Genomic DNA, 57,671 nt, shown 5'->3' on the forward strand with positions numbered 1-57,671 from the left:
TTTACGTCTCTCAACAAATGCCTCAACCATGTCATCAAACTGATCATAGTCATTTGGATCAATAATGTCACATTTGCTTAGGTCAAACTTAGAATCAATCCCTTCTTCAGTCTTAATCAAAACAGGGGTAAGTAATCCTTCGCGGCTTAATCTTTCAGCTGCTTGTAAAATCCTTTCATCATTTGATTCTGGGAAAACGATTTTGATACCTTTACCTTTAATTTGTGATTTTAATTCATTTATAATCGTTGACACAATACCACTCCTAACGTATTCTATTTTACAATCTTTTCTTAAAAAAGCAATTTATATCATGAAAAAAATATTTTTATGTTACAATACAACTAGGTGATTTTTATGGCAAAAATAAATACCATCATCTATGATTTAGATGGTACATTAGTTAATACGAACGATATCATTGTAAAAAGTTTTAAAGCAACCTTTAAAAAACATTTCCCAGATATTTCATTAGACTTAGAGACCATAAAAAAATTTATTGGTCCTCCGCTCGATGAAACTCTTAGAAATTACACAAAGGATCCCTTTATTATTCAAGAAATGATTGATACCTACCGCTCTTTTTATCGTCAGTATGAGGAAAGGGGTCATGAATTATATCCTGAGGTTATTCAAACTGTCAAACAACTTAAGGCAGAGGGATATCAATTAGCAATTCTAACATCTAAGACACGTGACGCGGCTTGGCCTAGTTATACAGAGACAGGCTTATCAGATTATTTTGATCTGTTTATAGGCTGGGATGATGTCCCTAACCCAAAACCCCATGAAGATGCTGTGAATACTGTTTTAGTAGCACTAAACAATGTTAAACAAGCTATTATGATTGGAGATAATCAAGGAGACATTCTCGCTGGTAAAAATGCTGGTATTTACAGTGCAGGCGTTGCTTGGAGCTTTAAAGGTAGTGCCCATTTAATGTTGGTAGACCCAGACTATATGCTTAAAGATATGCCAGATATATTTCGTATATTAAAACTCATTGAAGGAGAGATAAGTTATGGCGAATGAATGTATTTTTTGTAAAATTGACAAAGGGGAAATCCCTTCATACACCGTTTATGAAGATGACTATGTAAGAGCTTTTTTAGACATAACTCAAGGCACAAAAGGTCACACATTAATTATCCCTAAGAAACACGTCAAGAATATCTATGACATAGATCAAGAAACAATTAATCACGTTTTTTCTGTAGTTCCAAAAGTAGCTCGTGCTCTACAAAAAGCCTTCAACCCCATTGGACTTAATATTGTCAATAATAACGATGAACCGCTTCAAAGCGTGTTCCATTTCCATGTACATCTTATTCCCCGTTACAAAGATGATGGAATGGTTCTAAAAACAGACAATAACTATGGTAAAATCTCCACTGAAACATTTAATAATCTGGTGGCTAAAATAAAAGAAAATTTATAATCTAAAAGGCTAAGCAAAATGATGCTTAGCCTTTTTTTTATGCGAATAACTCAACAAAACTTTTAACCATAACTCCTGTAGCTTCTTTCTTATTTGATGAGGTTCCAGCAATATCTAAATGAATCCATTCGGTCTTTTCTTCAACAAAATTCTGTAAAAATGCGGCAGCTATACTAGCCCCTGCTAAGGCAGATCCTTTATTTTGTAAATCCGCTACTTTACTTTTTAATTCATCATGATACACTTTAGTAATTGGCATTTCCCAAATCGGTTCATTGGTCTTTTCTGTAACAGCTTTAAATTCACTTAAGAATGCTTGATTATTTGTATAGGCACCTGTTAATTTGTTTCCTAAAGCCCGTACAATTGAGCCTGTTAACGTCGCTACATCAATGACACGTTTTGCGCCTTCTTTTTGAGCAAACCATAATGCATCTGCTAATGTTAAGCGTCCTTCTGCATCGGTTGAAATGACTTCTATAGTTTTACCGTTAGCAGCAGTTAAAATATCATCTGGTACAATTGCTTCTTTTCCAATACGGTTATCTGTAGCAGCAACAACACTCATTACATTTGCTTCTAACTCTAATTGAGCGATTGCTTCAATTGATGCGACCACAGCCGCAGCCCCTGCCATGTCAACTTTCATGCCTGGCATACTCGTTGGCGTTTTTAAAGAATATCCTCCTGTATCATACATGACTCCTTTTCCTACGAGACCTGTATAAGGCGATTTCCCACCGTTATTATATTTTATCACTATCAATTTAGGTTCATCAGTAGACCCTTTATTTACCCCTAAATATGCGCCCATATTCATTTCTTCTATGGCATCTTTGTCATACACATCGACAGTGATGTTTTGATATCTTTCTAACCCTTTCGCATGGATTGCAAGGGCTTCTGCATTCAGATAATTATATGGTGTGTTAACTAAATCTCTACAAGTGTTAATGGCGTCCCCGATAATTTGACCTTTCTTCAACGTCTCATAAACGTTTTTTTTCGCAAAGAAATAGGTTTTATAGACCGTTTTTTTTGTTTCTTTAAACCGATCAAAACGGTATTGTTCTGTTAATCTCTTTTCAACGACTTCACTTAATAAGGTTTTTTCTTCAGTTACAAATGTATCTCCTAGAAGAATAACATCTTCTTCCATCTTGGCGATGTGCGCGATAACATCTTCTTTATTGTCCAAAATACATGCCTTTTTCACTACTGTAATTTTCGATGTTTTAAGTTTTTTTAGTGTTGGAATTGTTGTTATTGTGTCGTCTAAAACGTCGTTAAAATTAATGTCTAATGCTTTTTCTAATTGGTTGACTATGTCATTGTTATTATCTGATGCTAAAACAATGTGTTTGTCTTCTTTTTCTAAAGTAAATGTTTTTTGCTCAATAATATCCATATCTCTCTCCTTTATTTGATAATATCTGTTTTCATATATGGGACTAATACTTCCGGTATTTTAATCGTTCCGTCTGCTAGTTGGTAGTTTTCCATAATCGCAACTACGGTTCTTCCTACAGCTAAGCCTGATCCATTTAATGTGTGAACAAACTCTGGCTTGCTCTTTTGGTCACGTTTAAACTTGATATTTCCTCTTCGAGCTTGGTAATCTTCTGCATTTGAGATACTACCAATTTCACGATATGTATTATATGAAGGTAACCATACTTCAATATCATATGTTTTTCGCATAGAGAAGCCTAAATCTCCCGTACAAAGATCAACAACACGGTATGGTAATTTTAGTAATTGTAAGACTTTTTCGCTATGTGTTAACATCTCGTCCAACGCTTTATAAGAATTTTCTGGTTTTGTAAACTTAATCAATTCAACTTTATTAAACTGGTGTTGACGAATAATCCCTCTCGTATCTCTACCGGCACTACCAGCTTCTTTACGAAACGCAGTTGTAAACGCTGTATAGCTGATTGGTAATTTTTCTGCATCGAGTATTTCATCACGATGTAGATTAATCGTAGGGACTTCTGCTGTTGGATTTAAGTAAAATCCTCTTTCATCACGAATTTGGAATGCATCTTCCTTAAATTTTGGTAGTTGTCCCGTTGCTGTCATTGACGCAGTATTCACCAAATAAGGTGGTAAAATTTCTGTATAGCCATGTTCATGAGCATGTAAGTCTGACATGAACTGGATTAATACCCGCTCTAACCTTGCCCCAAGTCCTTTATACACTGCAAAGCGGCTTCCCGCAACTTTTGTTGCACGATCAAAATCAATAATATCTAATGAATCCGCTAAATCCCAGTGCGCTAACGGCTCAAATTCAAAAGAAGTAGGTTCTCCTTGGGTCTTGATGATGACATTATCTGATTCATCTTTACCAACAGGGATATCAGGATGCGGAACATTTGGTGTCATCAATAATTGATGATGAATATCATCCTCAATCTCTTCTAGTTCCTTTTCAAGAGTTTTGACACCTTGCCCAATCTCAGCAATTTCATCAAATAACGGTTGAGGATCTTTCTTTTCGCGTTTATATTGGCCAATCTTTTTGCTGATTTCGTTTCTTTTGGCTTTTGTTGATTCAACTGTTTGAATCATTTCTCTTCTACGCTCATCCAATTTAACAAGTTCTTTTAAATAAGAGAAATCATCACCTCTCCTATTTAATAATTCAATGATTGTGTCGACATTATCTCTTAAATCTTTTAAATCTAACATACAATTTTCCTCCTTATAATAAAAAAATCGCCCTTAAAAGGACGAATAATCGTGGTACCACCTTATTTTAGAGTTGCCTCTATCTCATAGTTTATAACGGAACAACCCGAAGATCATTACTCTTACTCGAAGGGAGATTCACTCAGTCACTTTATTAGTTTTCACCCACCACTAACTCTCTTTAAAAGTGATTATCAGCTACTTGTCCTTGTCATCGTTGTTGTCTTGATAATATCAAAGCCCTTACGAATTGTCAATACATACAAAAAGAAAGAGAGGAAAATTCCTCTCTTATTCAGTAGTATCGTCTTTATCAGTTTCCTGAAGTGGATGTTCTGTGACTTTTTCTAAAGGCTTATCTTTAATGGTTTGAAGGTTAGTTTCTGGTGTAATCACGGGTGTATCAATCACTTCTTCAGCCGGTAATAAGATTTCCTCATCTTCTTCAGGTTCGATGATGGCTAATGACGCAATTTCATGTCCATCATTCAAGTTGATAAGTCTTACCCCTTGAGTTGCGCGTTTTGATATAGCAATTTGTTCAACTGGTAAACGAATAATCTGACCTTTGGTCGTGGTGATGATTAAATCCTCTGTACCATTTACACTGCGCATTTTACAAAGCGCACCATTTTTATCTGTGATTTGCAAGGTTTTTACACCTTTACCGCCACGATTTTGTTGGCGATATTCGGTCATTTCGGTACGTTTTCCATATCCATTTTCTGTCACAACTAAGACTTGATGTTTATTTTCTGATACGACGGTAAATCCAACGACCTCTTGATCATCTTCAATCAGTATCCCTCGGACACCCGTTGAAACGCGCCCCATTGGTCGTGCATCATTTTCATCAAAACGAATAGCTTTTCCGTTCGATGCGCCTAATAAGACATCTTTCGTTCCATCAGTTAAACGTACTGCGAGTAACTCATCATCGTCTCTTAAGTTAATTGCTTTAATCCCTGTTGTACGAATATTTTGATATTCAGATACTTTTGTCCGTTTCACAACACCTTTTTTAGTTGCGAAGAAAAGAAATTTATCGTTATCAAAATCATCAATTTTGGTTACTGCGGTTAGCCTTTCTCCTTCAGCTAATTCAAGTAAATTTACCAATGGTAATCCCCGAGATGTTCGACCGAAGTTTGGTATACGATACCCTTTCATTTTGTACACTCTACCAGTGTTTGTGAAGAATAAAATGTAGTTATGTGTTGAGGTAAAAATAACGTGTTCAACAACATCATCATCTAGTGTTTGCATACCTTTCATTCCCTTACCACCACGGTTTTGTGTTTTGTAGACTTCAGTATTCATGCGTTTACAATAACCACTGTTTGTAATGGTAATAATGACATCTTCTTCAGGAATTAGGTCTTCGTCTTCTAACTCTAAATCAAGTGATAAACTAATTTCACTACGGCGTTCATCACCAAATCTATTTTTGATATCAATTAATTGTTCTTCAACAATTTCATATTTTTTAAATTCGTTGTTAAGAATAAATTCAAGTTCTTCAATCGTCACTTGGAGATCTATAAGCTCTTGGTCTAATTTCTCTCGTTCAAGACCACTCAAGCGGCGTAAGCGCATTTCTAAAATGGCTTTAGCTTGTTTTTCACTTAAATCAAAGCGATTAATTAACTTTTCTTCTGTATCATCATAAGATTCTCTGATTGTCTTGATGACTTCTTCAATATTATCTAAAGCAATCAATAGCCCTTCTACAATATGGGCTCTTTTTTGTGCTTTATTTAAGTCATAATTTGTTTTACGTGTTAAAACATTAATTTGATGCGCCACATAATGCATTAAGATATCTTTGAGTGGCATGACTTGTGGCTGGTTATTGTTTAATGCCAACATATTGATTCCAAATGATGTTTGAAGTGGTGTATATTTATACAAATTATTTAATGTAACTTCCGCGTTGATCCCACGCTTTAATTCCATCACAACGCGTATCCCTTCACGATTTGATTCATCACGTAAATCCGTAATTCCCTCAATTCGTTTTTCTTTCGCTAAATTAGCGATTTTTTCAATTAAACGTGATTTATTAACCTGGTAAGGGATTTCCGTAACGATAATTTGTTTTTTGCCATTTTTGAGTTCCTTGATTTCACTCTTAGCCCGAATTTTTATTGATCCATTACCCGTTTCATAAGCTTGTCTTAATCCTGTACGGCCGAGAATAGTTCCACCAGTAGGAAAATCCGGGCCAGGAATATAAGACATTAATTCATCAATCTCTATTTCAGGGTTTTTAATATAGGCTAAAATGCCGTCAATGACTTCTGTAAGGTTATGTGGAGGGATATTGGTCGCCATACCAACCGCAATCCCAGTTGCACCATTGACGAGTAAATTGGGATATTTTGCAGGTAATACGCTTGGTTCTTGTTCAGTACCATCATAGTTTTCAACAAAATCTATGGTGTCTTTTTTTATATCTGCGAGCATATCAGATGTGATTTTATGCATTTTGGCTTCTGTATAACGCATAGCTGCTGCGCCATCGCCATCTATAGAACCGAAGTTACCATGCCCGTTTACTAGGGGATAACGATAACTAAAGTCTTGTGCCATACGCACCATCGCATCATAAATCGCACTGTCACCATGAGGATGATATTTCCCCATAACATCCCCAACGATTCTAGCTGATTTTTTGTACGATTTTTCTGGATACAGTCCGAGTTCGTCCATGCCATAAAGAATCCGACGATGTACAGGTTTTAACCCATCTCTAACATCTGGCAATGCGCGTGCTACGATAACACTCATTGCATAACTTAAAAATGAGGTCTTCATTTCATCAGCAATATTAATGCCTTTTATTTTATCATATAATGTCATATTTTCATCCATGTCAGTTGCCTCCTATACATCAAGGTTTTGCACGTATTTAGCGTTCTTTTCAATGAATTCACGCCGTGGTGCCACATCTTCACTCATTAACATGCTAAAGACGTCATTTGCTTCAATTGCATCTTCAAGTGTGACTTGTAACAAGGTTCTTGTCTTAGGATCCATTGTTGTTTCCCATAATTGATCTGGATTCATCTCACCAAGACCTTTGTATCGTTGAATAGATGCTCTGGTACCAAAATCTTCAAGTATCACTTTGAGTTGTTCTTCAGTAAAGGCATATTCTATCCGTTTACCTTGTTGTATTTTATATAACGGTGGTTGTGCAATGTAAACATATCCACGTTCAATAAGTGGTTTTAAATGTCTAAATAAGAACGTTAATAATAAGGTTCTGATATGCGCTCCATCGACATCGGCATCGGTCATGATGACTATTTTATGGTATCGTGATTCGTCAATATTAAATTCATCACCAATACCTGTTCCAAATGCTTGAATCATTGAAACAATTTCTTTATTTCCTAAGATTTTATCAAGACGCGCTTTTTCAACGTTAATAACTTTCCCTCGTAGGGGTAAGATTGCTTGAAATTCTGAATCTCTACCTTGTTTTGCACTTCCACCGGCACTATCTCCCTCAACGATATATATTTCAGACTTTTTAGGGTCTTTGCTTCTACAGTCAGCTAGTTTTGATGCAAACCCTAATCCATCTAATGGTGATTTACGACGGGTTGCTTCACGTGCTTTTTTCGCTGCAATACGAGCACGGGATGCCATTAACGCTTTTTCAATGATGATTTTAGCTTCATTCGGATGCTCATATAAGAAGCGTTCTAAACCTTCACTTAAAATATTAGCGACGATTTTACGGACTTCTGTAGAACCTAACTTTGATTTCGTTTGTCCTTCAAACTGTGGGTCTGGATGTTTAACGCTAATAATACTGATAAGTCCTTCTCGAGTATCTTCCCCAATAAGAGATTCATCTTTTTTGAAAATACCATTATCTTTACCATAATTATTTAACACACGGGTGAGAGTCATACGAAAGCCTTCTTCGTGGGTTCCACCCTCAATGTTGTTAATATTATTTGTAAAGCTAAATATATTTGGTCGGTAGTCTCTATTATATTGCATTGCTATTTCTACAATAATATCATCTATCTCACCTTCACAATAGATGATTGTTTCATGTAAAGAGTCGCTATGTTGGTTTAAAAAATCAACATATTCTCTGATTCCACCTTCATAATAATACTGATTCAATACAGGCTCTTCTTCACGAAAATCATTGATTTCAATTTCAATTCCTCGATTTAAAAAAGCAAGTTGTTGTACGCGATTACGTAAAATTTCATAATCATAGTGCGTAGTTTCTGTAAATACTTCTGGGTCCGCTTTAAATGTTGTGATGGTTCCCGATTTAGTAGTTTCTCCATGATCAACTAAGTCCGTTTCACGAATACCACGTTTATAGCGTTGTGTATACATGCGTCCATTTTTATAAATTTCTACTTTCATCCATTCACTAAGCGCGTTAACAACACTGGCACCAACGCCATGAAGACCTCCAGACACCTTATATGAGTTGTTATCAAACTTTCCACCTGCATGGAGTGTTGTTAGAATGGTTTCAACCGCTGGTAATCCAGTTTTAGGATGTATATCAACGGGAATTCCACGCCCATCATCAGCAACTCTTATAACATTATCTTTTAATATTTCTACGGTTATTTTGCTCGCTGCCCCTGCTAATGCTTCATCGATTGAATTATCAACAATTTCCCAAACTAAATGGTGTAGTCCCCTAGGTCCTGTTGATCCGATGTACATTCCTGGACGTTTCTTAACGGCCTCTAACCCTTCTAGTATTTGGATGTTACTTGAATCATATTTTTGCATCCTGTTTCAACTCCTTAATTGTACCTTCTTTAATGGTGTATATTTCTGTCTTTCCCAATGCTTCTTTAGAGATATGTTTTAAATCTGTTGTTGTTATAAATGTTTGAATATTCTCTTGTACAACATGAAACAATTTGTTTTGTCGTTTTTTATCCAACTCACTTAGCACGTCATCTAATAAAAGTACGGGATATCTCTTTGTTGTTTGATATATAGAGTCTATCAATGCTAATTTAATCGATAATACATATGTTCTTAATTCCCCTTGAGAAGCATGTGTTTTTGCTTCGTGTTGGTTAATTAGAAACTTTAAATCATCACGATGAGCACCTAGGTTTGTCGTACCGGTGATAATATCATACTTATACTTAGACCGATATACTTTTTCATAGTTATCTTCAATCGATGGTGCATATTCAATACTTAACTGATCATTACTTTCTGCTAATACTCTGTAGTATTTATTTGCGTATTCGTTAATTGTTTTGATAAAATCGCGCCTTTGATTCACCAAAAGCTTTAGGTAATCTATTAATTGTTCTGTGATAACCTCTAGCAATAAATAATCATTGGTTTGTTTTTCTTGTAAGGTTTTTAACAAATTATTCCGCTCTTTCAAAAGCGTTTGATATTTTTTTAAGTTATACATATAAGCTTTTGATTGCTGACCTAACTCGATATTTAAAAAGCGTCGTCTTATTTTAGGGTTCCCCTTAATTAGGTCTAAATCTTCTGGGGCAAAAAAAACAACGTTAAGAGATCCGATATACTCACTTAATCGCTCTACTTCAATTCCATTATATTTTGCCTTTTTACCGGTTTTCGAAATAATGACACTTAAAGATACTTCTTTGTCCTTAAAATCAATGAGACCTTTAATTTTGGCATACTCATCGCCGATTTGAATTACATCTTGATCTTTATTTGTTTTATGTGACTTTGTGAAGGCTAACATATTCAATGCTTCTAGAATACTTGTTTTACCTTGAGCATTATCACCAACAAAGATAATTTTATTGGAGTTAAATGGTTGTTTGAAGGTATTGTAGTTACGAAAGTTTTTTAACGCTAATTCTTTAACTTTCATTGTGAGTTATCTTATAGGTGTCATCACCAATGATATCGATAACATCTCCTGGATAACATTTTCTTCCGCGTTTAGTTTCTACAAGACCATTTATAGTGATTTGCTCATTTTCTAATAAAGCTTTAGCAATTCCACCAGATGAGACTATGTTCATATACTTTAAAAATTGTCCTATGGTAATATATTCTGTTGTGATTGGCGCCTCTTTCATAATACACACTTCTTTCATATATATACTATATTATAATTATATAATATATTAAAAGAATAAACAAGGTTATTTAGTGCAAAAAAAAGACCGAAAATTTCGGTCTATTCTGTTCTTACAGGAAGGATAAGTTGTAACATTTTATCATCGTATTCACCTTTGATGATAAAAGGTCTTATTTCACCTGTAAAATTGATTGCTACTTCGCTTGAATTAAAGATTTTTAGAGCATCCAAGATGTATTTTGAACTAAATGCAATCTTGAATGGTGTTCCAACAATCTCATCAACTGGATAAACCTCTTCTAAAACTTTACCAATTTCAGGACTGTTTGAAGTAATCTCAACAATATTGTCTTTGCGTAAACTGAGTTTAACAATGGCGTTGTTACCATCTCTACTAGATAATAAACTTGCCCGTTCAATAGCCGTCATGAGATCTTCTTTATTAAATTTAATTACAATTGGAAATTCTGTTGGAATAAGTTTTGATGTTTCCGGGTAATTCCCTTCTAACAATCTAGATTGAAATAATATGTTATTGTATTTAAATAAAACTTTCGAATGATCAAAATGAATCTCAACTTCATCATTATTGTTGTTTAACACTTTCAATAACTCTTCTAAGCTTTTTCCAGGGATTATAATATTTAATGGTTCATAAGTGTCTTTTAGTTCAATCTCTTTTTGACTTAATCGATAACTATCTGTCGCAATCCCTGTTAATTTATTACCATCTATTTTAAAGTTAACACCGGTTAAGATAGGTCTATTTTCAATAGTTGATGTAGCAAATGAAGTTTGTCTTATAATAGATTTTAATATTCTAACATTAATTTTGATAGATTTAACTTTTTCACTAAATTTTAATTCAGGATAGTCTTCTAAGTCCATCATATTTAATGTGATGTCAGAACGATCTGCTTCAATTCGTAGTGTGTTATCTGCCACTAGTGATAAATTTACTTTTAATCCATCTAGTTTCCGGATAATTTCAATAAAATACTTCCCTGGGATTAATAAAGATCCTTCTGTTTCAACATTCAAGCTAGGATCTTTAATATTAAGCTTGATAGCAATATCTGAATTGCTAGTAGTAATTATTAATTGATCTTTGAAAACATCTAATTTAATGCCCTGTAAAGCAGGATTAGGTGTTTTGTTTGATAATGCTTTTTGAGCAATTAGTAAATTGTTTAGTAAAGCATCTTTGTTAATTTGAAAGTTCATACCATCACCTCTAAATAATTATCTTTCTTTTTATTGTTATTATTATGTTGTGTGGAAATGTGGAAAAGATTTATTTTCTTACTCTATTATAACACAAACAAGCCATATTTTGGTATTTTTTTTTAGTTTTCTCCACATTTAACCATGAGTTTTTCCACATCTTTTTTAACATTGTTATCCATTTCCATTTCATTCCTAATTTTTTCAACGGAATGCATGACTGTTGAGTGGTCTCTATTATTAAAGAAGGACCCTATTTTTTTGTAAGGTAAGTCGTATGTTTTTTTAATTAAATACATACTTACCTGTCTAGGAAAAACGTACTTAGCAGAACGTTTTCTGGAAACCATATCGCTTGTACTAATACGATAATAATCACTGACAACACTCATAATGTTTTTAACTTTATGATTTGTTACATCATTATTTTTAACTTTTGGTTTTATTAAAGTCTCAAGGGCAGCTTCAGCATTTTTTACAGTAAAGTCGAGATTGAAGGCTGTACAATAAAACAACACTCTTTTTAATGCACCTTCTAATTCTCTTACATTATTAGTAAACATACTTGCTATAAATTCAATGACACTTTGAGGTATTAAGTTAGCATCTGATGTTTCTGCTTTTAATTTTTTCTTTAAAATTTTTATACGATGATCTAAATCTGGACGATTAATATCTACCGTAACACCCCATTCAAATCGTGATGTTAAACGAGACATTATATCTTTTAATTCAGCAGCACTTCTATCACTCGTTATAACAATTTGTTTGTGATTACTATGCAATGTTTCAAATAATTTAAAGAATTCTTCCTGCGATTTTTCCTTTTTAGCAAGAAACTGAATATCATCAACGAGTAAAACATCAACATCACGGTATTTATCGTTAAATTCATCAAATTTCTTTTTACTAGCTAACCGAACATATTCTTCAACAAATTGATCTGTTTTTACATATAGAACTTTCGCATTTATATTCCCTTCAAGGACATAGTTACCCACACATTGCATTAAGTGTGTTTTACCTAACCCAACATCACCAAATATATATAGAGGATTTGCAACAATTCCTGGTTGATCAGCAACCTTAATGGCACTTGTGTAAGCTAGTCTATTAGAATTACCTACAACAAAACTATCAAAGGTATAACTGGTGTTTAGGTTGCTGTTTAAGGTTTTTTTTGTTAAATCCTCTGGCTCAGTAATTGAAAATTCTTTTTGATCATCCAATTCTTCTTTAGCCTGATTCTCGGTAATAATCTTAAATTTGTGGATATCTTCAAATTTATGTTTTAAATAGCGGTTTAATTTATTTAAATAAAGCATCTCGATCCGCTTTTTAATAAAATCGTTCGGTGCTATTAAATAAATATAATTGTTTGTCACTTTGAAAATGGTATCGATTGGTTCAAAAATCTCTTGATATACTACATCATCTAAATCGTCTTTAACTTGTGATTTTATGTCATTCCAAACAAGCATAAATTGATCCATCTATTTCACCTCTTGCTTTCGTAAACAATATATCATATAATTTAGTGGAAAAGAACGAAAACTTATACACTGATAATGTGGAAAACTTTAATTGTCCACACCCATTATCAACAATACGTGTAATGGGAAAGCCCTTTTTGTAGGGACTAAAGAACCTTTTCCACAAAGGTGTTAAAAATTTGTAGACACTTTCCACTTATCCACAATTGCATTTATGGAAATATAGGAATAAAGCCAAATCACGGTGTGGAAAACTTTTTTTAAAGTGCTGTTTTATTTATAATAATTTGTGATTAATTTGAGTTTATTATAGGTTAGCGATAGATTTTTTTTGTTTATAGTTGACATCAAACTAATATATATATATAATAGCATAGCATGGTTACAATGAAACTAGGAGGTGTTGATTCATGTCTAAAAGAACATATCAACCAAACAAGCGTAAAAAAGCGAAAAAGCATGGCTTCTTCTCAAGAATGAAAAGCAAAAATGGTAGAAAAGTATTAAAAAGAAGACGTGCAAAAGGTCGTAAGCAACTAACCAAATAAGTACATATTAAATAAAACCGTAATATATTAATATACCCGAACCCACCTGAAAAATATATATTCATATTTTTTTGGTGGGTTTTATAATGGTTGGTGATTACAATGGATAAAGCACATCGAATTAAAGAAAACAGTGAGATAAAAGAGTTAATAAAGCATAAACATAGTGCGGGAAACCGATACTTTGTTATATACAAAAAAAATAACCATGACACAACTCATTATCGCTTTGCTGTTAGTGTATCAAAGAAATTTGGTAATGCTGTTAAAAGAAACTTGGCGAAACGTCGTGTTCGAGAGATTATTCGTATGCAACAAATTGAGCAACCAGTAGATTTGTTTGTGGTTATCAAGAATAATGCGTCGAATTTGACGTTTCAAGAACAACAAAAACAATTAATGTATTTGTTGAGAAAACTAAAAATAATAGGTGATTAAAATGACGAAGCAAAGAAGAATACAATTGCTTGCTGTTACTGTCATTCTTGTAGTACTACTAAGTTCATGTAGTGGAGGAACGACAATGTATAAGCAACCAATTGGTGTTGAAGGTGGATGGGGATGGTTACAATGGATCATTACTCATATCGCTGATTTTACATATTGGGTAAGTCAACAATTAGGACATAACTATTGGGCTGGATTAATCGTTGTAACATTAATTATTCGTTCAATTGGATGGCCAATTTATGCGAAAAGTAATGCTATGACAATGAATATGCAAGCGGCTCAACCTGAACTAAACAAAATACAAGAAAAATACAAAGGTAGAGATGATGAAGTCAGCCAAAGAAAAATGCAACAAGAGACTTTGGCTGTATACAAGGAATATAATATTAACCCATTAGGATGTTTATTACCTTTCCTACAAATGCCAATCTTCATCGCAATGTATCAAGTTGTAAGAAGAATGCCTTTATCAAATGGAATTGCAGAAGGTGCTCGTGATTATGCAGCATTGGACTATACATTCTTTGGCATTGATTTAAAATCAGGTATTATTTGGGCAGATGGATTCTTTGGTGTATTTCCAGAAATTATCTTACCTATCTTAGTAGGAGTGTTAATGTTTGCTTACCAACGCTATTCTATGAAGAAACCTGATTACTTACAAAACAAAAAATATCAAACTGAACAAGCTGCTAAATCACAGCAACAAATGAAGTATATGTCTTATTTTATGGTCTTCATGTTAGTGAGTATCGCAGTAACAAACAATGGTATCGCTTTATATTGGATTGTAGGGAATGCCTTCCAATTCTTCCAAACTTATATTACACGTAAAATATCGTACAAAAAACATATGGAAATGGAAAAAGAGAAGAAAGTAATTTTGTGAGAAGGATGATACAATGAAAGAATTAGAATTCGAAATAAAAAATGTGGATGATGCACTAGATTATGCCGCAAAAGAAATGCGCCTAGATAAGTCATATTTAGATGTCGAAGTTATTAATAAAAAAGGTATGATTATCAAAACATATATATGCAAGGCGACCGTAAAAGTTGATCCTGCTGAAATTGCATTTGAAACACTTGAAACAATTTTTAATACAATGGAGATTGATGCCAATATTGAAATGCGTGTACGTGATAATAAGATTGAGTATAAGATTGAAACAGATGAAAATCCTTTATTAATAGGAAAAGGTGGTAAAACACTAGAGCGTATTCAATACTATATTCGTAACCTAATAAATCAATTTTATGATAATCACACCATCGTTCAGGTTGATATAGGTGGTTATAAAGCCAATCGCAAAAAACAACTTGAAATTTTAGCTACTAAAACAGCTAAAAATGTTGCACGGTCGAAAGTTGAAGCTAGATTAGATCCAATGAATGCATATGAAAGAAGAATTATACACACGAAATTAGCCGATTGGCGCGATGTCTCAACAGTGTCTAAAGGAGAAGGAAATAATCGCCACGTAGTTATTAAACCAAAGAGGCGATAACATGAAATGTGTTATTGGATTAGGAAATCCAGGGCGTAAATATGCTTATACAAGACACAATATAGGGTTTATGGTACTAGATCATATTGCCCATGTTCATCGTTTAAGTTTTAAAAAAGATAATAAATTTAAAGGTGAAATTGTTAAATTTAAAGACACACTCCTGTTAAAACCTCATACGTTTATGAATCTAAGTGGTGAAAGTCTCCAACAAGTTATTTCATACTATGATATTGCGATTGAAGATATTTTAGTTATTTATGATGATTTAGCTTTAGAGGTGGGTAATATCCGGCTTCGCCCCAAAGGGGGAAGTGGAGGTCACAACGGTATAAAGTCAATCATTAATCATCTAAATACAAAATCGTTTAAACGACTACGTGTTGGTATTGGGAGTAATCCTTTAATTGAAGGCAAAGATTACGTTTTAGGTAAATTCTTAAAACAAAATCAATCAGTTATTGAAGAGGCTATAAAAATATCAAGAGAGATTGTTGAAGATTTTGTAAATGATGTCCCATTTAACAATATCATGAATCAATATAACCAAACACAAAAACAAGAATAAGCCCAAAAAATGGGCTTTTTTTCTTGCTAGGATAAATACATTGTGATACTATTATTATGCAAATTAGCGAATCCCCCTAAGTTTAGGGATTTCGCCAATTGTACGTGGAGGTGTTATTATGAAACCGATATTGAATTATCTTAAAGCAACCCCTTTTTATAGACAATATAACCAACAATTAAGACAAGTAGCAGAAAGCCATATTATTAACTCAAATGATGCTATTAATACATTATTAGTAGGAGCTTATTTTGACGAACATAAAGAATCTATGGTGATTGTGACGCCAAATATCTATAAGGCTCAAAAAGTCTATGAAAGACTAGGTAATGTTATACCAGAAGATCAATTAACCTTCTTCCCACAAGATGAGTTTATGACCACAGAGATGCTTGCCATGAGTACAGAGTTTAAAGTTGAAAGAATGAATACAGTCGCAAAAATATTAGAAGATAAACCGTTGATTGTCGTAACTAATACGACTGGATTCACAAAAGAACTTATTCCTTTGAAATCATGGGAAAAGGCTATATTAAAGCTTTTTAAAGGAAAAATCATTGAAGTAGATGAACTTGTAGAGCAACTCGTTCATCTAGGATATCAACGGGAAGACATTGTTGAAAACCAAGGGGAATTTAGTGTTCGGGGAAGTATTATAGATGTCTACCCCATTAATCAAGCGGAGCCAATTAGAATCGACTTTTTTGATAATGAAATCGATACGATGAGAAAGTTTGAGACGGATACACAACGTTCTACAATTAAAATAAAGACATACGATGTGTTTCCGATATTTGAATTTTTCTATTCAGATAAGACATTTGAAGAGATAAAAGCGCAAGTAAATGAGACTGCGAAAGATTTTGATAAAAAATCACAACAACGTATTGAAGAAGAACTCAACCAATTAGAACATCGTCATGAAATGGATAATCTATATAGATACATGATATTTGTTTACGATCATCAAGAAACGATTAGCGATTACTTAGGTAATAATGTCGTAGTTTTTTGGAATCACCAACAGGTATTAGATAATTACGATAATATACTTCATGACATAACTGAGTGGTATCAAACGACAAATGACTATCCTAAGTTAGGGTTTAAATTCATTAAAGACATTGATCATGTATACAATGGGAAAACCCTTAAATTAGACGTTTTTGGAGATAAAGTTAATAAGGATAATAATCAAATTAATGTCAAATCAAAAGAAGTTACTGAGTACAATGGTAATCTCAAAATGTTGATGGAAGACTTAAAAAAGTATGATGGATTCACAACAACAATCCTGACATTTAACTCGCATCAAAAACTTGTTGATTTTACCAAATTAATTGAAGATAAAATATCTTATCAAATCATTGGGAACAATGATAGTATCTCTCCAAAACAACTGAATATTATTGAAAGTGACTTTAACAATCCAATTGAGTTTTTTAGTATTAATACAATATTTCTGTCAGAAGCAGGCATATTTCATAAAAAACAAACAAAGAAAGCTAAGTTCAAGTCATCTTTAAAGGATACAAAAAAAGTATCGACAGTTAATGAACTGAAAAAAGGTGATTTGATAGTCCATTATGATCACGGTATTGGGCGATTTTTAGGCGTTAAAGAAATGTCTTTAGGCGATCGTACCAATGATTATGTCCATATTGCTTATAAAGGGGACGATTCACTTTATATCCCTGTTGAGAATATTCATTTAATTCAAAAATATGTAGCAAGCGAAGGTAAGAAGCCAAAAATCAATCGCCTAGGCGGTACAGCTTGGGCAAAAACCAAACAACGTGTCCGTAAACGCGTAAAAAATATTGCAGATAAACTGATTAAATTATATGCAGAGCGTGAAAAAGCAGAAGGATTCGCCTATAGTGAAGATACAGAGTTACAAAAAGAGTTTGAGCGAGAATTTCCATACATTGAAACTGATGATCAATTATCTGCGATTAAAGACATTAAAGTGGACATGGAAAAACCTGTGCCAATGGATCGTTTACTATGTGGTGATGTAGGGTATGGGAAAACAGAAGTTGCTATGAGAGCAGCATTTAAAGCAGTGTTAGATAACAAACAAGTTGCTTATCTAGCCCCGACAACCGTATTATCAAGACAACACTTTTATACATTTAAGGAACGGTTTGATCAGTTTGGCATTAAAATTGGTCTATTAAATCGTTTTGTAACAAAAGCAGTACAACGGGATATCATCCAAAAAGCAAGTGTTGGAGATATTGATATCGTGATTGGAACCCATAGGCTACTATCTAAAGATATGCAATTTAATGACTTGGGATTATTAATCATTGATGAGGAACAACGGTTTGGTGTTGAGCATAAGGAAATTATAAAACAGATGAAAGTTAATATCGATGTGCTATCATTGAGTGCCACCCCAATTCCTAGAACCTTACAAATGGCTATCATGGGTGTTAAGAATATGAGTTTACTTGAAACACCACCATTGAATAGATATCCGATTCAAACCTATGTTCTTGAAAGAAACGACTCAGTCATTCGCGATGCCATTCAACGGGAAATGGCTAGAGATGGACAAGTATTCTATTTATATAATCGTGTTGATGACATTCAAAGTGTGGCTTACCGTATACAAAGATTATGTCCTGAAGCGCGTGTTATTTATGCCCATGGTAAAATGAGTAGATTAAAGCTTGAAGAAGTGATCACAGCATTTATAGACAATGAATACGATGTATTAGTATCCACAACAATTATTGAAACAGGTATTGATATTCCTAATGCCAATACATTACTCGTACATGATGCAGATCGTCTTGGCTTAGCTCAATTGTATCAGTTAAGAGGACGAGTAGGACGCTCGAATCGGATAGCCTATGCATACTTAATGTACCAAAAAGACAAAACGCTAACAGATGAAGCGACAAAGCGTCTTAAGGTTATTAAAGAGTTTACAGAACTTGGATCTGGTTTCAAGATAGCGATGAGAGATTTGTCTATTCGTGGTGCGGGAGACATTTTAGGGACGGAACAATCTGGATTTATGGATAGTGTTGGAATTGATTTATTTCTAGATATGTTAAAAGAAGAAGTTGATGCAAGACAATCTGGTAAAGCCGTATCACTTGAGAAACCGGATGAACAATCTAATATTCGTCTTCAAGTTGATAAATACATTGATACAAATTATATTCAAAATGACTATGTCAAAATAGAAATGCATAAGAAAATAGCTAAAATAACGGCTATTGATGATATTGAACAACTAAAAGAAGAGTTCACCGATCGCTTTGGTGCGCCGAATGAAGACATTATACTCTATATGTATGAAAAATTATTCGAACACCTTGCTTCAAAGGTGGGTATAGAAAAAGTGAGAGAGACAAAAACTAATATAACTTTCACTCTCTCAACAGAAAAATCAAAGGATATTAATGGAGAATACCTATTTAATAGAGCCAATGAAATTAGTCCATACATACGCTTTTCATATCGCTTAGACAAACTAAATATAATTATTGACACAGTAAAACTAAATACCCATTATCTCTATACAATTGTTGCATTATTACAAATAATGTAATTAAGGGAAATCGCTATATAGAGGCCTATATAATAATGTGTAAGCCAAAGATTATAATTGGTTATTGACACGTCTTATTGACAATGTTACTATACAAATGGAGAAAACTTATGACGCATCAAACCCCATTTATAGTGATCCTATAAAGATGATGCGTCTTTTGCTTTTTTTAGGAGGAATTATGAAAGATTACTATGATGTTGTCATTGTTGGAGCTGGCCCTGCGGGGATTTTTGCCGCATATGAGCTTAAGCAAAAAAATCCTGATGTGGACGTTTTATTATTAGATAAAGGGTTAGATATATATGATCGTAAATGCCCAATTTTAGAGAAAAAAATAACAAAATGTCCAGTCAACAAAAAGGGCGTAAGTGGGTGCTATCCTGCTTGTTCAATCACAAATGGATTTGGCGGTGCAGGAGCGTATTCCGATGGGAAGTTTAATATTACCAGTGAATTTGGTGGGTGGATGACTGATTACCTTGAAAAATATGAAGTTGAGCAATTAATCCAATATGTTGATCAAATCAATTTAAAACATGGAGCAACACATACCATAACAGATCCCACAACACAAAAAGTAAAAGAAATTGAACGCCGAGGATTAGCCTCTGGATTAAAACTATTACGTGCAAAAGTACGACATCTAGGTACAGAGGACAATTTAGAGATTTTAAAGAGTATTTACACATATTTATCAAATAAAATCACCATGATTTATAAAACGGAAGTCACAGATTTATTAGTGGAAAATCGCTTGGTTAAAGGCGTAGTTACAAAAGACAATATCATCAAATGTAACCAAGTGTTGATTGCGCCAGGCCGTGATGGTTCGAGTTGGTTAACCGAACTAAGTAAACAATATGACATTCCACAAACAGCAAACCAAGTTGATATAGGCGTACGGGTAGAAACAAATGATGAACTCATGGAAGAGATTAACACAAACTTGTATGAAGGAAAATTTATTTACCGCACAAGCGTTGGAACAACGGTTAGAACGTTTTGTTCTAATCCTAGTGGACATGTGGTTATTGAAAACCATAGTGGGACAATGCTGGCAAATGGGCATTCTTATCGAGATCCCAAATTAGGAAGCCATAATACAAACTTTGCCTTACTTGTCTCACATAAATTTTCAAAACCCTTTAGTGAACCTAATGAGTTTGCTCATGAAGTTAGCCGATTAGCAAATAAATTAAGTAATGGTTCAATAATTGTACAAACTTATGGGGATATTAAGCGAGGGAGACGAACGACAGAAAAACGGTTAAAAGAGAGCTTTGTTGATGCTACATTAAAAGAAGCAGTTCCGGGAGATTTAGGGTTGGTATTACCGTATAATACCATGAAATCATTGATTGAAATGGTAGAAGCCCTTGAAAATGTCACACCAGGTATTGCCTCTGATCATACCTTGTTCTATGGCGTTGAAGCGAAATTTTATAGTGCAAGGCCAGAACTCAATAAGCATTTTGAATCACCAGTAAAAGGACTATATTTTGGTGGTGACGGTGCTGGGATAACGCGAGGTTTAGCGCAGGCTGGTGCAAGCGGTGTTTGGATTGCAAGAGATATATTGAGACAATATTAGGAGGATAATATGAAAAATGTTGTTATTGTAGGTACACAATGGGGAGATGAAGGAAAAGGGAAAATTACTGACTTTCTCGCAGGGAAAGCTGATGTCGTTGTCAGGTTCCAAGGGGGAAACAATGCAGGACATACTATTACATTCGATGGAAATAAGTATGCTTTACATCTCATTCCATCTGGCATTTTTAGACAAGATGCTATGAATATCTTAGCTAATGGGATGGTAATCAACCCAAAAGCATTATTAGAGGAGTTAACAATGCTTCACAATAATGATATTACTGAGTATAATTTAGCAATTAGTAATAGAGCACATGTTTTGCTTCCTTATCATATCCAGTTAGATCAATTATATGAAGATTTGAAGTCTAATGAAAAAAAGGTGGGGACAACCAAAAAGGGTATCGGGCCAGCATATATGGATAAAGTTAGTCGTACCGGCATTAGAATGGCGGACTTCATCGATGAAGAGACATTTTATGATAAATTATCTGATAATATTACATATTATAATAAGTTATTTAAATTGTATGACTACCCGATATTCGATATCGACACAGTTTTTAATGAATACAAAACATATGCTAAAGAGATAAAGGCGCTTGTAAGAGATACGAGCTTATTACTTCATCAATATAATGAAAACAATAAAAAAATAGTTTATGAAGGAGCTCAAGGGAATCTGTTATGTATCGATCATGGAACATATCCATACGTGACATCGAGTTCTCCAACAGCTGCTTCCGTTCCGCTTAATACAGGGATTTCCCCTCAATTTATTACAGATGTTGTAGGCATCACAAAGGCATACTCTACTCGCGTTGGTAGTGGATACTTTGCAACTGAGTTTGAAGATGATGTGGCAAAACAAATTCGAAAAACAGGAAATGAATTTGGGACCACTACTGGTAGACCAAGACGTATTGGGTGGATAGATACTGTTGTTTTAAGACATTCTAAGCGTGTCAGTGGGATAAATCACTTAAGTGTTATGTTACTAGATGTATTAACTGGCATTAAGAAATTAAAAATCTGTGTTGCTTACACATTAGACGGAGAAAAGATTGATTATATTCCAGCTAATATCAAAGACTATAACCGTTGTAAGCCGGTTTATGAGACACTTGATGGTTGGAATGAAGACATAACTAAAACAACTAAATTGAGCGATTTACCATTAAATGCAAAAAAATATTTAAATCGAATTTCAGAGTTAACTAACATACCTTTATCTATATTCAGTGTGGGACCGGATAGAAAACAAACTATAATACTTAATGACATCATATAAAAATATCCTAGGAATTATCTCCTAGGATATTTTTTTATTTAAAACGGTTGTAAGATTGTTTGCTTTCTGCATTAGATCATCAAACTTTTTCGGTTTAAGTGATTGTGCTCCATCACTAAGTGCATTTTCTGGTTCATGATGGACTTCTATAATTAATCCATCGGCACCAGCAGCTATACTTGCCATTGATAAACTTTCTACTAGATCCCAATGTCCGGCGGCATGAGAGGGGTCGATGATAACTGGTAAATGGCTTAGTTTTTTTATTATAGGGATTGTTGATATATCGAGAGTATTACGGGTATAAGGTTCAAATGTACGTATACCACGTTCACATAAAATAACATTTTCATTTCCCCCAGCCATGATATATTCAGCGCTCATTAACCATTCTTCAATGGTATTAGAAAAGCCTCTTTTTAACAAGACAGGAATATTTAATTTACCAAGTTCCTTAAGTAATGCAAAGTTTTGCATATTCCGTGCACCAATTTGAATAATATCGACATATTCTAGAAATTCTGGAATATGGTCTTTATCCATTAATTCTGAGACGATCGGCATGTTATATTTTTGGCCAACATCATGTAATATCTTTAATCCTTCTTTTCCCATACCTTGGAATGTATAAGGACTTGTACGGGGTTTATAAGCCCCACCTCTTAAGATATGAGCACCACTTTCTTTTACTGCTTTTGCGATTATCTCAACTTGCTCTTTGGATTCAACACTACATGGTCCAGCCATGACAGTGAGATTAGAGCCACCTATTGTGATATCTTTCACTTTTATTAAGGTATCTTCACTTTTTAGTTTTCGATTTACTTTTTTAAAAGGTTCTTGAATTCTAATAACACTATCGACACTTTCAAATGCATATAAGCTTCTTGTATCGAATTGTGCCGTATCACCAACGACTCCGAAAATGTGGTAGGTTTCTCCAACACTATCGTGTATTTCGAATCCTTTTGCTTTCAAGTGATTTTGAACTTTTTCAATCTGTTCTTTTGTTGATTGTTTCTTCATTTTAATAATCATTGTTTTAACCTTCTTCTTTTATTAAGTATTTGATTCCATCTAGATAACTGCTAAATCCATTACCTTGAAAAGTTTTAAGGCAAGCGTCTTTGATGACTGAATGTTGTCTAAATATTTCTCTTTTTGAAATATCTGAGAGGTGGACTTCTATGACAGGAACACCTATAGATTTTATGGCATCATGCAAGGCATATGAATAGTGGGTAAGCGCTCCAGCATTAAGTATAACGCCATCAAAATGCTCATGCGCATAATGTAATAAATCAATAAGAACTCCTTCAAAATTACTTTGTTTTATATCAAGTGTAATACCCTTTTCACTTGCGTAATCTTGTAGTGTATTTTCTAAATCTTGATAGGTCTTTTCACCATATACATTCGGTTCACGAATACCTAACATATTTAAGTTAGGTCCATTCAATACTAGTATATTCATTTAATGCCACCACCATCTTATTTAAAATTATATCTACATCTAAAGTATCCTTTTTTATAACAATATCTGCAGCGTTTATGTAGGTATTGTAACGTTTATTATATAATATCTCAAGTGATTTGTTATCTTTTAGTAATGGCCGATTTTTAGAGCAGAACCTTTTTAGCATAGAGAGTGGTGTATCAATAAAAATGACTATTCCATTACTCCTTAAAGCATCAATATTTTGAACGCTTGTTATAACACCACCGCCACAGGATATGACATAGTTATGTTCTTTTGCGTAATGTAATACTACTTTAGACTCAATATTTCGAAAATAGTTTTCTCCTTTATCTTCAAATATTTTCGGAACAGGTATAGATTCTTTTTTTTCAATTTCTTGGTCTATATCAACCAATTTCATATTTATTAAGTTAGATAATTTCTTACCATAAAGCGATTTTCCAGACATAGGCATACCAATAAGAACAATATTATAACGGCTTTTAAGAAGCCTTTTATAATAGTGATTAATATGATCAAGAGAGATTGTTTTATTGTGAAAAATTTCAATTGCTTTTATAGCTTGCATAACCAGCATATATAGACCATTAACTGTTTTTACATTATACTGCTCTGCTTCTCTCAATAGTGTCGATTTAAGTGGATTATAGATAACATCAACCACCACACTAACCGGAGTATTATTTGAAAACTTGATTGGTAGATGTGCCAAAATGTTTGGATACATGCCAACAGGTGTCGCATTAAATATGATGTCATAGTCTAATGTATTTAATGCATTTAAGTGTATTTGATTAGCACGAGGGTGTCTAGCTGCAACTGTGATTTTATTTGTATTATTCTGATTACAGTAATATTCAATTGTTCTTGCAGTAGAGCCATTTCCTAGAATTAATACTTTTTTATTATCTACACTAATATTATGATAATTACATAATGATTTTAGTCCAAAGTAATCAGTATTATATCCGATCAGTTTTCCTTTTGAATTAAGTATGGTATTAACTACCCCAATTGCTCTTGCTTCTTCCGATAGTTCATCAAGAAAAGGAATAACATCCTTTTTGTAGGGGATTGTAACATTAACACCAGTAAACTTTTTATCGGACATAAATTGAGATATCTCATCTAGCTCGATTAAGTCATAATTAGAATTTGTGAAATGTTCGTGAATTTCTTTTGAAAAGCTATGTGATAAATGTTTACCTATAAGACCAAAGTGAGTTTTCAATTTTGGACATCCTTACTCGTCTTAAGAATGGTTTTATAAATTTCTTTGATTTGTGGGTAATTGCTATATCTAGACGTTTTATCAAATATCTCTTGTTCTCTATTTGAATGTAATACAGGTAGATTATATTTCTTTTTATATTCCCCAACAGCACGTGATAAGTTAAAACGTTGTTCAAGCAATGCCATAATTTTAGAATCAAGATCGTCTATTTTATTTCTTAACGTACTTAAATCATCCATGAATATCCCTCTTCTTTTGTTAAGACTTCTACGAGTGCATAGGCTGTCATAGCATTGATCACATGGACAACGCGATGGACGATTGCTGGATCATGACGGCCTTCTAGTTGATAGGTCATAGTTTCTTTTGTCTTATAATTTACGGTCTTTTGATGTTTACCTATTGAGGCAGTTGGCTTAACAGCGGTTTTAAAGACAATCGGCATGCCATTGGAAATACCCCCTTGTATACCTCCAGAGTTATTTGTTTTTGTAACAATTTTATCATTTTGTATTGTGAAAGGATCATTTGCTTCTGATCCATAAAGTGTTGTGATGTCGAAGCCCTTACCAAAGGATAAACCTTTGATGGCAGGAATACTGTAAAGGTGTTTAGCTAGGGTACTTTCTAGAGTATTGAAATATGGCCCCCCAATACCAGCTGGCATATTTAATATCGCTGTTTCAATGGTCCCACCAACACTATCTTTATTTTCCTTAGCTGTTAAAATTGTCTTTTCATAGTGAGGAAGAATGGTATCGTCAATTACTGGGAAAGCGCTATTTAGAAGTGATTTAAGATTTTCTTTAGTGATGTTATCTAGTGTAAAAGAAGCATCGTTCACTTCTTTAATGGATGCAATATGAGAAGCAATAATTATATTTTTTTGTTCTAGTAATTGTCGGCATATTGCTCCTAAGATAACTAATGGTGCTGTAATACGGCCAGAAAAATGACCTCCTCCACGATAATCATGGTTAGAACGATATTTTATATGAGCAGTATAATCGGAATGGGATGGTCTTAAAATATCTTTGTTATAATCTTTAGACTTAGTATCTTTGTTAGGGATTACAATAGTTAGAGGGGTTCCTGTTGTTTTATCTTGAAAATACCCACTTATGATTTGATATGGGTCGGGTTCACGTCTTTTTGTAGATAAAGATGATGTCGGACGTCGTTGTTCTAACGCGTTATTAATCATATTTAAATCTAGTTTAATACCAGCAGGTAAGTTGTGAATCGTAATACCAATCATTTTTCCATGAGATTCACCGAAAAGACTGATTGGAATTGCATCGCCAATTGTACTCATATCATCACCTCAAATAGTTGTTTATTTCAGTCAATTTAATTGTCTTTATATAGCCATTTCCCACTTCATCTACTAAAATCATATTTAAATGATCATTATAAACTTTTTTATCAGTTTTAATGGCTTTTAAAATAGCGTCTTTTTTATATGAATAATCTAGCGGAAGATTGTAGTGTCTTAATAATTGTGTGAGTGATTCTTCAAAAGGTTTGTCCTTTGCGAGCATATGCATCGCAATAGCGATCGATTCCCCATGAAGTAATTCATATTCTGAGTATTGTTCAATAGCGTGCCCGATGGTATGGCCATAATTTAATAGTTGCCTAACACCTTGATCCTTTTCATCTAAATAGACAATGCGCGCCTTTATGGCTACACATGTTGCTATAATTTCGTCAATAATATTGATAATGTTATTTGTATTTAACCGATGGAATAACTTTGAATCTGATATCAGCCCATACTTGATAATTTCTGCCATACCATTATTAAAATGTCTATTTTCCAATGTGTTTAACGTTTTTGGATCAATTAGGACTTTCTTTGGATGTTTGTATGCCCCAATTGCATTCTTCATTGTAGGGCTATTAACAGCTGTTTTACCACCAACACTACTATCGACTTGAGCGAGAAGCGTTGTTGGAATTTGAACATAGTCTATACCTCGCAAATACACACTAGCTATAAATCCAGCTAAATCACCAACGACACCACCACCTAAAGCAATTAATACATAATCTTTGGTGACGCCATCTTCTATCATTTGTTCGATAATATCTTGCACGACAGGTAGCGATTTTGATTGTTCGCCTGCTTTAAAGAAATAGCTGTGCTTAATTGACAATTGCTTGTGTATTGTTTCATAATATACCTTTGGAATATTATCGTCCGAAATGAGAATGTAATTGCTAGTTTTTGGTAAATAAGGTGTAATATTGCTTAATAAATCGTGTTCAATATACACTGTATAGGTATGATGTTTTGTTTTAACAAAGACTTTTTTCATTGGATTCACTCCTTAATCTCTATAATGCCTCCCAATCGCTTATAATCTTCAAAGAAGGAAGGATAAGATTTATTAACAGCTTTCGCATTCGTTAATGTTACTGGGTTTTTACATACAGTAGTAGCGATTGCCACCATCATTGCGATACGATGATCATTGAATGAGTCGACAGTAACGCCACCTTCTAGATGCTTTTTACCTTTGATAGTGATAGATTCATCATCGTTTGTAATATCAGCCCCTAAGGCTTTTAAAGTAGATACTGTTGAATAAATCCGGTCAGATTCCTTTATTTTTAAGCGATGGGCGTTAATTAATTTTGTTGTCCCCTCACTGACGGAACCTAACAAGGATAGAATGGGGGCTAAATCCGGACAATTTGAAATATCTATAGTGGTTCCTAAAGTGGATTTTTTTGTTATGGTATAGCCATTATCCGTGACTATAGGTTGAGCGTTCATCTGGGTTAAAAAATCAATAATTGCCTTATCGCCTTGGACACTATTTATATTCAGATTATGAATAGAAATACCACCGTTAATCGCACCAGCAACAAAGAAGAACGCAGCTTGAGAAAAATCACCCTCAACAGTATATTGATTACCTTTATATTGCTGATTTCCTTTTATATAATATCGGTTTTCTCTTTCTTTTATGGTGATGTTAAATGATTTTAGCACATCTATTGTTAGGTCGATGTAACTTTTAGATTCTAGTGGACCTTCAACGATGAGTGTGGAATCTCCATCTAATAGAGGAAGTGTGAGCATTAATCCGGTAAAAAACTGGGAACTAACATTCCCTTTTAATATGTATTCACCTGGCTTAATAGAGCCGTTTACCACTATTTTATTATCGGCTATTGTAAGGGTACTGTCACTTTTATTAAAGACATCTTCGTATAATGTCATAGGACGATTTAATAATGACTGACGACCTGTTAATGTGATTGTTTTATCATACAAAGATGTAACGGGTATTAAAAAACGAAGGGTTGAACCACTCTCATTACAGTCAATGGTTTTGGCTTTTAAAAAGCGTTTTTTCTTTGGTTTAATATAGATGCTGGAGTCCTTTATTTTAATCGATGTACCGAGTTTCTTCACAGCGTTTAAAGTAGCTTTTATATCATCAGATAATAAGACATTATATAAAGTAGACGGTTGATCTGATAACGCCGCTGCGATAATCGCACGGTGGGCAACGCTTTTAGAGGAAATAGCGGATATAGAACCATGCAAAGATGTGGGAAATAGCTTAACGACGGTATCATTCATTGTTAATATCCTCTCTTGTCTTAGTCGATTTTTGCATTAGTTTAGTTAAAGTATCTTTATCTTTATTTTGAATGGAATCCCGGATTAAACTCAGTTGATCAATAAAAGTGTCAATATTTCTAGTTAGAAAATCCTTGTTTTCAAAAAATAACTCAGTCCACAATTCATCATTAATCATAGCAATTCGTGTTAATTCCTTATAAGAATCACCAATAAACCGTTTAGTATCAAAGTTATAGGCGTCACTATTCACAAGCGCTACTGCAATTGCATGAGTCAATTGTGAGGTGAATCCTAGAATTTTATCGTGATCAACATCAGAAATTTCTGTAACCGTACTAAATCCCATTTGTTTTGCGAGTGTTTTGATGAGATTTATATGTTCTTCTTTATTACGTGAATGTGGGGTTATAACAAAATTAGCTCCTTCAAATAAATTGGCTTTACTATGGGATATTCCACTCTTTTCACTACCGGCAATGGGATGGGTTAACACGATGTTTATATCGTCATTAAAAAATAAATCTAATTGATTTGTCATGTGTCTCTTTACACCAGCAACATCTACGACAATGGCGTCTTGCTTAAAATTGTTAATGTGCTTTTTAATGAAATCTATTGTTTGGTTAGGATATAGACATACAAAGACAATATCACAGTCTTTTAAAAGTTTCTTTGCACTAATACTGCCTCTATCAACAATATTATGCTTTAGGGCGTAATCTATTGTCTCTTGTTTGATGTCAATACCAACAAGCTCATACCCATAAGGTTTTAAAGCCTTTGCATAAGAGCCACCAATAATACCTAATCCAATTATTCCGATAGTCACTTTCATCACCTACTTATTGTATCTTCATTATACACTATTTAAGGTGAAATGTTGATATAGTTTTGTGTAAGCGTTTTATGTAAGGGTTGATTTATTAAGGGTTTCGTGAAATAATAATAATAGAGAAAATACAAGGAGGTCTCTTTATGAAAACAGATTTACAAATTGCGCAAGAAGCTAAAATGGAGCCCATTAAAGACATCGCGTTTCGATTAGGTGTTCCAGAAGACGCTATTGAATTATATGGTAATTATAAAGCGAAGATTAAGTTAGAACCAGTGCATAAGTTAAAGACAAATAAAAATGGTAAAGTGATACTTGTTACAGCGATTAATCCTACACCTGCGGGTGAAGGGAAATCAACAACAACGGTAGGTCTTGGCCAAGCGTTTCGTGAGATTGGTAAAGAGGCTATCATAGCATTGAGAGAACCTTCGTTTGGTCCTGTTATGGGAATTAAAGGTGGAGCAGCTGGTGGCGGTTATAGTCAAGTTGTTCCAATGGAAGATTTAAATCTTCATTTTACGGGAGATATTCACGCCATTACAACAGCAAATAATGCAATTAGTGCTGTTATTGATAATCACATACATAAGGGAAACCGCTTAAACATTGACCCAAGACGTATTTCTTGGAAACGCGCAATGGATATGAATGATCGCGCATTACGCAATATTGTCATTGGTCTAGGTGGTGTTGGAAACAGTATCCCTCGTGAAGATGGATTTAATATTTCAGTTGCATCTGAGATTATGGCGGTTCTGTGTTTGGCAACTGATCTGAAGGATTTAAAAGAACGCGTTAAACGCATAGTTATAGGATATACGTATGATAGAAAGCCGATTACTGTTGGTGATTTAGAAATGGAAGGTGCCATTGCATTAATCTTGAAGGATGCCATTAAACCTAATTTAGTACAAACATTAGAAAATACGCCTGCATTAGTTCATGGCGGACCATTTGCTAATATTGCACACGGATGTAATAGTATTATCGCAACTAACATGGGACGAAAACTGGCTGATTATGTCATTACAGAAGCAGGATTTGGTGCAGATTTAGGGGCTGAAAAGTTTCTTGATATCAAAGCTGATGAAGCTGGGTTCACACCAAGCGCAGTTGTTATTGTTGCCACAGTACGTGCCCTAAAAATGCATGGTGGTGTGAACAAAAATGACCTTGATGAAGAGAATGTTGAAGCATTGTTAGAAGGTATCGATAACTTAGAAAGACATATTGATACGATAAAAACATTTGGATTACCATATGTTGTAGCGATAAATCATTTTACAAAAGATACAGAAAAAGAAGTATCTGCTTTAACAACATATTTAAAAGATCAAAATCATCCATATGCCATTAGTAAAGTTTGGGCGGATGGAGGAAAAGGCGCAGTTGATTTAGCCCACGAGGTCATCAATGAGATTGAGAATAAAGAGAACCATTTCACACGAATCTATGATAATGAGGATAGCATTGAAACAAAAATAGAGAAAATTGCTAAAAAAGTATATGGGGCAAAAGGTGTTAATTACACCAAAACCGCTAAGCGTCAAATAAGACGATTTAAGCGTCATGGTTGGGACAATTTAAAAATATGCATGGCTAAAACTCAATACAGTGTATCTGACGATGCTAAATTATTAGGAAGACCTAAAGATTTTACGATAACCATTCGTGAACTCACGCCAAGTGTGGGGGCAGGATTCATTGTTGCCTTGACAGGTTCAGTGTTAACAATGCCAGGGCTACCAACACGACCAGCAGCTCTAGATATGGACATAGATGACGATGGACAAGCGAAAGGATTGTTTTAAAAAGGACGTTTGTCCTTTTTTTTAATTATGTATTGTGTTACACACAGTACTGTGTTATGATTAACTTGAGGTGATTATATGAATGCACAATTTAAACGAGGTATTTTAGAATTATGTGTATTAAAAGAGTTGATGGCAAAAGACATGTATGGATATGAAATCATTAGCGAAATATCGAAACACTTAGATGTTAATGAAAACACTATTTATCCAATTTTAAGACGTTTAACAAAAGAGGAATATTTTGAGACATATCTTAAAGAGTCTGATAAAGGAGCGGCAAGAAAATACTATAAAGTCACTAAAAAGGGCTATAATCACTATGTTAAGTTACGAGATGATTGGGATGCATTTATTGGTGGCGTATATGAGATTCTAAATAAAGGAGGAAAAGAAGATGAAAAATTATTTGAAAGGTTTAAAAGAAGAAATGTTTAAAGAAGGTCTTAAAGATGAGGTTATTAATGAGGTAATCAAAGATCATGAAGAGATGATTGAAGCTGCTCTAGAAGAAGGATTAGATGAAACGGCATTAGAGGAAAAATTTGGTAATCCAAAGGATATCGCACAAGCCATCAGTGCCGATACTACTGAGGAGGAATCTTATGACGATGAACAGGGATATCGCTTGTTAGAGACCTATGCGATAAATGGTGATGACATTGATATCGAAGTGAAATTATTAAATGAGAGCCTAGAAGTTACCCAAGGGAAAGGGACGGGGATTGAAGTTTATGTAAGAGAAATGCCAAATATTTCGGAATATGATATTGGGTGTGATGGAGAAACATTCACTATAAAACGGAAAAATAGTTTCTTCATATCATTTAGAAAGAAACATTCGGCAAAGTTCCGTGTGTTATTGCCAGCCGACTTAGTAATTGATGCTGCAGATATTAATATTACTAATGGTAAAGTTTCATTAAAGAAATTACAGTCTAACAATTTAAAATTAAAGACTGTTAATGGAAATATTAGTTTAAAATATATGACAGATAATCATCATCACCTCACAACCGTCAATGGCAAGATTAAGCTAAGTAATATTACAGCTAAAAAAACATTTGTTTCACAAGTAAGTGGAAGCACGAAGATGAAACATGTTACAGTCGAAAAGGATATTCACGTGCGATCTGTAAGTGGTGATGTTGATTTAAAAGATGTTACGGCTAAAGATGTGGAATATCACTCTGTGAGTGGAAGCTTAAAAGGAAAAGAAGTTTACCCTGAAAACATCAGTTTGCGAAGTGTTAGTGGAGATATATATATCAAAAACACTGATAAAGATCATGATGTAAATATTAAGAGTAAGAAGTCTGTCTCGGGGAATATTACATTTGAGTAAACTATCATAAGAAACTATGATATAATTTAAGGAAGGAGTGATTATATGGAACTTTACGAACAGTTTCAAACAATGGTTAAGAAACGAAAAGCGTATCAGTATGTTTTGAATGTTGTTGGTTGGGATTCTAACACGGAAGCACCAGATAAGGCATTCAGTCAACGCCCTGACATGCTAGGAATTATCAATCAAGAGCTTTTTCAGATGCAGACATCAGATACTTATCAAGATGTGGTAAATGGTTTATATGCTAAATTAGATGATTTAACGGACTTGCAGCAAAGAGAAATTAAAAAGGCAAAAAAAGCATTAGATAAGATTGTAAAAATTCCTGAAGATGAGTTTGTTGAATATGGTAAACTTATCCAATTGTCGCAAAAGAAATGGGAGCATGCCAAAGAAAATAATGATTGGGACGGGTTTAAAGATAATCTTGCCAAGATTATTGATTTCAATCGTCGCTTTGTCGATTACTACGGTTTTGATATGTTACCATACAATGTGCTATTAGATGAATATGAAGAAGGATGGACAATGAACGACTTTGACAATTTCTTCGAGGTATTAAAGACTGAACTAGTTCCCTTTGTAAAAGAAGTTTTAAATAGTGGTAAATCCCTTCATAAGGACTTTATTGATATGTCGTATGACACAGATAAACAAAAGGATTTTTGTGAATATTTAATGGATGTCTTCGCGTTTGATCAAAGCCGTGGACTTATGAAAGAAAGCGTTCATCCATTTACATGGAATACGCATCCAAGTGATGTTAGATTTACAACACGCTATCTTGAAAATTATGTATTTTCAAGTATTTTTGCTGCGATTCATGAAATTGGCCATGCAACATATGAACAACAAGTTGATGAAAAATGGAACGATACCCTTTTAAGTGGTGGAACATCAATGGGGATTCATGAAAGTCAATCACGTTTCTATGAAAATATTATAGGTCGTAGTAAAGCTTTTTGGGAAAAACATTTAACGTCTTTAAAAAGCCGTTTCCCAAAACAATTGAAAGATGTTACAGTAGATGATTTTTATGAAGCAATTAATAAAGTTGAGGCATCACACATCCGCGTAGAAGCTGATGAACTTACTTATCCACTACATATCATGTTACGCTATGAGATTGAAAAGAAATTATTTTCACGAGAACTTGAAGTAGATGCATTACCGCAAGTATGGAATCAGAAAATGAAAGAATACCTTGGCATAACACCTAAAGACGACAGTGAAGGGGTGTTACAAGATGTTCATTGGAGTGCTGGTCTATTAGGGTATTTCCCAACCTATGCTCTAGGGAGCGCTTATGCAGCTCAATTTTATTATAAAATGGCAGAAGACTTAGATATTGATGAGTTAATAAAGAATGATAAGATTAATGTAATAAATGATTGGTTTAAAGAGAAAATTCATCAATATGGTTCTAGTAAATCACCAAAAGAGTTATTAGAAGATGTCACAGGAGAGACGTTTAATCCAATGTACTATGTAAGATTCTTAAAAGATAAATATCAAGAACTGTACTTATAAGATAATCCACGTGGATTATCTTTTTTTTGAGAAAAACGAGATAATGATGTTATAATACGTTTGGAGGCGATATAATGATTAAGGACATTAGCTATCATGACCAGCTTAAAACAAGTTTTGATCAATTAGATAAAGCAGCTTTTTTAACAACTAAGGTCGGTGACAAAGTAAATACAATGACGATTGCTTGGGGTGGAATATCCCTTGTTTGGCATAAAAAAGTCTTTGTTGTGTTTGTCCGTTATACACGAGATACTTACGATATGTTAGAACATTCAGATGCATTTACAGTAAGCATACCCAAAAGCGATACATTAAAAGAGGAATGGGTTTATTGTGGACGGCATTCAGGAAGAGATGTGGATAAAATTACAGAATGTAATCTTACTTTATTACCAGGAAGGCAAGTAAATGTACCGGTTATAAAAGAGTGTGAAACACATTATGAATGTAAGATTATTTATAAACAAGCGATGGAACCGAGTAACATTCCTGATGATGTTAAAGATAGATTTTATAAAAAGCATGATTATCACGTAATGTATTTTGGTGAAATATTGGATTCATATCAAACTAAGGAGTGATCGTAATGGCAGAAATTATAAGTGGTAAAACCTTATCAAAGGCAATTAGAAGTGAAGTTAAAAAAGATGTTACATCTGCAATTGAAAAGTATGGGAAAACGCCTCATTTAGTAGTTGTTCTTGTTGGAGATGATCCTGCAAGTCAGAGTTACGTAAGAGCAAAAAAACGTGCCTGTGAAAAAGCGGGTATTCGTTCCACAACAATTTTAAAGTCAGAAACGATTACTGAAGAAGACCTCTTAAATATTGTAAGTGACTTGAACAATGATGAGGATGTTCATGGTATTTTGGTTCAATTACCATTACCGGATCATATTAACGAAGATACTATTATTGATGCTATTGACATAAGAAAGGATGTTGATGGCTTTCATCCATTAAATATTGCATATTTGCACCTTGGAAGAGATGCCATAGTTCCTGCAACCCCTAAAGGAATTTTGACGATGTTAAAAAGTGTTGATCTCGAGATAGAAGGGAAAGATGTCTTAGTTATTGGCCGTAGCAACATAGTGGGAAAACCCGTATCTGCGCTCTTAACGAGACATAATGCAACAGTTACATTAGCACATAGTAGAACTAAAAATCTAAAGATGAAATCACAGCGAGCAGATATTATTATTGCCGCAGTGGGACGACCTAAAATGGTAACGGCAGATATGGTTAAAGACGGAGCGGTTGTTATTGATGTGGGTGTTAACCGAGTTGATGGAAAACTTGTTGGGGATGTAGATTTTGATGCAATCTCTAAAAAAGCGAAATATATCACACCTGTCCCTGGTGGCGTTGGACCTATGACAATAACCTCATTGCTACAAAATACACTCATTTGTTATGAAAGGATTATGAAGAATGATTGATCGTTACAGTAAAGAAGAGATGCGAGACATTTTCTCTAAACAATCAAAGTATGATGCTTGGTTAAAGGTGGAAATCGCTACATTAAGGGCTTTTTCTAAACTTGGCGTTATTCCTTTTAAAGACGTGAACAAGATAGAGGACAAAGCAAAATTTACTATTGATCGTATAGAAGAGATTGAACAAGAAACGAGACACGACGTAGTGGCATTTACTAGAACTGTTTCGGAAAGCTTAGGCGATGAAAAAAAATGGGTGCACTATGGTTTAACCAGCACAGATGTTGTAGATACTGCAAACGGTATTATTTATAAACGCGCGAATGATATTTTATTTGATGATTTACTAAAACTCAAAGAAGTTCTGAGAACACAGGCACTGAAATATAAGAATACACCATGTATGGGAAGAACGCATGGGATTCATGCTGAGATTACAAGCTTTGGATTAAAATGGGCACTTTGGTATGATGAACTTAACCGCAATATTAAGCGATTTACCACTGCTAGAAAAGATGTTGAATGTGGGAAGATTAGTGGTGCAGTAGGGAACTTTGCCAATACACCACCAACCGTACAAGATGATGTTTGCGAGCAATTAGGACTTGAGAGTGCCTCAATTTCTACACAAACATTGCAAAGAGATCGTCATGCACATTATGGATCAGTCTTAACTCTAATTGGATCAACGATAGAGAAAATAGCATTAGAAATTAGACATTTACAACGAACAGAGGTTAGAGAAGTAGAAGAGTACTTTAGAAAAGGACAAAAAGGATCTAGTGCTATGCCTCATAAACGTAACCCCATTGCCTCAGAAAATATCACAGGCTGTGCAAGAATGTTAAGAGGATATATGGTGACACTTTTTGAAGACATTCCTCTTTGGCATGAACGGGATATTTCTCATAGCTCTGTTGAACGAGTTGTGTTACCAGATGCGATTATGTTACTTGATTATATGTTAAAACGTTATATGAAGGTACTAGAAACATTAACTGTCTTTGAAGGACGTATGAAAGAAAATATCTATTTAACCAATGGCGTAATATTCTCACAACGTGTTATGACACAATTGATAGAAGGTGGGTTATCGCGTGAGGAAGCCTATGATCTAGTTCAACCACTTGCCATGAAGGCGTTTAATCATAATAAAGATTTCATTCAATTAATTAAAGATAATCGTGAAATTAATAAAGTATTATCACAAAAGGCGATTCAAGAATCTTTTGATATAAATTACTTTTTGAAAAATGTAGATAGGATTTATCAACGAGTTGGTATTTCAGAATGAAGATAATAAGAGATTTGTCAAAGGGGATACTGTTTATCACCATCCCCTTTATCTTAGTGATTATTAATGCTAATATATTAACCACAACACCATATTTGAACCTTTCTAAAGGGATATATGACTCCCATGATGACATATATTATAATCATGATTACGCAATCGAACGCATTATTGGATATTTAAATTACCGGTATGATGATTTATACTTTGGGATTGATGCTGAAGATGACAATGTTATAATGCGGGATATTGAAATTAGACATATGGTAGACGTAAAGAATGTGTATACAGGCTTAAGATTAGCAGCATTAGGTAGTTTTATTCTAATGACAGGCTCATTGATGTTCCTTTACAAAAATAAGAAAAATGAGATCATAAATACACTTGATAAAATGTGGATAGGCCCATTATTTTTTATTCTTTTTGTAGGTGGATATATAGTTATTGATTTTGACACTGCATTTACTGTATTCCATAAATTATTTTTTACTAATAATGACTGGATATTGCGATCAGATGATGTATTGATATTATTATTACCAACCACGTTTTGGATGGTGAGTGGAATTATAATACTAATAGGATTGATATTGGAGCTATTCGGAATATATTGGTTAAATAACAAATTTCTAAAGAAACGCTTACAATAGCGTTTTTCTTTTGAAAACGCTTGCAATCTATTGTATTCGTTTATGGGATTTGGTACTATAAAATCAGTTGGTATCATATATGATCGAAAATAAGGTTCGATTGTCTCTACCCTACAGCCGTAAACAGTAGGACTATGATGCAAGAAAAGCGATAAAAACAATTTGGAGATAATTCTCTTTTTTGATTTTTGTGTGGTACTGACTACAAAAAAATTAAAATGGAGGATTTTTTTAATGGAGTTTATTAAGGACTTTTTCAAGTTTGATGAGCGCGGTACAGACTTAAGTACTGAAATCATCGCAGGGATCACAACATTTTTAGCAATGGCGTACATTTTACCTGTTAACAGTACAATGTTAAGTGCGACAGGTATTCCATTTGCAGGTGTTTTCTTTGCTACTGCTGTAGCTGCCGCAATTGCATCAATTTTGATGGGAATTTTGGCAAATATACCAGTGGCTTTAGCGCCAGGTATGGGACTTAATGCTTTTTTCACTTATACTTTAGTTTATGGTGCTGCAGGACTATCTTGGCAAGCAGCATTAGCAGCCGTATTAGTGTCAGGGGTATTGTTCTTTATCATCTCAATTTCAGGACTACGTAAAATGGTAATCAATGCGATTCCGACAGGATTAAAGTATGCTGTTGGGGCAGGAATTGGATTCTTTATCACCTTTATCGGTTTACAAGGTGCAGGAATCATCGTTGGTGGACCAACATTAGTTGAACTTGGTGATTTATCTCATCCAACTGTTCTTCTTGGTATTTTTGGTATCTTCTTGGTTATTATTTTACATGCAATGGGTAACCGATTCGCATTAATTCTTTCAATTTTTGTTACAGCTATTGTAGGATTATTGCTTGGATTAATATTCCCAGATGCATTTACAACAGTTGCACAGTTTTCAACAGGTGAAGAAGTTGATCTATTATTAATGCCTTCTTATAAAGCTGAAGGTCTTGAGGGATTATGGGTTGGTATTAAAGGAACTGTTGGACAAGCCTTCACTGGATTCGGTGAATTATTTAGAAATCCTGGTGTTTTTGGCATTATTTTCACATTATTATTTGTTGATTTCTTCGATACAGCCGGAACATTGATGGCAGTTGGTAATGAAGCAGGATTAGTCGATGAAAATGGTGAATTAATTGGTTCGGAAAATGCCTTATTAGTTGATTCAATTGGGACAATGACAGGTGCTGTCTTAGGGACAAGTAATGTCACTTCTTATATTGAAAGTGCAACAGGTATTGAACAAGGTGGCCGTAGCGGACTAAGTAGTATTGTTGTCGGCGTATTGTTCTTACTTTCACTTTTAATCTACCCGTTACTAAGCGTTGTAAATGGTGTCGCAGTTGGTATTGATTCATTTGATGGATTCATTGTGTATTCACCAGTTACTGCGATGGCACTGGTTTTAGTTGGTGCTTTAATGGTAAGACAATTTAAAGATATTGATTGGTCAGATAAAGCTATCGTAATCCCATCTTTCTTAACTGTTATCTTTATGATATTAACCTACAGTATTGCACAAGGAATTGCGGTTGGATTTATTTTCTACCCTATTATCATGTTAGCTCAAAAACGTTATAAGGAAGTAAATCCTGTTATGTATGTGTTAGGATTACTCTTCTTACTTAATTTTGTTATTACGGCAATCTAGTTAATATATAACCCTTTTAAGGAAAAAGGAACATCAACTCAGAGTGATGTTCCTTTTCTTAATGGGTAATAGGACTTGCCCACCACAGGTTATTTTATCGCATGATGAACAATGAAGAAGGGCGTTAGATTGCTTATAAAAGCGCTCAGAATGTTTCCAGTGTAAAACTTCCCATTGAATAAAAATTAATAGTGCAATAATAAGTACTGTTATAGTAAAAATATTCGGTATAAAAATAAGAATGCTAAATTTCATGAGACGATCCCAATTACTTATTCGACAACTATTACAGCAGCTACTTTTGAGAAATAATGAACTGAATGGACACCATATCATTATACAAAAATAGTCCGCAAAATTGATGGCAAAAAAAAAATATACAAGTGTTTATTAGTGAACCAATCATATGATATAAAAAGCGCACCAATTAGGCCTATAACACTAAAGTATAAGACAAAAATTAATAATGCTTTTTTATTTGTGTTTTGTTGGATTTCTGTGAGATGATTATGTTTAAAGTATGGAGATGTCTTATAGTGTTTTTCAACATTTTTTTAGAATAGATATCCGTGTTGTACTTAGGAATAAGAACGCTTAATGAATCAAAAATAAAGTAGAGAAAAAACAATGGAAACATGAATGGCTCTATTAATTCAAATGTACTAGGATACAAAAATAATAGTAGTAATGCATTGATCAGTAGAACAAATGATAAGGCAAATTTAAATATTAGCTTATTCATACAATCACCATTACTATTATATAACGCAAAGAAAAGGTTTACAACACAAGAATAATTTAATACAATGTGTGTATGGAGTAGGTGATTTATGATGAAAAAATTAATAGATGACGTAACAATGAACCGTACATTACGTCGTATTACGCATGAAATAATTGAACAAAATGCGCAGTTAGAACAAATAGTATTAGTCGGTATTAAGAAAAAGGGATATCCCTTAGCTAAAATGATATCTGAAAATATTAAAAAGTTTGAAAGTGTCGATATTCTGGTTTATGGATTAGATGTATCGCCTTATCGAGATGATGATAAAAAACAAGAAATTAGTATTGATCACTTTCCTGTTCAAGATAAAGTCGTTATTTTAGTTGATGATGTTTTACAAACAGGACGAACAGTCCGCGCCGCAATGGATGCAATCATTGATTTTGGACGACCACATAAAATTCAATTCGCAGTACTTGTAGATCGTGGTCATCGAGAATTACCTATCAGACCAGATTATATCGGGAAGAACATCCCCACTAGTTCAGATGAGGTTGTTAAGGTTCAGTTTGAGACAGAACCTGGCATATATATTTTGAGTAAAGGAGAAGTTGAATGAGTTACTTAGAGAAGCAAGACAAAGAGCTTTATGATGCGATTTCCAAAGAAAAAAAACGACAACAGTCACATATTGAGTTGATTGCTAGTGAGAATTTTGTCAGTAATGCGGTATTAGAGGCACAAGGAAGTGTTCTTACAAACAAGTATGCTGAAGGATATCCTGGTCGTCGTTACTATGGTGGATGTGAATATGTAGATATTGCTGAGAATCTAGCACGCGATAGAGTGAAAAAACTCTTTAATGTTAAATATGCTAATGTTCAAGCCCATAGTGGTTCTACAGCGAATATGGGGGCTTATAGAGCACTATTAAAGCACGGCGACAAAGTTCTAGGCATGAGTTTAGATCATGGTGGACATTTAACACATGGACACCCTCTTAACTTTAGCGGGATTGATTATGAATTTATTAGTTATGGTGTAGATCCGAAAACAGAAAGACTTGATTATGATGCATTAGAAAATATTGCCTTAGAACACAAGCCAACATTGATTGTTGCAGGGGCAAGCGCTTATTCAAGAGAAATTGACTTTAAGCGAATCCGTGCAATAGCAGATAAAATTGATGCCTTATTTATGGTTGATATGGCACATATTGCAGGGCTCGTAGCCGCGGGATTACATCAAAACCCATGTGATTATGCAGATGTTGTTACTTCTACAACACATAAAACATTAAGAGGGCCACGTGGCGGAATAATTCTCACCAATAATTTTGACTTATATAAGAAGATCAACCGTGTTGTTTTCCCTGGTATTCAAGGAGGACCGTTAATGCATGTCATTGCAGCAAAAGCTGCAGCTTTCGAAGAAGCGTTATCCGATGACTTTAAAGAATACCAAAAGCAGGTTGTTAAAAATGCAAAAGCATTAGCCCAAGCATTAAAAGACTTTGGCTTTCATATTGTATCAGGAGGAACAGATAACCACTTAATGTTAGTGGAAGTTAAATCCCTTACCGGATTAACTGGGAAAGATGCAGAAAAATTATTGGATGAAGTGAATATCACATGTAACAAAAACACCGTTCCTAACGATGAAGAAAAGCCTTTTATAACTAGTGGGATACGCCTTGGTTCACCGGCAATCACAACTAGAGGATTTAAACAAAAAGATATGGTTATTATCGCCGAATGCATTTATAATGCACTAATGAACCATGAAAATAAAGAAGTATTAAAAGATGTTAAAGAAACTGTAAAAACACTAACAGATAACTATCCACTACACTATTAAAAGTAATAGCTCATAATACGCAATCACAAAGGGGTGATCTTATGCGTTTAGCAATTTACAATAGTAAAGGTCCGGCCTTTCAAAAAATAGTACGTTTTCTGCGCCAAAAAGGATATAAAATCAACATTATAAAACAAGTGACTAGCCATACAATCAAAAATCATGAGATACTTATCTTTCATGAAGAACTACAAATACCTAACTTAATTAAAGTCATTGAGCAAATTGTTCTTGAGCAATCAATTCTGGTTTTATATGCACACGAAGGGAAAACATTGCATCGCTTTTATAATGTACAACATCATCCATTTTTTATCGATATCAATATTAAGTCATTACATATTGAATGGGACTACAAAGTAGTCTTGGCGATGAAATATATTAAAACATTGATGCAGAATTATCAAGAAATTGATAATATAAAATCTGAATTAAGCGCATTAAAAATGGAAGTTAAAGCGAAACGATTCCTTATGAATAAAGGTTTAAGTGAAGCGGAATCCCATCGTTTTATTCAACGTAAGGCAATGCAATTAAGAAAAAGCAAAAAAGACGTTGTAAACCTTATCATTGAAAATGAGATTGACTTCACTAACTAAGTTGTTATAATAAAGTTAGGACAAAGGCGTCCCTAATAAGACAAATAATAAAATACAATGGTGTCGCACTCTAATGGAGTGTTTTTGACACCATTTTTTATTGAAAAGGAGAGAAAAATGACGAAAGAACAAATTTTAAAAGACGCAGAAGAAATGAATGTGAAGTATGTTCGTTTATGCTTTACTGACATTAATGGGGTTTTAAAGAATGTTGAAATCCCAGCCCCTAAATTAGAAGAAGCATTGGACAACGAGGTTATGTTCGATGGATCTTCAATCGATGGCTTCGCTCGTATTCAAGAGGCAGATATGTACCTATATCCGGATTACTCTACATGGACAATTTCAACATGGGAAACAACGACCTATGGTACTGTCGCAATGATTTTTTGTGATATTTATTTACCAGATGGAACACCATTTGAAGGTGATCCTAGACAAATATTAAAACGTAATCTGAATCAGATGAAAGACCTTGGGTTTTCACGTTTTAATATTGGTGTAGAACCAGAATTTTTCTTATTTAAATTAGATGAGAATGGTGATCCTACACTTCGTTTTAACGATAATGGAGGATATTTTGATTTAGCACCAGTGGATGGTGCAGAAGATTGTCGCCGAGACATTGTATTAGAACTTGAAAAAATTGGTTTCAGTATGGAAGCATCGCACCATGAAGTTGCGCCAGGGCAACACGAGATTAATTTTGAATTTGAAAATGCACTACAGGCTTCTGATTCATTACAACTATTCAAATTAATTGTTAAGAATGTCGCTAAGAGACATGGGTTACATGCAACATTTATGCCAAAACCAATTGCGAGTATTAATGGATCAGGAATGCATACAAACTGTTCACTTACAGACAAAGACGGAAACAATGCCTTCTATGATAAAGATAAAAATTTACAGTTAAGTGATACAGCAAGACATTGGATCGCTGGAATTATTAAACATGCAAGAGGCTTTACAGCCTTAACAAATCCAACGGTTAACTCGTATAAACGCTTAGTCCCAGGATATGAAGCACCATGTTATATTTCGTGGAGTGACGCTAATAGAAGTGCTATGATTCGTATCCCTGCAAAACGTGGAAAAGCAACGAGAACAGAAATTAGAAGTGTTGATCCGGCTGCTAATCCTTATTTAGCATTCAGTGTTATCCTTGCAAGTGGCCTTGACGGTATTAAAAATAAATTAAAAGCGGTGGATCCCGTATATATTAACTTATATGACCTAACACGTATAGAAAGAGAAGAACAAGGGATCAAAAACTTACCAGAAAATCTAAAAGACGCCTTAAAAGCTTTAAAAAGTGATGAACTCATTCAAAAAGCACTTGGTAAGCATGTTACAGATCGATTTATTTTTGAAAAACAACTTGAATGGGATGACTTTAGATTAAGTGTTACTGAATGGGAGATTAAAAAATACTTACGTGTTTTCTAAATTTCGTGTAAACTATAAATAAGAGATTACATGAAGAGGTGACACTATGAATATTGTTGTCATAGGTGGTATTAGCTATGATACCATCATTGATGTAGATGAATTGGTTATCAATAGCCAAGACCAAAGCATATTCGCTAAAGATAAACGTCATAGTATCGGTGGTACAGGCGCTGGGAAAGCTTTTACCTTAGGCGCTTTAGGATATTTTCCTAAATTTATTACAACAATTGGTAGGGATGATGAAGCTAAGCATATTAAAGAAAGTTTAAAAGAGAGAGAGTTAGATATTTCTTATTGTATTGCTGATCAAACAACTAGCCATACAAATATAATGTATGGCGATGGACATCGATTAAGTATATTTACTCAAATCCCTACAAAAAGTCAAATACAGTACAAAGATCATAAGGATGATATTAAGAATGCAGATTTAATCTTTCTAAATATTGATCCATTTGCACAATATTATTTTAAAGATATTGAACAGTCTAAAGCTAAAATCGTTGTTGATATTCATGATTATGATGAAGGAAACGTCTATCATGAGCCATTTATCAAACTTTCAAATATTTTGATTGGAAATGCTGTAAATATACCTAATCATATGCAATTTTTACATACACATGTCAATAAGGGTAAAGAGTTAGTTGTTCTAACAAAGGGAAAAGATGGGTATATTGCAATGGATAAAAATAAGCAAATTTACAAATCTAAAGCTATTCAGTTAGCATCTATTAAAGATACAAACGGCGCAGGTGATGCGTTTGCTGTAGGTCTTAGTCTTTGTTTGCTAGAGACATCAGATATAAAAAAAGCGCTCGATTACGCTAATATTTGTGGTGCAATTGCATGTAAAAGTAGTGATTTATTTCCAAAAAATATAAATCCGGATGACTTTACAATTTAATAAGAAAACCAGTAGATGGCTTATCTACTGGTTTTTAGTTTCTTTGATTAATGTTTGAATCTCTTCTATACTAAAGGCATATTGTGTGTTGCAAAATTGACATGTTGTTTCAACTTCTTCGCCCTCATCATAAAGCGATTGGAGCTCTTTTTGTCCTAAAGATAATAAACCTTTTTCAAATTTCTCTTTAGAACATGGACACGAGTAAGTTAAATCTAAATTTTCTAACAATGTGAAATCTCCATTGGTCATTTTGTCAATGATTTCTTCTGGTGTTATATTATCTTGGATCATTTCACTCACAGGAGGGAGGTCTTTAATTTGTTTTTCAATCATACTGAGAGTTTCATCTGAAATCCCAGGCATGACTTGTAAGATAAAGCCACCGCTTGCTATTACTGAGTTATCCTCATCAACTAAAACACCTAAACCAACAGCACTTGGAATTTGCTCACTAGCGGTAAAATAATAGGCAAAATCTTCAGCTAACTCACCAGTTTGAATGGGTGCGCTGGAGGTGAATGGCTGTTTTATTTTTAAATCCTTTGTGACATGAATAAAGCCATTTCCCACTGCTTGACCAACATTTAATTTTCCGCTATTGTACTGAAGGAATACATGATTATTTTCAAGGTATCCACGAACCTCGCCTTTCGCATTAGCAACAGTTACCATATTACCAATTGGACCATCGCCTTCAATGCGTATGGTAAGTTCCTGTTCGCCCTTATACATTGCGCCCATTGTTACTGAGGCAGTAAGTAACCGACCAAATGCTGCGGCGCTAGTCGGCCATAAATCGTGTATTTTCTGTGCTTTATTGACAAGTTTTGTTGTTCTTACTGCATAGATTCTAACAGAATCATTAAAACCATATGCTTTCACTAAATAGTCTTTCATATTATCACCGTAAGTATTATATCATGTTTTTTGTAAAATCAAAGTCATTAACATTGCATTTAAATGTGTTATTATGTAAAATATAACTACTGTTTTAATGAGGTGAAAAAATGTTTAAAATAGATTACATAGACATAAAGAATAAAGTTGTTGTTGCTCCTATGGCAGGTGTTACAAATCACGCATATAGAACAATTATGAAAGAGTTTGGCGCAGGTCTCATTTATACTGAGATGGTGAGTGATAAAGCGTTAGTTTATGGCAATGAAAAAACATTCAAAATGCTTTTTATTGAAGATGATGAGAAGCCTGTCGCTATTCAGTTATTTGGATCAGACGTGAACACAATGGTAAAAGCAGCTAAAATTATTGAAAAACACGCAAACTGTGATATTTTAGATATTAATATGGGATGTCCGGTTAAAAAAGTTACTAAAACGGGGGCTGGGTCTAAGTTGATGACGACTCCAAAACTCGCCGAAGATATTGTACGAGGGATTGTTAATGCTATTACTTTGCCAGTCACAGTCAAAATAAGAAGTGGGTGGGATCATCATTCTATTAATGCTGTAGATATTGCAAAGCGATGTGAAAAGGCAGGCGCTAGTGCAATTGCTGTTCACGGAAGACCAAAGTCTCAATTATATCGTGGTAAAGCAGATTGGGATGTTATAAAAGCTGTTAAACAGGCAGTAAGTATTCCTGTTATAGGAAACGGTGATATTACATCACCTGAAGATGCTAAAGCTATGTTAGAATTAACTGGTTGTGATGCGATAATGATTGGCCGCGCCACACAAGGAAACCCGTGGATTATCAAACAAACAGTATCTTACTTATCTAATAATAATTATGTTAAAAACATTACTGATGAACAGAAAATAACGATGCTGCTTGAACACATGGACAGACTCATTGAATTAAAAGGTGAAAAGCTAGCAATGCTTGAAATGAGAACGCATGGGCCATGGTATATAAAAGGTATGAAAAACGCTACTTATATGAAACGGGAAATGGCTCAAATAAATGATAAAGAGAGTTTTATAAAGATGATAAAACAATATAAAAACGAATCAATGCTTAACTGATTCGTTTTTTTGTTATATAGGGTTCATACATACTAAATTGTTCTTGAGATAATTCCACATCTAGGTATGTACCATCATCATGATAGGTTTGTGTAATGATATGTGCTTCATCATTTAACTTTGAAACAATATCGCCATCTTCAAATGGGATTAACAATGAAACTTTTCGATAGTCTTTGAAGAGCTGTTCTTCTATGAATGATTTTACTCTTTGAATCCCTTTATCTTCTTTAAGAGACACCACAACATTTGGGAAAAAGTGTGTATTTAAGTCATTTTGCAATAAATCTGCTTTGTTATAAATGTATAATGTTGGGATGTCTAATACACCTATATCTTTTAGTGTTTTGTGGGTTGTGTCAATTTGCTGATCATGGTTAGGATTGCTTCCATCAACAACATGTATCAAGTAATCTGCTTCTGTGATTTCTTCAAGTGTAGACTTAAAGGCATCAACTAAACCATGAGGTAAGTGCGAAACAAAGCCAACGGTATCTGTTATAATATAGTTTTTATTTGATGCAGGTTCAATTTTACGAGTTGCTGTTTCTAATGTTGCAAAGAGCATATCTTTTGCAGTAACGTGCTTCTCTGAGGAAGAGTGGTGTTTGACTAAGGCATTCATTAATGTGCTTTTCCCAGCATTTGTATACCCTACAATCGCCGCCTTTAATATAGGTGCTTCTTGGCGTTTACGGCGTTGTATTTGACGTGACTGGACGACGCTTTTTAATTCTTTTTTAAGTTTTGTTCGCTCTTTTTCAATTTTACGTCGATCTGTTTCGAGTTTTTTCTCACCTGGTCCTCTTGAACCGATACCGCCTTGTTGTCGCTCTAAAGAAGGTCTTAATCCTTGTAATCTAGGTAACATATACTCTAATTGAGCAATTTCAACTTGAAGCATCGCTTCTTTCGTTTTCGCTCTTGTTGCAAAAATATCTAGAATAAGGAGTGTTCGATCAATCACTCGACAGTTTAGAATATCTTCTAAATTGCGAATTTGGGAGCCAGATAATTCATCATTAAATACACATATATCAGCATCCAGATTACCTACAAATGTAGCGATTTCCTGGGCCTTTCCTGTACCGATATATGTAGCTGGGTTAATAGATTTCAACGCTTGTGTAAATGTGTAAACAACTTCAAGGTTTCTTGCATGCGCTAAATTTTCTAATTCTTCCATATAGTAATCGATTAAACGGTCCTGTCTTATATCTGGACCGACTAATATTGCTTTTTGCATTGTATCAACTCCTGTAGCATAATGATAGCATTAAAAAAAAGAAAGCGCAACAGAGCGCTTTCTAAATATTATAACCCACATTTTAATTGAGCATTACAGTTGGTGCATGTATGACATCCACCCAGGTCTTCTACCGTTCCTTCAAGACATATTGGGCAGATATCTCCAACGTCTACCCCAATATTTCTATCTTGTCTATCCGCACGTAGGCCTTGTGTTTTTGTCTCTTTAGGTTCTTTTTTCTTCTCATCGACATCCACTCCTAGTTCGGCTATATCCACCTGTTTAGGGTGTGTTGTTTTTTCATCTTCATCTTTTGATAATGACAAGACTTGTGTGTCGCGAGAACCATCGACATATACGGTGCCACCTTTAGCACCACCGTTGTAGAGTCTCATGTAGACATCTTCTACTTCTTCTACAGAGTAGCCTTTAGGGGCATTAACCGTTTTAGAAATAGATGAATCTACCCAGTTCTGGATTGTACATTGAATATCAACATGCGCTTCTGGAGATAATTCCATTGCACTCACAAATGTTTCAGGTAGCGTTTCTTTTGTTAAGTCAGGATGTCTTTCTAGATACTCATTTACAATAGGTGCGTTAACTTCAATATATTTACCTAAACGACCACTTCTAAAGTACGTAAATGCGAAATATGGTTCGAGGCCTGTTGAGACGCCAACCATTGTACCTGTTGAACCAGTTGGTGCGATGGTTAATAGGTGCGAGTTACGGATACCATATTTAACAATATCGTCTTTAATGTCTTGAGGTAATTTTTTGATATATCCACTTTGAATAAATTGCTCTCTGTTACCTTTCTCATCTAAGAATGGGAAAGGTCCTTTTTTCTTAGCAATCTCAATTGAAGCACGATATGCAGTTGTTGCAATAAAATTGAATAACTTGTCAACTAAACGATTTCCCTCTTTTGATCCATAGCGTTTACCAGTCCAAATTAGTAAGTCATGAAGCCCCATAATACCAAGGCCTATACGCCGTTCACCTAGTGCTTGTTTTTTATTCTCTTCTAAGAAGTAATGCGTTTTATCAATGACATTATCTTGTAAAGAAATAGCGGTTTTAACAGTATTTTCTAATTGCCCCCATTTAATTTCTTTAGCTTCTTTATCAACCATATTAGCGAGATTGATTGCAGCTAAGTTACATACTGAATATGGTGCTAATGGCTGCTCTCCACAAGGGTTTGTAGATACAACTTTTTGATTATATCCTTTGGCATTAGTCATTTCATTCGCATTATCAATAAAGAAGATACCAGGTTCAGCTGAATAAGTTGCACAAATGTTAATTAAATTCCATAGTTCACGGGCTTTGAGGGTATGATAGTCTTTGATTGGATAGCCCATATTTTCCCATTCACGAACATCTCCGACTTCTCCCCATTTGTTATCATAAGCTTCTTTTAACTCATCATTATAATTGTCAATGTCAGGAAAGCGAAGTGTATAGTCTGTATCATTTTGAACAGCGTCCATAAATTGTTTAGTGATTGCAACACTGATGTTAGCACCACTTAGAAAATCGGGATCATTTACTTCGTAGTGCCCGCCTTTATTGATGCGTTCGAATGCAGTATCAACGATTTTCTTTGAAAAAACACCCGGATTAGTTTTGGATTGTTCTAAAATGTACTCGTTAATTTCAATTTCTGAATCTGTTAATGGAACAAATTTAAGTTTATTTTTAGCGGCATTAATAATTAGTGGGTCATCTAAAGTATCAATTAGAAATTGTAATATCTTTGGATTTTGCATTTTTGAAATAATGAATTGAACAATGTCTGGATGCCAATCGGCAAGCATAATCATCTGTGCCCCACGGCGTGATCCACCTTGTTCGACTAAGTGGGTTAATTGACTTAAATCGTTTAACCAACTAACAGCACCACTAGATTTCCCGTTTACGCCCTTGGCTAAAGCATTTTTAGGTCTAAGGGTACTTCCGTTTGTACCAACACCGCCACCACGACTCATAATTTCCATTACTTGTTTACGATGGTCACTAATGCCACCGCGAGAATCATCAATAAACGGCATTACAAAGCAGTTAAAGTAAGTTACATTAGTTTCGCTTCCAGCGCCAAATAAAACTCGTCCTGCAGGAACTAAATTTAGACTTGAAACTTCTTTATAATATTGTTCAATAACTTCTTGGCCTTCATTTTCGCCTAAATGATGGGCTAAGCGTTTTGCAATTTGTTCAAAATACAACTCAAGAGGCTTATCAATTTGGCGGATATTACGAATGATAATACCGTCTTTATCAGCATCCTCAGCATTAACAACATATTCTTTTTCAAGTTGAATATGAACTTTATGCCCATCTATAGTCTTTACATTACCGATACCTCTTGCGGGGAAATTAGGATCATCTTTGACGATTGTTACCACTAAATCGCCTTTTTTTAAGGTATTTAAAGCTAAATCCTTTTGTGTATAGCGATCAATCATAACCAATCTTGAAACCCCATCAAATGTCATATGCATATCATCAGTTATAGGAAAAAGATGGCTAAACCCATCTTTTATATCTTTATTTATTCGTTCAATTAGCGTTTTTTCATATGTTATCATTTCTATCGGCCCCTTTTGTATTTAAGTTGTATTTTTATTATATAATAAAGTTTACTAAAAAGATAGAGAATATATTTAGTGAATTGATGTGAAATCGCTTTAGTGTGCGACATCAAGTGCAATACTCTTGTTTAAAAAAATTTTACTATCAAGAATGAAAAATTTTCATGATTGAATGAAACAAGTTTCATAATTTTGTCATTTTTGTTTCATGATTATTTGGTGTATGCTATAATATTAATGGGAGTGATAACTATGAGTAATTTTGACATTATAGCTATAAACATCTATCTAATAGTACTTATTATAAATATACTAAAAAATAAGACAATTATTCAAGTATATCGCTTTTTTAAATTGATTATTTTTGCAATGTTTATTTTTGCAATAGCTATTGGCATTGAAGATCAGATATCGCTAATAAATCTCTTATTGAAGGGTATTCCACTACTATTAGTTGTAGGGCTTGTGTTAGAACCTGAAGTAGCGGCCATTTTTAAAAAGATCGGAATCTTTAAAACGGGATTGTTTTCTGAGACAATTGAAGATCAGACAAAAAATGAAGTTTTAAAAAGTATTGAATTTATGAGTCATCGCAATATAGGGGCGTTAATTACCTTTGAAAAAAATGCCTCTTTGCAAGAATTTATTCAAACAGCATATCCAATTAATACTAAGTTAAGCAATGAATTGCTTTCTACGATATTTGTACCAGAAACCCCATTACATGATGGTGGTGTGATTATACGAGGAGACCAAATTATTTGTGCGGGGGCATATTATCCACCGACAGATCGCTTAGATATTCCAAAACAATTAGGGTCTCGACATCGCGCTGCTATTGGTGTAAGTGAAATCTCCGATGCATTAACAATTGTTGTTAGTGAACAAACTGGGAATATTAGTGTTGCTTTAGATGGATACCTGGATTTAGATGTTGATCACGAAACATTGGTGAATTATTTAGAGACACATTTACAAGGGAAAAAATAGCGAAATGATGCGAATCATTCGCTTTTTATTTAATAATGTATTAATTGTCAATAAAAACTATGTTATAATGAGTTAAGAAAAAAATAGGGTGATTGCTGTGGAAAAATATGATGTAGTCATTATAGGCGGTGGATTAGGAAGTTTAACCACTGCGACTTACCTGACAAAGCGATTGAGAAACATCGCTGTTTTTGAACAGAATTCTAAACGTAAAATAGCTAGCTACACGAAAAACTTTCGTGACAGTGACAGACACAAGTTTGAATTTAAGTATTTTCATCAAGATCTTGGTGGTGTACATAACGGAGATTTATTTTATGAATACCTTAAACGATGTGGCTTAGAAAAACAATTTGAATATGTGGATAATCGCCAGACAATGGTCATTACCGAAGACCAAAGAATGATAAAACGCGCTAATACTTATAAAGAATTCAAAATTTATTTGGTGAGACACTATCCGAAACAACGCGATAATACCTATCATTTATTTGAAGATATTGAACGTCATTATAATGATTTTCGAAAACAAAAATTAGCCCGATTATCAAATAAAGAATATACCATTTCTTCATTAATGATAGAATGGGGAGATTTAAGTTTATATGATGTGTTAATTCAGTATTATAATCAAGAGAAAATAATGGATGAATTTACTTTGGTTCACAATGCTATTGGCTTACCGCTAAAAGAAATAAACGCTCATAACTATTTTGTAAAGTGGTTTGATACATTTATTGATGGGAATCACCTTATAGCAACATCATTTGATGATATCGTTGAACAACTAACAAAAGAGATATCTAAAAGTCGTCAAAAAATATTCACAAACCGTAAGATAGGTAAGGTCATTACCAAGGACAATGAAATCGATTATATGATTGATACTGAAGGCAATGAGATACAGGCAAAACATTACGTAATCAATATGCGTATTGATGAGTTTGCAGACATGTACTTAGATGGTGATGAAACCATTAAGAGCGCTTTTTATAAGTACTATCCGCATGTCAAAAATGAGGTGAACACAAATCGTGTTTACTTAGGGTTATCAATCCCACCTGAGACTTTCGGAATGAATCACTTACAGTATTTTTTTAGTGATATTGAAGAAGATGATGTGCGATTTCTAACGGTGACGAACTATAACAAACTAGACCCGACATGTTGTACAGGTGATCGAAGTGCCGTAATGATTGAGTTTATTGATACAGGTAATACTAAAAAAGAACAGTTAGCACAAGTAAAAAAACAATTTTTGAAGTATTATCCAAAAGCAAGTGGACATATTGTCTTAGAAAGAATTGATCAAAAAACACCATACTTTGGAAGCCAATCAAAGGAAAGTTTTTGGCATGGGAAATCGCTTAATGACTTGTTTTTAATCGATGATTACTCAGCTTTAAATCCGTTTAGTAATAGTTATTTTATTGGTTATTGGACAAAACCTGAATCGGGAATTACAGGCATATTACAAACTGGTGTAGAGTATGGGGATATTATTGATGAAGATATTTATCATGGCGATGATGATGATTATTTTATTACGCATGATGAATTAATGAATATTATTGCTAATCAGTTTATTCCTCATAGTTTAAGGAAAACAGAAAAAAATATTCAGTTTTTCATTGGTAAAGACTCCTACTTTATTCGTACAAAAGGCAAGCATCAACGATTATATAAAGGGACCAGTGAGATTTCTGACATTATCATTGTAGCTACAAATGAATGCTTATACGACCTTAGTGTAGGAAATACCACACTCGAGCAAGCATTGGATAATGGAACACTTGAATATGTAGGTAATCGCGAATTTTTAAATACTGTTATTGAAGCGTTTGATATGGGCATTGTCATTTCTAAGCCTGACCGATATAAATATGTACCTGGTAGATGGGGACTTAAAATTATGTTAGCCCAGTTATCAATAGTATTTCTATCTAATTTGTTAGGGAATTATCATTTGTACATTTATTTAGCGCCTCTAACACTTTTGGCCTTTGGCTCTACTGTATACTATAAATATCGTAAACTCGATAAAATAACGCTATTTGAGTATGTTGTGATGGGAATCTACTTGCTATTGTCAGTTATTAGTATCTTTATAGAAGAAGTTAATTATTTAAAAGATAGTTCCTATACGCTTATGTTTTTTACAGTTTATTTCATTGGTACATGGCTAATCAATTATCCGATTGCATTGGGATATATAAGACATGATTATCGCATTGATTACACAAGAACTAAGTTATTTCAAATGATGTCTGGTGGGTTAACCTTTATTTGGGGTGTCACCTTCTTGGTCGTACTTGTAGCTGATTTAATGATAGATCAAAGTTATGCCGCATTATTCTATTATTTAGTACCATTAGCGTTATACTTATCATTTTATTATCCATCCAACTATATTCGTGGATATTTTAATTAATATGGAGGGAACACTATGATAGATCAGATTATTCTTGGCATTATATGTCTATGGTTTCTTTATGCTATAGCAATAAGGTTAACGAAAAAGCGCAAACATGACTATAGTTTTTTTATAGCCCTTTTAGCAGCTATTGGGTATGGGTATTTTTATTACTATGATAATCATCCAGAACTATATAAGGAGATTTACCAGTATAGTGTGGTAGGTATTTTTGCGTTTTGGATGATTGTGGATAATACACTCGTTCTCTTTAAAAAGAATGTATCTGAGTTTGATTTCTATCATCTCGAAAAAGAGTTGGAGGAAATGAAACATAGTTCAGAACTTATGCGTCAACGCTTTATCTCAACAATCGAATTATTAAGCGATGGCATCGCATTTAGAGAGGATAAAGGTATTTTTGGTACGGATCAATATATCGAGTATCTTGGATTGTCTGAAAACGAATTTAAGGTTGACACATTAGAAAATATTATGGTTAAAGATGATTTGGTGCAATATCGAATGATTATTGAAAAACTATCAAAAAGAAATCCTGTATATTCTATAAGTTATCGGATTATAAAAGACAATCAACAATTGTGGATAAAAGAAAAAGGAAAAGCAATTTTTATTGGCAAGAAAAAACATATAATTTCAATCATCAGACCAATGGATGTTAGACGCTTTCCAACCACAGAAGTTGATGTTCTAAATTCATTGCCAAAGTTTAAAGAAATGTATAATGAAATGCAACGATTAACTCGTAAAAAAACCCCATATCATTTAGTGGTTATTCAACTAACAAACATACCAAAAATTAATGAAAAATATGGGCGAGATTTTGGTGATTTAATGATGGGAGAATATTTATCAAAATTGCGTTTTAAATTCATTAAAGACAACCTAAGTTTATTTCGCATTTCTGGAATCAGATTCGGTCTATTAATTAAAGATCAGAAAAAGTTTGAATTACTTGATAGAGCACTTGTTGGCACAGGAGAAATTTTGACTATGAGAATGAAATTTGGTGGTGTTTCACAAGTTATTTATCCTAATTTAGGAATCTCAGAATCACCTTATGAAGGTAAAAACCCAGATGATGTGTATAATGAAGCAATAACTGCATTAGAGCGAACTGAAAAGGAATCTTATCAAAAAAGTTTTGCGTATTATGAAAAATAAAATCACAAAAATAATGTCATAATAATAGCAGTATATGGAACAGTAAGTCTTTACTCAAATAAGATGTTTTATAAGAAATAAAAATTTGAATTAATTGTATATATTTTTACTTATTAATTAACAAAATTATTCATATTCATTTTATTTAAATTTATGATATTTAAATTCAATTTAATAGTAAATTAAATGTCATTAAATTTATAAAAATAGTCACCCTAATAATATGAATATAATGATTACATAATTTCTAAATTTCAGGTGATAAAAATGAAATATTCTGTATTAATAATGGCCGCAGGAAAAGGGACTCGATTAAAGCTGGAATACAACAAAATATTTTATAAAATTAATGACCATTATATCATTGAATATAGTGTGAATTATTTTGTTCAAGATAGCAGATGTGAATCAGTTTGTATAGTATGCAGTCACAATGATTATGATCAAATTAAAACGTTATTTAATGATATCAAAATTTATGTAGTAATTGGTGGTTCTACTAGACAACAAAGTGTTTTTAATGGCTTAATGAAGATTAATAGTGAATATGTATTAATACATGATGCTGCGCGTCCTTTTATAAATGGGAATGTTATTGACGAGTTGTTACATAAATTACCGGAATATCAAGCTTGTTCGTTAGCTTTGCCATCAAAAAACTCATTAGTAGAAGTAGATGGAAACCGCTTTGTTAAGTCTATTAATAGAAGAAATATTTTGCAAGTCCAAACTCCTCAAGCTTTTAAAACAGAGCTTATTAAACATGCTCACCAAAAAGCTATGGAAGATCATTTTGAAGTAACAGATGATATAACACTAGTTGCAGCATATACAAATGTAACACCAAGGTATATTATCGGTGATGAGCGCTCAATAAAACTCACAACTCCGAATGATATTCAAATTTTAGAGGTGATTTTATGATACGTATTGGAAAGTCTACTGATATTCATCGGCTTGTACCGGGTAATAATATTATTATTGGTGGTGTTACGATTCCAAGTACTGTCAAAAGTGTTGGTCATAGTGATGCAGATTGCTTATTACATACAGTTGCTGAATCCCTTATTGGGGCGCTTTCCCTGGGTGATTTAGGGAAATTATTTCCAGATACAGATCCTCAATATAAAGGAATTAATTCGCAAGAACTTGTTAAAGAAGTTATGTATCTTGTTAGAAATCAGGGCTATAGTGTCATAAATATTGATTCAACCGTTATTTTGGAAAGACCTAAATTACAGTCATATATTAAAGAGATGCGTAAGATCATTGCAGAGTTACTTGATATTGATATGCAATATGTGAGTGTGAAGGCCACTACAAGTGAGGAAGTAGGCATTGTTGGTCGTGGTGAAGCCATTATTGCTGAAAGTGTTGTCTTAGTGACAAATGATTAATGAGTGCTATTTTATGAGATTACATAATATAACTAATTATGACTATACGGGCCTTTATAAAAGCATTTCCCATTCATTATTTTAAAATAATATTTAATCAAAAATATATTTAACTTTTATTCCTTCTTATAATGCATTATAATATTTTTCAGATAGTAGAGGTGATTTTATGATAGAAACAGATCATGGCAAATTTGAAGTCATTAAAGATTATAAAGAAGCACTAGAGATTAAAACATTCAACGACAGATACACACCATATTTAAATAAATATATGTATATTGTTGGAGATGTTAGTGCTGAAATGTTACGCCTTAAAGGCTTCAGTAAAAAGAATTATAATACTATTCCAGATTATTTAGCAGAGAGCTGTAATCCAAACACACCATACTTTGTTTTGAAGCGATTGAAATAATTGCTTCTTTTTTATTAGCATATGATTTAACAATATAAGAAAGATTGAGTATAATAAACCTTGAAATAAGAGGTGAACATAATGAGTAACGATACGATAGAAAAGCAAATACAAGAAGTTATTAATAAGGTTCGTCCATACATTCAACGTGATGGTGGAGACATCCGATATGTTAAATTTGAAGATGGTATTGTATATGTTGAAATGTTAGGTGCCTGTGTTGGATGTGGCTTTGTTGATACCACATTAACTGATGGTGTTGAAGCGATATTGCTTGAAGAAGTTCCAGGAATTATTGGAGTTGAAAACGTAGGACAGTGATTTTTAATAGATCACTTCCTTTTTTATTGGCTAATTTGCGACTTTTTTGGTATACTATACACAAGTAATCTTAAACGAGGTGTTTCATCATGAAAGTTGGAGACATTGTTAAAGGAGAGATTACAGCAATAAAACCTTATGGAGCATTTGTTAAAGTAAGGAATGATTATGTCGGTTTAATTCATATTTCTGAAATTAGCGACAATTATGTGCGTAATA

At 33.7% G+C, this 57,671-nt stretch carries 53 protein-coding genes, 1 riboswitch and 1 other annotated feature (2 of these 55 cut by a window edge); of the genes, 33 read left to right on the forward strand and 20 right to left on the reverse strand.

The window, feature by feature from the left end:
• On the reverse strand, window positions 1–255 hold the beginning of the coding sequence (gene pta, locus UMR38_02175; GenBank protein MEC9484666.1) for a phosphate acetyltransferase. It extends 708 nt beyond the left edge of the window; the window shows 255 of its 963 coding nt (coding positions 1–255); it begins with the start codon at window positions 253–255; its stop codon lies beyond the left edge, outside the window.
• Between the two features lie 102 nt (window positions 256–357).
• Here pta and UMR38_02180 point away from each other — a divergent pair, with 102 nt between their 5' ends.
• Window positions 358–1,032 carry an HAD-IA family hydrolase gene (locus tag UMR38_02180; protein ID MEC9484667.1) on the forward strand — a complete coding sequence of 225 codons (675 nt, stop codon included), beginning with the start codon at window positions 358–360 and terminating at the stop codon, window positions 1,030–1,032.
• A complete protein-coding gene (locus UMR38_02185) occupies window positions 1,022–1,438 on the forward strand; it encodes an HIT family protein (GenBank protein ID MEC9484668.1) in 417 nt (138 codons plus the stop codon). The genes UMR38_02180 and UMR38_02185 overlap by 11 nt, the downstream gene beginning before the upstream one ends.
• A 37-nt stretch (window positions 1,439–1,475) precedes the next feature.
• On the opposite strand, the gene UMR38_02190 is transcribed toward UMR38_02185, so the two are convergent.
• The 8 genes from UMR38_02190 to dnaA form a co-directional block, all read right to left on the reverse strand.
• Window positions 1,476–2,846, reverse strand: a complete 1,371-nt coding sequence (locus UMR38_02190) for a leucyl aminopeptidase family protein (GenBank protein MEC9484669.1) — start codon at window positions 2,844–2,846, stop codon at window positions 1,476–1,478.
• A gap of 11 nt (window positions 2,847–2,857) precedes the next feature.
• A complete protein-coding gene (gene serS, locus UMR38_02195) occupies window positions 2,858–4,132 on the reverse strand; it encodes a serine--tRNA ligase (GenBank protein MEC9484670.1) in 1,275 nt (424 codons plus the stop codon).
• 34 nt (window positions 4,133–4,166) lie between these two features.
• Window positions 4,167–4,356 (reverse strand) — a binding site (T-box leader).
• A 67-nt stretch (window positions 4,357–4,423) separates the two neighbouring features.
• Entirely contained in the window at window positions 4,424–7,006 is a 2,583-nt protein-coding gene (gene gyrA / locus UMR38_02200) for a DNA gyrase subunit A (protein MEC9484671.1), read from the reverse strand.
• Between the two features lie 12 nt (window positions 7,007–7,018).
• Window positions 7,019–8,914 carry a DNA topoisomerase (ATP-hydrolyzing) subunit B gene (gene gyrB, locus UMR38_02205; GenBank protein ID MEC9484672.1) on the reverse strand — a complete coding sequence of 632 codons (1,896 nt, stop codon included), beginning with the start codon at window positions 8,912–8,914 and terminating at the stop codon, window positions 7,019–7,021.
• Entirely contained in the window at window positions 8,901–10,001 is a 1,101-nt protein-coding gene (gene recF, locus UMR38_02210; GenBank protein MEC9484673.1) for a DNA replication/repair protein RecF, read from the reverse strand. The genes gyrB and recF overlap by 14 nt, the downstream gene beginning before the upstream one ends.
• Window positions 9,991–10,212, reverse strand: coding sequence for an RNA-binding S4 domain-containing protein (locus UMR38_02215; GenBank protein MEC9484674.1), 222 nt, complete (start codon window positions 10,210–10,212; stop codon window positions 9,991–9,993). The genes recF and UMR38_02215 overlap by 11 nt, the downstream gene beginning before the upstream one ends.
• A 101-nt stretch (window positions 10,213–10,313) precedes the next feature.
• Window positions 10,314–11,438: a DNA polymerase III subunit beta gene (gene dnaN, locus UMR38_02220; protein MEC9484675.1), complete on the reverse strand. Its 1,125-nt coding sequence runs from the start codon at window positions 11,436–11,438 to the stop codon at window positions 10,314–10,316.
• Window positions 11,439–11,560: 122 nt separating this feature from the next.
• Window positions 11,561–12,931, reverse strand: a complete 1,371-nt coding sequence (gene dnaA, locus UMR38_02225; protein MEC9484676.1) for a chromosomal replication initiator protein DnaA — start codon at window positions 12,929–12,931, stop codon at window positions 11,561–11,563.
• A gap of 410 nt (window positions 12,932–13,341) precedes the next feature.
• Between dnaA and rpmH the strand changes: the two genes are divergently transcribed.
• From rpmH to UMR38_02265, 8 genes are all read left to right on the forward strand, one after another.
• On the forward strand, window positions 13,342–13,479 hold the full coding sequence (gene rpmH / locus UMR38_02230; GenBank protein MEC9484677.1) for a 50S ribosomal protein L34: 138 nt from the start codon (window positions 13,342–13,344) through the stop codon (window positions 13,477–13,479).
• A gap of 102 nt (window positions 13,480–13,581) precedes the next feature.
• Window positions 13,582–13,917 carry a ribonuclease P protein component gene (gene rnpA / locus UMR38_02235; GenBank protein MEC9484678.1) on the forward strand — a complete coding sequence of 112 codons (336 nt, stop codon included), beginning with the start codon at window positions 13,582–13,584 and terminating at the stop codon, window positions 13,915–13,917.
• Between the two features lies 1 nt (window position 13,918).
• The gene (locus UMR38_02240) at window positions 13,919–14,818 is read left to right on the forward strand and encodes a YidC/Oxa1 family membrane protein insertase (GenBank protein ID MEC9484679.1); all 900 of its coding nucleotides are present in this window, start codon (window positions 13,919–13,921) and stop codon (window positions 14,816–14,818) included.
• Window positions 14,819–14,831: 13 nt separating this feature from the next.
• Complete coding sequence (gene jag, locus UMR38_02245) at window positions 14,832–15,437, forward strand: RNA-binding cell elongation regulator Jag/EloR (GenBank protein MEC9484680.1); 606 nt, start codon at window positions 14,832–14,834, stop codon at window positions 15,435–15,437.
• A 1-nt stretch (window position 15,438) separates the two neighbouring features.
• Entirely contained in the window at window positions 15,439–16,005 is a 567-nt protein-coding gene (gene pth, locus UMR38_02250) for an aminoacyl-tRNA hydrolase (protein MEC9484681.1), read from the forward strand.
• Window positions 16,006–16,123: 118 nt separating this feature from the next.
• Window positions 16,124–19,573 carry a transcription-repair coupling factor gene (gene mfd / locus UMR38_02255; protein ID MEC9484682.1) on the forward strand — a complete coding sequence of 1,150 codons (3,450 nt, stop codon included), beginning with the start codon at window positions 16,124–16,126 and terminating at the stop codon, window positions 19,571–19,573.
• Between the two features lie 181 nt (window positions 19,574–19,754).
• On the forward strand, window positions 19,755–21,167 hold the full coding sequence (locus tag UMR38_02260) for an NAD(P)/FAD-dependent oxidoreductase (GenBank protein MEC9484683.1): 1,413 nt from the start codon (window positions 19,755–19,757) through the stop codon (window positions 21,165–21,167).
• Window positions 21,168–21,176: 9 nt separating this feature from the next.
• On the forward strand, window positions 21,177–22,460 hold the full coding sequence (locus UMR38_02265) for an adenylosuccinate synthase (GenBank protein ID MEC9484684.1): 1,284 nt from the start codon (window positions 21,177–21,179) through the stop codon (window positions 22,458–22,460).
• Window positions 22,461–22,481: 21 nt separating this feature from the next.
• Here the strand turns inward: UMR38_02265 and aroF are convergent, their stop codons facing one another.
• The 8 genes from aroF to UMR38_02305 are packed head-to-tail and all read right to left on the reverse strand — an operon-like array spanning window position 22,482 to window position 29,604.
• Window positions 22,482–23,498: a 3-deoxy-7-phosphoheptulonate synthase gene (gene aroF / locus UMR38_02270; GenBank protein ID MEC9484685.1), complete on the reverse strand. Its 1,017-nt coding sequence runs from the start codon at window positions 23,496–23,498 to the stop codon at window positions 22,482–22,484.
• A 4-nt stretch (window positions 23,499–23,502) separates the two neighbouring features.
• Window positions 23,503–23,934, reverse strand: a complete 432-nt coding sequence (locus UMR38_02275) for a type II 3-dehydroquinate dehydratase (GenBank protein ID MEC9484686.1) — start codon at window positions 23,932–23,934, stop codon at window positions 23,503–23,505.
• Window positions 23,906–25,171, reverse strand: coding sequence for a shikimate kinase (locus UMR38_02280; GenBank protein MEC9484687.1), 1,266 nt, complete (start codon window positions 25,169–25,171; stop codon window positions 23,906–23,908). The genes UMR38_02275 and UMR38_02280 overlap by 29 nt, the downstream gene beginning before the upstream one ends.
• A complete protein-coding gene (locus tag UMR38_02285) occupies window positions 25,168–25,413 on the reverse strand; it encodes a chorismate mutase (GenBank protein MEC9484688.1) in 246 nt (81 codons plus the stop codon). Before UMR38_02285 ends, UMR38_02280 begins: the two co-directional genes overlap by 4 nt.
• On the reverse strand, window positions 25,401–26,489 hold the full coding sequence (gene aroC / locus UMR38_02290) for a chorismate synthase (protein ID MEC9484689.1): 1,089 nt from the start codon (window positions 26,487–26,489) through the stop codon (window positions 25,401–25,403). The genes UMR38_02285 and aroC overlap by 13 nt, the downstream gene beginning before the upstream one ends.
• A gap of 4 nt (window positions 26,490–26,493) precedes the next feature.
• Window positions 26,494–27,495, reverse strand: coding sequence for a 3-dehydroquinate synthase (gene aroB, locus UMR38_02295; protein MEC9484690.1), 1,002 nt, complete (start codon window positions 27,493–27,495; stop codon window positions 26,494–26,496).
• A 5-nt stretch (window positions 27,496–27,500) separates the two neighbouring features.
• Window positions 27,501–28,772, reverse strand: a complete 1,272-nt coding sequence (aroA, locus tag UMR38_02300) for a 3-phosphoshikimate 1-carboxyvinyltransferase (GenBank protein MEC9484691.1) — start codon at window positions 28,770–28,772, stop codon at window positions 27,501–27,503.
• A complete protein-coding gene (locus UMR38_02305; GenBank protein ID MEC9484692.1) occupies window positions 28,765–29,604 on the reverse strand; it encodes a prephenate dehydrogenase in 840 nt (279 codons plus the stop codon). Before UMR38_02305 ends, aroA begins: the two co-directional genes overlap by 8 nt.
• A 146-nt stretch (window positions 29,605–29,750) precedes the next feature.
• Between UMR38_02305 and UMR38_02310 the strand changes: the two genes are divergently transcribed.
• The 14 genes from UMR38_02310 to UMR38_02375 all read left to right on the forward strand — a co-directional run bounded on the left by UMR38_02310 (window position 29,751) and on the right by UMR38_02375 (window position 44,894).
• Window positions 29,751–31,421 (forward strand): formate--tetrahydrofolate ligase, encoded by a 1,671-nt coding sequence (locus UMR38_02310; GenBank protein MEC9484693.1) that lies wholly within the window; start codon window positions 29,751–29,753, stop codon window positions 31,419–31,421.
• Between the two features lie 78 nt (window positions 31,422–31,499).
• Entirely contained in the window at window positions 31,500–31,859 is a 360-nt protein-coding gene (locus UMR38_02315) for a PadR family transcriptional regulator (GenBank protein MEC9484694.1), read from the forward strand.
• On the forward strand, window positions 31,819–32,766 hold the full coding sequence (locus UMR38_02320) for a DUF4097 family beta strand repeat-containing protein (protein MEC9484695.1): 948 nt from the start codon (window positions 31,819–31,821) through the stop codon (window positions 32,764–32,766). Before UMR38_02315 ends, UMR38_02320 begins: the two co-directional genes overlap by 41 nt.
• 45 nt (window positions 32,767–32,811) lie before the next feature.
• Entirely contained in the window at window positions 32,812–34,302 is a 1,491-nt protein-coding gene (locus UMR38_02325; protein ID MEC9484696.1) for a carboxypeptidase M32, read from the forward strand.
• A 74-nt stretch (window positions 34,303–34,376) separates the two neighbouring features.
• Window positions 34,377–34,886, forward strand: a complete 510-nt coding sequence (locus tag UMR38_02330; protein ID MEC9484697.1) for a flavin reductase family protein — start codon at window positions 34,377–34,379, stop codon at window positions 34,884–34,886.
• 5 nt (window positions 34,887–34,891) lie between these two features.
• Window positions 34,892–35,746, forward strand: coding sequence for a bifunctional methylenetetrahydrofolate dehydrogenase/methenyltetrahydrofolate cyclohydrolase FolD (gene folD, locus UMR38_02335; protein MEC9484698.1), 855 nt, complete (start codon window positions 34,892–34,894; stop codon window positions 35,744–35,746).
• On the forward strand, window positions 35,739–37,037 hold the full coding sequence (gene purB, locus UMR38_02340; protein MEC9484699.1) for an adenylosuccinate lyase: 1,299 nt from the start codon (window positions 35,739–35,741) through the stop codon (window positions 37,035–37,037). Before folD ends, purB begins: the two co-directional genes overlap by 8 nt.
• Window positions 37,034–37,687, forward strand: a complete 654-nt coding sequence (locus UMR38_02345; protein ID MEC9484700.1) for a TIGR01906 family membrane protein — start codon at window positions 37,034–37,036, stop codon at window positions 37,685–37,687. Before purB ends, UMR38_02345 begins: the two co-directional genes overlap by 4 nt.
• 53 nt (window positions 37,688–37,740) lie before the next feature.
• A riboswitch (purine riboswitch) is annotated at window positions 37,741–37,842 on the forward strand.
• Window positions 37,843–37,921: 79 nt separating this feature from the next.
• Window positions 37,922–39,352 carry an NCS2 family permease gene (locus UMR38_02350; protein MEC9484701.1) on the forward strand — a complete coding sequence of 477 codons (1,431 nt, stop codon included), beginning with the start codon at window positions 37,922–37,924 and terminating at the stop codon, window positions 39,350–39,352.
• Window positions 39,353–40,185: 833 nt separating this feature from the next.
• A complete protein-coding gene (gene pyrR / locus UMR38_02355) occupies window positions 40,186–40,698 on the forward strand; it encodes a bifunctional pyr operon transcriptional regulator/uracil phosphoribosyltransferase PyrR (protein ID MEC9484702.1) in 513 nt (170 codons plus the stop codon).
• On the forward strand, window positions 40,695–41,936 hold the full coding sequence (glyA, locus tag UMR38_02360; GenBank protein MEC9484703.1) for a serine hydroxymethyltransferase: 1,242 nt from the start codon (window positions 40,695–40,697) through the stop codon (window positions 41,934–41,936). The genes pyrR and glyA overlap by 4 nt, the downstream gene beginning before the upstream one ends.
• A gap of 41 nt (window positions 41,937–41,977) precedes the next feature.
• A complete protein-coding gene (locus UMR38_02365; protein ID MEC9484704.1) occupies window positions 41,978–42,535 on the forward strand; it encodes a hypothetical protein in 558 nt (185 codons plus the stop codon).
• Between the two features lie 117 nt (window positions 42,536–42,652).
• Window positions 42,653–43,984 (forward strand): type I glutamate--ammonia ligase, encoded by a 1,332-nt coding sequence (gene glnA / locus UMR38_02370; protein MEC9484705.1) that lies wholly within the window; start codon window positions 42,653–42,655, stop codon window positions 43,982–43,984.
• 46 nt (window positions 43,985–44,030) lie between these two features.
• The gene (locus UMR38_02375) at window positions 44,031–44,894 is read left to right on the forward strand and encodes a PfkB family carbohydrate kinase (protein ID MEC9484706.1); all 864 of its coding nucleotides are present in this window, start codon (window positions 44,031–44,033) and stop codon (window positions 44,892–44,894) included.
• A gap of 24 nt (window positions 44,895–44,918) precedes the next feature.
• Here UMR38_02375 and hslO read toward each other — a convergent pair whose 3' ends face one another.
• Window positions 44,919–45,794, reverse strand: coding sequence for an Hsp33 family molecular chaperone HslO (hslO, locus tag UMR38_02380; protein MEC9484707.1), 876 nt, complete (start codon window positions 45,792–45,794; stop codon window positions 44,919–44,921).
• A gap of 110 nt (window positions 45,795–45,904) precedes the next feature.
• On the opposite strand from hslO, the gene dusB reads away from it, so the two are divergent.
• The gene (gene dusB / locus UMR38_02385; GenBank protein ID MEC9484708.1) at window positions 45,905–46,882 is read left to right on the forward strand and encodes a tRNA dihydrouridine synthase DusB; all 978 of its coding nucleotides are present in this window, start codon (window positions 45,905–45,907) and stop codon (window positions 46,880–46,882) included.
• On the opposite strand, the gene hflX is transcribed toward dusB, so the two are convergent.
• Both hflX and UMR38_02395 read right to left on the reverse strand, forming a co-directional pair.
• Window positions 46,875–48,128, reverse strand: a complete 1,254-nt coding sequence (gene hflX / locus UMR38_02390; protein ID MEC9484709.1) for a GTPase HflX — start codon at window positions 48,126–48,128, stop codon at window positions 46,875–46,877. The genes dusB and hflX overlap by 8 nt on opposite strands.
• 68 nt (window positions 48,129–48,196) lie before the next feature.
• Window positions 48,197–50,728: a vitamin B12-dependent ribonucleotide reductase gene (locus UMR38_02395; GenBank protein MEC9484710.1), complete on the reverse strand. Its 2,532-nt coding sequence runs from the start codon at window positions 50,726–50,728 to the stop codon at window positions 48,197–48,199.
• A 255-nt stretch (window positions 50,729–50,983) separates the two neighbouring features.
• On the opposite strand from UMR38_02395, the gene UMR38_02400 reads away from it, so the two are divergent.
• The 8 genes from UMR38_02400 to UMR38_02435 form a co-directional block, all read left to right on the forward strand.
• A complete protein-coding gene (locus UMR38_02400) occupies window positions 50,984–51,721 on the forward strand; it encodes a diadenylate cyclase (GenBank protein MEC9484711.1) in 738 nt (245 codons plus the stop codon).
• 97 nt (window positions 51,722–51,818) lie between these two features.
• Complete coding sequence (locus UMR38_02405; protein MEC9484712.1) at window positions 51,819–54,152, forward strand: NAD(P)-binding protein; 2,334 nt, start codon at window positions 51,819–51,821, stop codon at window positions 54,150–54,152.
• Window positions 54,153–54,167: 15 nt separating this feature from the next.
• On the forward strand, window positions 54,168–55,319 hold the full coding sequence (locus tag UMR38_02410; GenBank protein ID MEC9484713.1) for a diguanylate cyclase: 1,152 nt from the start codon (window positions 54,168–54,170) through the stop codon (window positions 55,317–55,319).
• Between the two features lie 267 nt (window positions 55,320–55,586).
• Window positions 55,587–56,243: a 2-C-methyl-D-erythritol 4-phosphate cytidylyltransferase gene (gene ispD / locus UMR38_02415; protein MEC9484714.1), complete on the forward strand. Its 657-nt coding sequence runs from the start codon at window positions 55,587–55,589 to the stop codon at window positions 56,241–56,243.
• On the forward strand, window positions 56,240–56,716 hold the full coding sequence (gene ispF / locus UMR38_02420; GenBank protein ID MEC9484715.1) for a 2-C-methyl-D-erythritol 2,4-cyclodiphosphate synthase: 477 nt from the start codon (window positions 56,240–56,242) through the stop codon (window positions 56,714–56,716). The genes ispD and ispF overlap by 4 nt, the downstream gene beginning before the upstream one ends.
• A gap of 169 nt (window positions 56,717–56,885) precedes the next feature.
• Entirely contained in the window at window positions 56,886–57,131 is a 246-nt protein-coding gene (locus UMR38_02425; GenBank protein MEC9484716.1) for a YutD-like domain-containing protein, read from the forward strand.
• Window positions 57,132–57,212: 81 nt separating this feature from the next.
• A complete protein-coding gene (locus tag UMR38_02430; GenBank protein MEC9484717.1) occupies window positions 57,213–57,452 on the forward strand; it encodes a NifU family protein in 240 nt (79 codons plus the stop codon).
• An 89-nt stretch (window positions 57,453–57,541) separates the two neighbouring features.
• Window positions 57,542–57,671, forward strand: partial view of a S1 RNA-binding domain-containing protein gene (locus UMR38_02435; GenBank protein ID MEC9484718.1) — the 5' end (the start) only. The gene runs 197 nt beyond the window's last position; the window shows 130 of its 327 coding nt (coding positions 1–130); its start codon is at window positions 57,542–57,544; the stop codon falls past the right edge of the window.

The sequence above is a fragment of the Candidatus Izemoplasma sp. genome (genome assembly GCA_036172455.1).
GTDB lineage: Bacteria > Bacillota_I > Bacilli_A > Izemoplasmatales > Izemoplasmataceae > JAIPGF01.

Bases quoted from the DNA above. Each gene is read 5' to 3' on its own strand.
- aroA (MEC9484691.1), bottom strand. From the start codon at position 28,772: ATGAATGATACCGTCGTTAAGCTATTTCCCACATCTTTGCATGGTTCT.
- UMR38_02260 (MEC9484683.1), top strand. From the start codon at position 19,755: ATGAAAGATTACTATGATGTTGTCATTGTTGGAGCTGGCCCTGCGGGG.
- dnaA (MEC9484676.1), bottom strand. From the start codon at position 12,931: ATGGATCAATTTATGCTTGTTTGGAATGACATAAAATCACAAGTTAAA.
- hslO (MEC9484707.1), bottom strand. From the start codon at position 45,794: ATGAAAGACTATTTAGTGAAAGCATATGGTTTTAATGATTCTGTTAGA.
- rnpA (MEC9484678.1), top strand. From the start codon at position 13,582: ATGGATAAAGCACATCGAATTAAAGAAAACAGTGAGATAAAAGAGTTA.
- hflX (MEC9484709.1), bottom strand. From the start codon at position 48,128: ATGCAAAAAGCAATATTAGTCGGTCCAGATATAAGACAGGACCGTTTA.
- aroC (MEC9484689.1), bottom strand. From the start codon at position 26,489: ATGAGTACAATTGGCGATGCAATTCCAATCAGTCTTTTCGGTGAATCT.
- UMR38_02350 (MEC9484701.1), top strand. From the start codon at position 37,922: ATGGAGTTTATTAAGGACTTTTTCAAGTTTGATGAGCGCGGTACAGAC.
- UMR38_02410 (MEC9484713.1), top strand. From the start codon at position 54,168: ATGATAGATCAGATTATTCTTGGCATTATATGTCTATGGTTTCTTTAT.
- purB (MEC9484699.1), top strand. From the start codon at position 35,739: ATGATTGATCGTTACAGTAAAGAAGAGATGCGAGACATTTTCTCTAAA.
- dnaN (MEC9484675.1), bottom strand. From the start codon at position 11,438: ATGAACTTTCAAATTAACAAAGATGCTTTACTAAACAATTTACTAATT.
- gyrA (MEC9484671.1), bottom strand. From the start codon at position 7,006: ATGGATGAAAATATGACATTATATGATAAAATAAAAGGCATTAATATT.
- UMR38_02180 (MEC9484667.1), top strand. From the start codon at position 358: ATGGCAAAAATAAATACCATCATCTATGATTTAGATGGTACATTAGTT.
- jag (MEC9484680.1), top strand. From the start codon at position 14,832: ATGAAAGAATTAGAATTCGAAATAAAAAATGTGGATGATGCACTAGAT.
- UMR38_02240 (MEC9484679.1), top strand. From the start codon at position 13,919: ATGACGAAGCAAAGAAGAATACAATTGCTTGCTGTTACTGTCATTCTT.
- aroF (MEC9484685.1), bottom strand. From the start codon at position 23,498: ATGATTATTAAAATGAAGAAACAATCAACAAAAGAACAGATTGAAAAA.
- mfd (MEC9484682.1), top strand. From the start codon at position 16,124: ATGAAACCGATATTGAATTATCTTAAAGCAACCCCTTTTTATAGACAA.
- aroB (MEC9484690.1), bottom strand. From the start codon at position 27,495: ATGAAAAAAGTCTTTGTTAAAACAAAACATCATACCTATACAGTGTAT.
- glyA (MEC9484703.1), top strand. From the start codon at position 40,695: ATGAGTTACTTAGAGAAGCAAGACAAAGAGCTTTATGATGCGATTTCC.
- UMR38_02425 (MEC9484716.1), top strand. From the start codon at position 56,886: ATGATAGAAACAGATCATGGCAAATTTGAAGTCATTAAAGATTATAAA.
- dusB (MEC9484708.1), top strand. From the start codon at position 45,905: ATGTTTAAAATAGATTACATAGACATAAAGAATAAAGTTGTTGTTGCT.
- ispF (MEC9484715.1), top strand. From the start codon at position 56,240: ATGATACGTATTGGAAAGTCTACTGATATTCATCGGCTTGTACCGGGT.
- rpmH (MEC9484677.1), top strand. From the start codon at position 13,342: ATGTCTAAAAGAACATATCAACCAAACAAGCGTAAAAAAGCGAAAAAG.
- ispD (MEC9484714.1), top strand. From the start codon at position 55,587: ATGAAATATTCTGTATTAATAATGGCCGCAGGAAAAGGGACTCGATTA.
- folD (MEC9484698.1), top strand. From the start codon at position 34,892: ATGGCAGAAATTATAAGTGGTAAAACCTTATCAAAGGCAATTAGAAGT.
- UMR38_02365 (MEC9484704.1), top strand. From the start codon at position 41,978: ATGCGTTTAGCAATTTACAATAGTAAAGGTCCGGCCTTTCAAAAAATA.
- UMR38_02185 (MEC9484668.1), top strand. From the start codon at position 1,022: ATGGCGAATGAATGTATTTTTTGTAAAATTGACAAAGGGGAAATCCCT.
- glnA (MEC9484705.1), top strand. From the start codon at position 42,653: ATGACGAAAGAACAAATTTTAAAAGACGCAGAAGAAATGAATGTGAAG.
- UMR38_02345 (MEC9484700.1), top strand. From the start codon at position 37,034: ATGAAGATAATAAGAGATTTGTCAAAGGGGATACTGTTTATCACCATC.
- UMR38_02285 (MEC9484688.1), bottom strand. From the start codon at position 25,413: ATGGATGATTTAAGTACGTTAAGAAATAAAATAGACGATCTTGATTCT.
- UMR38_02310 (MEC9484693.1), top strand. From the start codon at position 29,751: ATGAAAACAGATTTACAAATTGCGCAAGAAGCTAAAATGGAGCCCATT.
- UMR38_02320 (MEC9484695.1), top strand. From the start codon at position 31,819: ATGAAAAATTATTTGAAAGGTTTAAAAGAAGAAATGTTTAAAGAAGGT.
- UMR38_02375 (MEC9484706.1), top strand. From the start codon at position 44,031: ATGAATATTGTTGTCATAGGTGGTATTAGCTATGATACCATCATTGAT.
- UMR38_02315 (MEC9484694.1), top strand. From the start codon at position 31,500: ATGAATGCACAATTTAAACGAGGTATTTTAGAATTATGTGTATTAAAA.
- UMR38_02395 (MEC9484710.1), bottom strand. From the start codon at position 50,728: ATGATAACATATGAAAAAACGCTAATTGAACGAATAAATAAAGATATA.
- serS (MEC9484670.1), bottom strand. From the start codon at position 4,132: ATGTTAGATTTAAAAGATTTAAGAGATAATGTCGACACAATCATTGAA.
- UMR38_02190 (MEC9484669.1), bottom strand. From the start codon at position 2,846: ATGGATATTATTGAGCAAAAAACATTTACTTTAGAAAAAGAAGACAAA.
- UMR38_02265 (MEC9484684.1), top strand. From the start codon at position 21,177: ATGAAAAATGTTGTTATTGTAGGTACACAATGGGGAGATGAAGGAAAA.
- UMR38_02325 (MEC9484696.1), top strand. From the start codon at position 32,812: ATGGAACTTTACGAACAGTTTCAAACAATGGTTAAGAAACGAAAAGCG.
- pyrR (MEC9484702.1), top strand. From the start codon at position 40,186: ATGAAAAAATTAATAGATGACGTAACAATGAACCGTACATTACGTCGT.
- UMR38_02430 (MEC9484717.1), top strand. From the start codon at position 57,213: ATGAGTAACGATACGATAGAAAAGCAAATACAAGAAGTTATTAATAAG.
- UMR38_02400 (MEC9484711.1), top strand. From the start codon at position 50,984: ATGAGTAATTTTGACATTATAGCTATAAACATCTATCTAATAGTACTT.
- gyrB (MEC9484672.1), bottom strand. From the start codon at position 8,914: ATGCAAAAATATGATTCAAGTAACATCCAAATACTAGAAGGGTTAGAG.
- UMR38_02275 (MEC9484686.1), bottom strand. From the start codon at position 23,934: ATGAATATACTAGTATTGAATGGACCTAACTTAAATATGTTAGGTATT.
- UMR38_02330 (MEC9484697.1), top strand. From the start codon at position 34,377: ATGATTAAGGACATTAGCTATCATGACCAGCTTAAAACAAGTTTTGAT.
- UMR38_02215 (MEC9484674.1), bottom strand. From the start codon at position 10,212: ATGAAAGAGGCGCCAATCACAACAGAATATATTACCATAGGACAATTT.
- recF (MEC9484673.1), bottom strand. From the start codon at position 10,001: ATGAAAGTTAAAGAATTAGCGTTAAAAAACTTTCGTAACTACAATACC.
- pth (MEC9484681.1), top strand. From the start codon at position 15,439: ATGAAATGTGTTATTGGATTAGGAAATCCAGGGCGTAAATATGCTTAT.